Below are 57671 nucleotides of genomic sequence, written 5' to 3'. Positions count from 1 at the left end.
GGACTCGAACGATATCATCTGGCTCACCATCGGGTTGGTGGGGCAGTCGCTGTTCATGATGCGCTTCATCGTGCAGTGGATTCATAGCGAACGCCACCAAAAAAGCATTATTCCGGTCAGTTTTTGGTATTTCAGTCTGTCGGGCGGGGTGATCGTCTTGATGTACGGTATTCACCGGGTCGATCCGGTGATTATTCTGGGGCAATTGCCGGGCACTTTTGTTTATGCCAGGAATCTGATGTTGATCAGGCGCGAGCTCCGAGACGCGCTGGCCGAATTGACCGATGACGAGATAGGTAGCTAGTGCCGGCTATTTACTCGGCGAGAGATTTTCGCCATGGTCCGGAAAAGACAGCCGCTTTGCCCTAAACTTAATCAATTCGTATAACGACATGTCGGTGAGGTTCCTGATGAGGTATTTTGTTCTGATCGCGATGATTATTGCCTGGCAGCAAGCGGATGCCGAGGTTTTCAAATGCGTCGGCAAGGATGGTAAGACCGTCTATCAATCGAAATCCTGCCAAACCGCGGCGAAAGTCGAGCAGTTGGATATTCAGGCCGATCCGGAGCTGGAGGCGGCAGCAAAAGCCAAGCGCGAAGCTTTGGAAAGCGAATATGACAGTAAGAAAGCCGCGAAACGAGAAGCGGAGCGGCGCGATGCCGTGTTGAGAAATCAAACCGAATCGACCAATGCATTGAAGCAAAGTGCTATCGCCCAGCAGCAACAAGTCGAGGCTGCGCAAAGACAGGCCGCAGCGCTGGAGCGGCAGGCCCAGCACAATGCCAATCCGGTCATGATCGTTGCGCCGCCGATGGTATTGCCGACACCGGCGGTGCCTGTGTCTCCAGGCTCGACGGTCACCAAAGACCAAACGCTGCGCTAACCGGCGGGTGCACCGATGTTGTGGTTAAAAGCCTTACACCTGATATTCATGGTTACCTGGTTTGCCGGGCTGTTTTATTTGCCGCGCCTATTCGTCTACCATGCGATGAGCGAGGACAGTATCAGCAACGAGCGCTTTAAAGTCATGGAACGCAAGTTGTACTACGGCATCATGACTCCGGGAATGGTGTGTACCCTTGCGTTCGGCATCTGGATGTTGGCCGACTATGCCTGGATGTTGTATTCGGCTAGCGGCTGGTTGCACTTGAAATTGGCACTGTTGGGCTTGTTGGTGGTGTACCACGGCGTTTGCGGCAAATGGCTGCTGGATTTCAAGCACGACCGTAATCGCCATTCCCACGTTTATTTTCGGTGGGTCAACGAGATACCGGTTCTGTTCCTGTTTGCGATCGTCATCTTGGCAGTGGTTAAGCCTTTTTGACGGCCTGCCGATCGATTGTCCGGGAGCCGCTGGGCGGTCTAAGCCTTTATCGGGCCGCGTTCGCTGCCGACCATGTTACTGAAATGTTCCAGTCTGTCTGGGGTGCCGATATCGAGCCAGATACCGGAATGTTTTTGTCCGCTTATCCGTTGCTGTTGTATTGCCCGATTGAGCACCGGGCGCAATTTTAGCGGTGCTGCCGGAACGCCCTCGAATAATTCGGGGCGATAGAGGCCAATTCCGCTGAAAGTCAGTTTGGTTTCCCCTTGCTCTGCCAGCAAGCCGGAGTCAGTCAGGGCGAAGTCGCCTTCGGGGTGGTGCGGCGGATTGTCGATCATGACCAGATGTGCCAAGTCTAACTTGACGTCGCGCAACGGCCGCAATGAACAATCGCAGACAATGTCGGCGTTGATAGCCAGAAACGGAGTATCACCAAGTAGCGGCAAGGCTTTGGCGATGCCGCCGGCCGTTTCCAGTGCCGTTTCGCCTTCGTCGGAGTAAGCGATCGATAGGCCCCAGCGTTCGCCGTTGCCGCAATGGTTTTTAATGAGCGCGCCGAGGTGGGCGATATTGATCACGATATCGGTGAAACCGGCGGCGGCCAGATTTTCCAGGGTGTACTCGATTAGCGGTTTGCCGGCGGCTCGCAGTAGCGGTTTCGGGGTGTGATCGGTCAGCGGACGCATTCGTTCGCCGCGTCCGGCGGCGAGGATCATGGCTTTCATTGGATGGGCGGGTAAGCGGGTTTAAGCTGCTGCTGTAAAAATTGGTGAAACTGGTCCAGCTCCGGATAGCGAGTACAAACGTGTTCCACGTAGGCAAACGTGCGCGGAATATCCGCCAGATAACTGGATTTGGCGTCGCGCAGGTGGAGCCTGGCAAAAATACCGATTGCTTTCAGGTGACGTTGCATGCCCATCAGATCGAACCAGCGTTGAAATTGCCGGTAGTCCACCGCGATCAAGTCTGCGGCTTCCAGACGGGTATGGTAGGCTCGAGTCCATGCGTCGACTTGCCGGTCCGGCCAAGCGATGTAGCAGTCACGCAACAGCGATACCAGGTCGTAGCTGATCGGGCCAACCACGGCGTCTTGAAAGTCGATTACACCTAGAGTACCACTGCGCGGCAACATCAGATTACGGGAATGGTAGTCGCGGTGGACGCAGACCCGCGGCTGCGCCAATGCCGATTCGATTAGCATTCGATTCAGTCGCTCTGCCAATGATTGCGGCAATTCCAGTCCGACCAATTTTTGCAGGAACCACTCGTAGAAGATGCCGAGTTCGCGTTCGATGAATCCCGCGTCGTATTCGGGCAATCCGCAGCTGGCGGGGTCGACGTTGCGTTGCAATGCGAACAGGCTATCCAAGGCCTTGGCATAGAGGCTCTCCGCAGTTTCCGGGTTTAGCCGGTCCAACAGGTTTTCGCAGCCTAAATCTTCCAACAGCAAAAATCCCAGCTCAGTGTTGCTGCTATGAATCTCAGGGACGTGAATGCCGGCCTCTCGCATTAAACCCGCGACCCGGATAAAGGCGGCGCAGTTCTCTTTCTCGGGCGGGGCGTCCATCGCGATGTGCACGCCTGAGGCGTGTTCGATCCGAAAGTACCGCCGGAAACTGGCGTCACTGGAAGCGGGGGAGAAACGATGGATGTCCAGCGAAAGATCGCGCTGCAACCAATCGACGAGTGCCGCCAGGCGACGGTCTTCCAAGCGGGAGTCGTACATTTTTGATATTTGCCGAGCAACCTAAGGTAAAATGATTCGATGCATTTTATTCGATTTCCATCCTGCTAAGCCAATTTAGCCGCATTCGCCAAAACATGAATTATCGGTTCTATACAATTTCTTCTGCTTTGATGTTCGTAACCGGGCTTGCGTCCGCCGCCAACAACTCGGCATGGAATTGTGAACAAACCAAAAATGGCGAATGGACCTGTCTTAACCAAGGCCCAAGTAACACGCCTGAGCCCCAGCAACAACCGCAAACCGTAAAATCTGTTCCGGCCGAGCCGGTGGCGCCGGTCAAAGCGGAAACGGTGGCCCAACCGCCCGCCGCCGTAGCGCCTGTGCCGACGCAGCAGGCGCAACAACCGGCGGTGTCTCCGAAGGATGCGCCGAAAGAAACGGTTAAAGTCGTGGAAAAATCGGTCGCCGAGCCGCAGAAGTTGCGGGTGAAAGTTGGCGAGAACCAGAAACCGGAAGTCGAAAAAGCAGAAGCCAAAACTCAGGTTGCGGCGGGTGGCAGCCGAACCCAAGGCTGGACCTGTAAGGCTGGGGATGCCAAAAACGGTTGGAACTGCAATCTGGTCGGTGCCGATCCCAAAGGCGAGGCCCATATAGTCGACGATAACGGCGTCGCCGATGCGGCCGGTTCGCTCTGGTTTGCCCCGGCGTTCAGTCATCAGCAGGAACGCGACTTTCAGACTTTGCGGGCCGAATTCGATCGCGATCCGTGGCAAAGCTGCGAGGTGTGGGGAAAGAGGAGGCCTAAAATTAAGGCGACTTCCAAAGAAGCCAGGGATGCGGCAACCACCGAAATCAATGCCGATTTTTCCGAAGTCTTCGACGGCGAAGTGTTGAATTTTGCCGGCAATGTCGATATGAATCGTGCCGATCAGCATTTGGTGGCCGATAAAGCCAGTTACGACACAGTGGCCGAAACCTTGGACGCGCAAGGCGGCGTGTTATACAGCGAAGATCAACTCGCGATGTCCAGCGACACGTTGTCGCTGAATCTGGGTAAAGACGAAGCCCGTCTGCGCAATGCTCAATTCATCGTGCCGCAGGCGCCTTTCCGCGGTAGCGCCGACGTGGTTTACCGGGACAGTAAAAGTTTGTCGCGCTACAACGATGCAGCCTTTACCAGTTGCGCCCCCGGTAACCAGGATTGGGTCGTGCATGCTTCGCGTTTGAAGATTAACCGGGACAGCGGGCAAGGCTCGGCGAAGAACGCCTGGCTGGAGTTCAAAGGCGTTCCGGTGTTGTATACGCCGTACATCTCGTTTCCTACCGACAACCGGCGCTTATCCGGTTTCCTGGCGCCGACCTGGGGTAGTACCCAGCGTAACGGTTTCGACGCTACTTTACCGTTTTACTGGAATATCGCGCCTAACTTCGACGACATCGTCACTCCCCGGTACATGAGCCGACGCGGCGAACAATTACGCAATAAATTCCGCTATTTGACGGAGATGTCCCGCGGTACGTTTGCCGCAGAATACATGCCGCACGACCAGTTGGCGGATAAAGCCCGCTACTCGGCGAGTTTGAAAGACCAGACCTTATGGCTTCCGGGCCTAAGTTCCTTGCTGGATTTGAACTACGTCTCCGACAAGACTTATTTCAACGACTTGAACAACGCTCTGGGATTTCAAAATACCAGTTACCTGCCCAGCACCGGCATGCTGACCTACGCTCGCGCCGGCGTGTATCTGTCGGCCGCCGGCTACCACTACCAGTCGGTGGACAAGACCATCACCGACGATTTGTTGCCTTACGACGTACTGCCGCGCATAGGCATGAATTTTTCCCACGCCTTCGACGATTTTCCGCTGACTTTGGCGTTGGACAACCAATACAGCTATTTCACCCACAAGACCCTGGTCAACGGCCAGCGCTTTAATGTGGCGCCGTCGGTCAGCTTCCCGTTGGAAAGCAGTGAGGGCTTCTTCATCCCGAAGATTTCGGCATTGTATTCCCAATACCAGCTCAGCAACCAGACCGTCGCCGGGCTGCCGAGCAGCATTTCCCGGACCTTGCCGGTGTTTTCGGTGGACAGCGGTATTGTGTTCGAAAAGGATATGCAGATTTCGGGGACTCCGTATGTCAATACTTTGGAGCCGCGCCTGTTTTATCTGTACATCCCGCGCAAAGACCAGAGCAATATTCCGATCTTCGATACCGCGCTGTTCGATACCAATTTCTACAGTTTATTCCGGGAAAACCGTTTCTCCGGTTACGACCGGATTCAAGATGCTAACCAAATCACGCTGGCGGCCTCCTCGCGCTTTATTGATTCAACTACCGGGCTTGAACCGCTCAAACTGACGCTCGGCCAGATTTTGTATTTCGAGGATCGCACGGTCGATCTGTTCGATCGAAATAATCCGACCTTGCGGCCGTTCGCCCAACCTCAAACCAGTAGCACTTCCAACTTCATCGGCGAGTTGAGCGGCCAGTTGAGTCGGAATCTGCGCTACATCACCGGCGCCCAATGGGATCCGGAGTTGAACAGCTTGTCTCGCGGCCAGTTTGCGTTGAAATACCGGATGCAGCCAAACCAAATCTTGAATATCGGTTACCGTTACCGTCGCGCCAATCCGCAGGACGTGGTGCAGACCGTAAACCAAAACAACACGACTCAAGTGTTCTCGCAAACCATCTCGCAAACCGACGTCTCGTTCCGCTGGCCGTTGTTCGGCGAGTGGTTCGGCTTAGGCCGTTGGCAATATTCGTTGAATTTCGACAAAACCACCGAGAGCTTCATCGGGATCGAGAAGGAAAACTGCTGCTGGCGGTTCCGCGTCCTCGGCCGGCGTTTCATCAACGGTGCCAACACCATCGCCTTCATCGATCCGAGCACCAAGCCGGAAACCGCTTTCTTCGTACAGTTGGAACTCAAAGGCCTGAGTAGTTTCGGCGACCATGTCGATACCTTCCTGCAAACCAACCTGGACGGTTACCGCAAGGATAATTTCTTTGAATAAGCAATACATGTTGAAACAATCGCTAGCCACTTTGCTGTTTTCGCTTAGTTTTTACGTCGGCTTGGCCCAGGCCCAGCTATTGGATCGGATCGTCGCGGTGGTCGAAGAAGACGTTATCCTGGAACGGGAGCTGAACACCGAAGTTGCGGCGATCAGCAATAAGCTGAGTAGTAGCAACGTGATGGTGCCGCCGGAATTCGTGCTACGCAAACAGGTGCTGGAACGGATGGTGGTCGATAAATTACAGCGGCAAATGGCGGCAAAGTCCGGGATTCAGGTCAGCGACGAAATGCTGAACGCCTCGGTGGCGGACATCGCCGCCCGCAACGGCATGTCCGTCGATGCTTTCCGCAGCGAATTGGCCCGGCAAGGGATGGATTACAAGGGTTTCGAAGACAACTTGCGCAACGAAATCATCATCAACCAGTTGCGTGGCCGCGAAATCGGGGCGCGGGTTAAAGTGACCGATGCCGAAGTCCAGCACTACATGGAAACCCAGAGTAAGGCGGGGCAGAGTGGCGGGCAATATCATCTGGGCCATATTCTGATCGCGGTCCCGGAAGGCGCCTCAGCTTCGGCGATTCAAAAAGCCAAAGACAAAGCCGACCAAGTCATTGCCGATTTGCGCGGCGGCAAAGATTTCAAACAAGTCGCGGTTGGCGTTTCCGACGACGACAACGCGTTGAAGGGCGGCGATCTGGGCTGGCGCAGCATAGGCCAGATTCCTTCCCTGTTTACCGATATTGTCGGTACGATGAACCAGGGCGACGTATCCGAGGCCATTCGGAGCCCCAGTGGCTTTCATATCATCAAGATGCTGGAAACCGAAGGCGGTAGCCAACATATCGTTACCAAGACCAAGGTCAGACATATCCTGATCAAAACCAATGAACTGGTCGACGATGCCGAGGCACAGAAACGCTTATTGGCGCTGCGCGACAGGATCAACGATGGCGACGATTTTGCCGCCTTGGCTCGGGCCCATTCCGATGACAAAGGTTCGGCCATCAATGGCGGTTCGCTGGATTGGGTTGGGCCGGGTGCCTTGGTGCCGCCTTTCGAGGAAGCGATGAACAAATTGGGTATCAACGAAATTAGTGCCCCGGTACAGACTCAGTTCGGCTGGCACATGATTCAGGTGTTAGGTCGGGAAAGCCAGGATAATAGCGAGCAGTTTAGAAAAGATAAAATCCGCGACGAGATTCGGAAGCGCAAAATCGAGGAAGAAACCGAGTTATGGTTGCGGCGCTTACGCGACGAAGCTTACGTGGAAATCGATTTGGACCGACTGTAATAAGTTATGAGCGCGATTCCGGTTGAGCCGAGAAAAGAAGATAAATTCAAACGCCGCCTGCAACGGGTTGCCAGAGAAGAGGATTTGACTCGGCAGCGCGACTTGGTACAACGGATAGCGGCCGATTTGAATATCGACCTGCTGACTTGCGCGGCGGCGTTGGTATTCATGAACCAGCCGAATCTGTATCCGCCCCTGAAACGCCAGCCGGCGGAACCGAGCCGCTCGATTCAGCCCAACTATAAAATGGTTCGTTACCGCCTCGCGGTCGGCAATCAACACCAAGTCAGTCGCGACCAGATTCAGGCGGTATTGGTATCGGAGTCCGGCGTCGACAGAAAACGCATCGGCCGGATTGACATTCGAGACACCTATACGCTGGTGGAGTTGCCCGACGGCATGCCGGCAGATGTCTTTCAGTTATTGGCAGAAACCGAAATCGGCTCGCAAAAGCTGAACATCAAACGCATCAAGCCCAATAAATTCAGACAACAGCGCAATGTTGGCGGAGACGAAAACGGCGGTTGAACCGCCGTTTTCATTGGTGAAGATTACATCGTCAGGCGAATGCCGATCCAGGCCGCTCGGGGCGCGCCGACGCCGACGAAGCGGCTTTGTTGATCGCCCGGCAAACCCAGGCCGTCCAATACATCCCCGGTATTACCCCAGGTGCCGAAGTTGGCGTATTCGCGGTCGAACAAGTTGGTCACTCTACCGAACAAGGTGACGTTTGGATTAAAGCGGTACTCGCTACGCAGGTTGAACACGACGAAAGCCGGCAGTTTGGCCGTCAGATTGGCCTCGTCGCCACGTAGGTATTGCGAGCTGTTGTAGTTCATGTCCATGCCCAAGGTCCAGGCCGAGACGATGTCGAAGTCGGTACTGAATTTGAATTGGTGGGCCGGGATGCCGGGTAATTTATCGCCGGGTCGCACGACGATGTCGCCGTTACCGTCCGCCATCGGGTTGTTGGGGCTGCTGGACAGAAAGCCGGTTTCGAAGCTGGCGTCGATATAGGTGTAATGGGTCGACCAGCGCCAACGTTCGTAAAAGTTTCCGTTCAGGCCGAGTTCGACGCCTTGGCGCAGGGTAGAGCCGACATTGTCGAAGTAACCCAGGTTGCTGCCGACGCCGCCGGTACTTTTGAAGATGATGTCGTCGTTGTTGATGGTGCGGAACAGAGCCAGATTCCAGTCCAGATAGCCTGGCAACAGGTTTTTCAAGCGGCCGCGCAGACCGGTTTCGAAGGTGTTTGCGACCACTTGCTTCAACGGCGGATCGGAGACGAATGCGTTCGGCAGTCGGCACGGATCGTCGGGATTGGCACAGCTCAACTCCATCGGTGTCGGCACTCGCGACGATTCGCTGTAGTTGCCGAAGAAGGTCAATTCCGGCATCACGGTGTAGGTAAAGCCGGCGGCCGGATTGAAGCGGTCGAAAGAATGCGAGCCATTCAAATCTTCGCCGACGTGATCGCGCAGTTTGATGTGGGATTGGTTGTAGCGTCCGGAAACCGTGACGTCCAATTGGTCGGTCACAGAAAAAGTATCGGTCAGGAAAACGCCGTAGTTGTCGGTCTCGGTGGTCAAACGGACGTGAGCGTCTTGAATCAATACGCCGCCGCCGGCCACACCGCGGTCGGCGGTCAATGAACCCAGTTGGGTGTCGGCGTGGTAACGCGCGTTACCGTAGTCAAAGCTGGCGCCGCCGACCAGACGGTTGTTGCGACCGAAAATCTTGTGGTCGAAGGCATCCTGCAGTGCAAAACCGAAGGATTGTTGCAGCGTGCTGGAGGTATTGATCGTGCCGCCTTCCAGTGTGTCGCTGGCAGGGATCGGATTTTCGTTCAGATCTTCCAATTGTGTAACGCCGTCTTCTTCGCACATAAAGCCGCCGCAGTCGCCAAATTCGCTACCGTCGCCGTTATAAGTGCCGATTTTATTGCGTCGGTAGTACATGGTGCCGGATAACTGGTTATGGTCGTTCAACCAAGTGTCGCCGTCCAGTGAGACCAGCATCATTCGGTTGCGGGTAATGTCGGGGTGGGTGAACACTTGATCGCGACCGAAAGCCAGCATTTGTTGCGGTAGCGCCCCGTTGCCGCGCAAGGTGTTCTCGGTCCCGGCAATGCTTAGGTCCAGACTGGATTTGACGCCGCGCCAGCTTAACGTGCCGAAACCTTGTTTGGCCTCGCTGGGCGAATGGGCGCGCCAACCTTTCTCGTTGAAGTATTTGAAATCCAGGAAATAACCCCAGGTGCCGTTGTTCCAGCCGCTGCTGACTTCTTCGGAATGACGATCCCAAGAGCCGCCTTGGGCCTCGAAGCTGTGGCCGGGCGCGGAAAAGCCGGTCTTGGTATTGACGCTGATCGAACCGCCCAATGCATTCAGACCAAAGGCCGGATTCGACGCCGGCTGCAGCGCCATGCTTTCGATCGCGCCGTTCGGTATCAAATCCCAGTTCACCATGTCGCCGAACGGTTCATTGAAGCGGATGCCGTTGACGTAAACCGCCAAGCCCTGGGGCAATCCCATCAACGGCGACGCGCTGAACCCGCGGTATTGCAAGTCCGGCTGTAGCGGGTTGTTTTGGGCGTCGTTAATGTTGACGCTGCCCAAATAACGGTTCATGTACTCGGCCAGCGAAAGCGCCTGTGCCTCCTGCAACTGGTCGGCGGAAACGGTTTGTACGTTGGCCGGGATTTTCCTGATGTCAATGCCGCTGAACTGTAATGGCGTTACCGCAACCACCTCCACCGCATCCAGTTTATCGGAGGTTTCGGCCGAGATGGCTTCGGCCAATGGCAGCAGGCTAAACCAGGGCAACATACCCACGGCAAATTTATTCATGACTTTTACCTAAACTGACTAACCAAAAAAGTGCCGCATGGTAACTCGCGCGTTGCAAAGTGCTATGGTTCTGGCCAAAAAAAGGAAATTTTCCCGGTCGCCGTCATTGGCGAATTATTCAGCCGGGCCGCGGCCGGCGGAGTAAAATAGCCAGCCGAGCCCTTTATCGGCCCCCTTGTCAAACAGAATGAGATCATGTCCATCCAATACATCGATAAACCCGACCAAATTGCAGACCTTTGCCGGCAAATAGCCAACGAACCTTGGATTGCACTGGATACCGAGTTTCTCCGCGAAAAAACCTATTACCCCAAGTTCTGTCTGTTGCAAATCGCGGCGCCGGGCTGGGTTGCCTGTGTCGATCCGCTGGCCGTCGGCGATTTGAGCGAGTTGTTCGACGCCATCTACGCGCCGAATATCGTCAAGGTGCTGCATTCGTGCCGCCAGGATCTGGAAATTTTTTATCAGATCACCGGCAAAATCCCTGGGCCGATCTTCGATACCCAGATTGCCGCGCCTTTGTTGGGTTTTCAGGAAAATCCGGGCTATGCGATGCTGGTATCCAGTTTTTTGAACGTCAATTTGAGCAAGGCACATACCCGCACCGATTGGTCGGAGCGGCCGTTGAGCGCCGATCAGATTCAATACGCTGCCGACGACGTGATTTATCTGTGCAAGATTTACACGATGATGTGCGAACAATTGGCCAAATTGGGACGATTGAATTGGCTGGAGAGCGATTTTGCCTTGTTGAACAATCCCGAGCTCTACCAACTGTCGCCGGAGAACGCCTGGCTCAAAATCCGCGGTAAGAACAAATTGACCGGCAAGCAGTTGTCGATCATGCAAAGCCTGAGCGAATGGCGCGAACGCAGCGCGCAACAGGAAAACAAACCGCGCAACTGGTTGATGCAGGACGATTTGCTGCTGGAGCTGGCCAAATTGCAGCCGGTAACGCTCGCCGAGCTCGGGAAGATCCGCAACATCAACGAACGCACGGTAAACCGTTACGGCAAGACCCTGTGCAGCCTGATCGAGGAGGCCAGGCAACGGCCGCCGAAGCCGATTGCCGATAAAGACCACGCCTTTAAAAAGAATCAGCAACACGAGGCGATTCTGGATGTGTTGAGCGCGGTGGTCAGGATTCGGGCCGAGGAAAATTCGCTGAATCCGGTGATACTGGCAAGCCGCAAGGATTTGGAGCAATTGCTGTTCGGCGATGAGGATTGCCTGCTGCTGCAAGGCTGGCGCTACAACATGGCCGGCCGCGAATTGCAGGGCCTGCTGAATGGCGATTATTCGTTGAGCTTAAAACCCGAAGGCGTGGTAATCAGCGCTGCGTAATACCAAAGCCGTTGAGGCGGACATACTCGACAAACCGTTTCAGAGGGTTGGAATCAGTCCGGCTGCAGCCAGGCTAAGATAGGTTTTGTAGCCGGCGGCGGCGGCCAAGCCCAGAAAAAGCAGGCCGCTGACTTTATGCAACAGGCTAAGCGGGATACGTTGCAGCACGGTACGGCCGGCCAAAACGCCGAGCGCGGATGTAAAACCCAGCGCGAGGGTGGAGCCTAACCAAACAGCAGCGGGTTGTGCGGTACTGCTGAAGGCGACCACGGCCAATTGCGTCTTGTCGCCGAATTCGGCGACCGTGATCAGCAAGAAGGTGGTGAAGAAAATGCCGTGACCGCTTTTTTCGGCAACATCCTGTCCGTCTGCGTCATCGTCGCTATTGAACAGGGCGTGAATGCCGAACACCGCGAATAACAATGCGACACTGGCCGCGACGGCATAGTCCGGCAGCCAGTTCGCGATCGCTGTGCCGAATACCACGGCCAACGTATTCAACAGCATGAATGCCGCGATCGCGCCCCACAGTACCGGTGCCGGCCGGTGGCGCGACGCCAGCGTCATGCAAACCAGTTGGCTTTTATCGCCGATTTCGGCGGCGGCGATCAGTGCAAAGCTGGTGCCGCCGGTGGTCAGAAGTTCGGCTGGGCTGATGGCTTGAAGTTGACCAAGTAGCTGGGAGATATAGTCCATGGATCCGGTGTTTTCGAGAAAGATAAAAGTAGGCCCGCCGGTTTTGATCTGTAAGGCGGGCGATTGGGTCGAAAGTGTCGGCTAGACCAGCAGCCTGTCCAATACCATCATTACGATGAAACCGAACATCAGCGAGAAGGTGGCGATGCGCGAGCGGCCTTTGGCGTGGGTTTCCGGGATGATTTCTTCGCTGATCACGAACAGCATGGCGCCGGCAGCGAAACCCATGGCGATCGGCAGGATCGACGAAAACAGTGTGACCATCGTGATTCCCAGCAAACCGCCGACCGGCTCGACCAGGCCGGTCAAGGTGGCAATTCCGACCGCTTTCCATTTATCGTAGCCCAGGCCCACCAGCGGCAGAGCCACCGCCAAACCTTCCGGCAGGTTTTGCAAGGCGATCGCGATGGACAGCACCAAGCCGTTGTTCAAATCGCCGGAACCAAAGCTGACCCCGACCGACATGCCTTCCGGGAAGTTATGGATGGTGATGGCGATGATGAATAGCGAGATTTTTTGAAGCGAATCCAAGGAATGGTCGCTGACCGAATCGAAATGCAGATGCGGCAGGCGGCTGTCGGCGAAATGCAAGAACAGGGCGCCAATCAGCATACCGGCCGAGACGACCCACAAACCTTTGCCGGGCCAGACTTGTTCGCCGTATTCCATGCCGGGCACCAGCAGCGAAAATGCGGTCGCGGCCAACATGACGCCGGCGGCGGCACCGAGCAGACCATTGAATAAGCGGTCGGAAATGTCTTTAAAAAACAGGGCCGGCAGGGCGCCGACGCCGGTGGCGCAGCCGGCCAGTACGCTGGCGAGAAAGCCGATCACGACGATTTTGCCGAAAATGAGGTAGAGGCTGCCGAATACCAGAATTTGCGATGCCAGGAACAGGCCGACCAATACCCCCCAACGTTGCAAGGTCGGCAAAGTCATGACCTGCAGGTATTTGGGGTGGGCTTGCAAGCGGAGGTAGTAGTCTTCCAGTGTTTTTTGAATATTCTGCATATCGTTACCCGATCGATGGTTAGGCTAAGCCGGCGATTATACTTATTAAGTGTAAGCTTAAGTACCGGTTGCCGGGAATCCGTTCGGAGGCCATCGCGCATGCGGTTTGGACAGGTACTGCCTGGCCGATACGGTGGCGCCTATCGCCGGACAAGTTTAGTACCCCAGAACGCTGTCTGTTGCCAGGGGCTAAGGTTTCGATTTAAAGTTCCAACCGGCACGTTGGGTAGCGGCTGAGTACGCCGGATCGGGACGTCTATTCGCAAACTGAGGCAAAACAGGGTATCTCTACTATGAAAAACTTACACGGGTATGTCACGACGATCGCGCTGTGCTGCTTAAGCGCGAGTGTGCCGGCACAGGAGGCCGGTCAGATTTTCGGCTTGGATGGGGCGCAAAATGCGGTTGCGCAACAAGCGCCGGCTGCGGTCGGCGCACTGGGCTCTGCCGTTACCGGTACAGGCAACGAAGCGAGTTTGATCAATTTGCTGGTCGGAAAATTGGGCATCAGTCCGCAGCAGGCTTTGGGTGGTGTCGGCTCGATCTTTTCGGTAGCGCAACAACGCATGAATCCCGGTGATTTTTCTCAGTTGAGCGGTAGCGTTCCCGGCATGGACGGCTACCTGTCGTCGGCGCCGCAACTGCCGCCAGCCGGCAGCAATAGCAGTTTATTGGGTGCTGCCGGTAGTCTGTTGGGTGGTCAAAACAATGCCTTGGGCAGTTTGGCGGCTTTGGCCGGCTCGTTTCAGTCCTTGGGCATGAACCCTTCCATGGTCAGCCAGTTTTTGCCCGTCGTATTACAGTATGTGCAAAACCAGGGCGGAGCCGGCGCCATGAACCTGTTGCAACAGGCTTTGCATTGAGACCCCGCTGGGCGGCCTTTGATTCAGACAAAAAATAACAATATGGAAATATTACTGGTCGGTGCGGTACTAATGATTGCCGCAATTTTAATGTCGGCTTGGCTGATGACTTTTGCCAAATGGTTCCCGGTTCCCGGCATCGACGGCGTGTTCCTGAAGGATTACAAAACCATGATTCGCGCTCACGTCGATTTTGCGTTGATGGCGCTGTTCTGTCTCGGTTTTTACGCAACCAAAGTGCAGTTACCGGTGGCGGCATGTTGGCTGGTCGTGATCGGCGGCATGACAAATCCCGGCGTATTTGTGGTTGCGGCCTTCGATCCCGATTTCTGGGCAAAGCCGGTGTGGCGGATTTATTCGCTGCTTAGTTTTATCGCAACGACCCTGGGATTCGGCTGGATCGCCTGGACTTTATTGCGCTTCGCTTTGCAGACCGGCTAAGCGGTATCGAAAACAGCGGCTTGGCGCTACAATGGCGCGTCTTTCATTGCCAGGTAACGATTACATGACAGCCGCTGCTTTACCCATCCACGATTATGCCTTACTGGACGACGCCGAGTGTGATGCGCGGATAGCCGCCGCCAAAGCCAAGCTCGGCAAACGCTGCATTATTCTGGGCCACCATTACCAGCGCGACGAGGTGTTCAAGCACGCCGATATTTACGGCGATTCTTTGAAACTGTCGCGCGAAGCCGCCCAATCCGAGGCCGAATACATCGTATTTTGCGGCGTGCATTTCATGGCCGAGGTCGCCGACATTCTGTCGCGGCCGGAACAAATCGCAATTCTGCCGGACATGGCTGCCGGTTGCTCGATGGCCGATATGGCCAACAAAGTCAAAGTCCAGCAATGCTGGGACGAATTGGCCAACATCATCGACGTCGAAAACACGGTCACGCCGGTGACCTATATTAACTCCGCCGCCGATTTGAAAGCGTTTTGCGGCCAACACGGCGGTATCGTCTGTACCTCGTCCAACGCTCAGAAAATCCTGAACTGGAGTTTTGCCCGCCGCGAGAAAGTGTTGTTCTTCCCGGACCAGCATTTGGGCCGCAATACCGGTTTTCGGATGGGTATCCCGTTGGCACAGATGGTGACCTGGGATTTCAACAAAGCGCAAGGCGGTTTGACCGAGCAGCAAATCCGCGACGCCAAGATTATCCTCTGGAAAGGCCATTGCTCGGTGCATCAGGCATTTCAGCCGGAACAGATCGACAATTTCAAGGCTAAACATCCGGAAACCATCGTCATTTCCCATCCGGAGGCTTGTTTCGAAGTCTGCGAAAAATCGGATCACATTGGTTCCACCGAGATGATCCTGAAGATTGTCCGCGAAGCCGAAGCGAATACCCGCTGGCTGGTGGCCACCGAGCTGAATCTGGTCAACCGTCTGGCCCAGGAGTGCAAGGCCCAAGGCAAAAGCGTGCATTTCATGGCGCCGACCTTGAGCATGTGCTCGACCATGTTCCGCACCGATCCGCAGCATTTATGCTGGGTCTTGGAAAATCTGGCCGCCGGCCATGTCGTCAACCAAGTCGCGGTAGCTGCCGAGCAGGCCGCACTGGCCAAGCAGGCACTGGACAATATGCTGGCGGCTTCCTGATCCCGCGCTTTTAAGCTCCCGGCCGGCGGCAATCCGCCGGTCGGCTACTCTCGTTTTCATCATGACATCCTTGCAAAACTCCTTGGCCTGCCCGGCAATGCTGATCGCTGCGCCGGCTTCGGGCCAAGGCAAAACCACCATCGCCGCCGCACTGGCTTACCATTTCCGCAGCCAGGGTCTGCGGGTGCGGGTGTGCAAAACCGGCCCCGATTTCATCGATCCGCAGATATTGGCGTTCGCCTCCGGTCATCCGGTTTACCAACTGGATTTGTGGATGATGGGCGAGAGCCATTGCCGCGAGTTGCTCTACCGTGCCGCCGGGGCAGCCGATTTGATCTTGATCGAGGGCGTGATGGGCTTGTTCGATGGCGACAGCAGCAGCGCCGATTTGGCCCAGGCGCTGAGCGTGCCGGTGGCGGCGGTGATCGACGCGCAAGGCATGGCGCAAACCTTCGCCGCGGTCGCCCATGGGTTGGCCAGCTACCGGCCGGAATTGCCGTTTGCCGGCGTCATCGCCAACAAAGTCGGCAGTGCCGGCCATGCCAAGCTGTTGCAGGAAGCCTTGCCTCCGGACATGCCGATGCTGGCCGCGGTCGCCCGCGACGATGCCATCGGACTGCCTTCGCGCCATCTGGGCTTGCTGCAAGCCGACGAAATCGGCGATCTTTCCGCCCGCTTGGCGCGAGCCGCCGAATTGCTGAACGGCTTCGGTCCGTGCCGGTTGCCGCAACCGGTAAGATTCGAGCCGGTCCGCTGCGAGCCGCTGCCGCAACTGCTGGCCGGGTTGCGGATTGGCGTGGCGCGGGATGCGGCGTTTTCGTTTATTTATCAAGCCAATCTGGATTGTCTGTTGGCGATGGGCGCCGAGTTGGCGTTCTTCTCGCCGTTGGCCGACTCGGCGCTGCCGGAGGTCGATAGTCTGTATTTGCCGGGCGGCTATCCGGAGCTGCACTTGTCGGCGCTGGCCGGGAATCTGCCGATGAAGCAGGCTTTGCGCGAGCACCATGGTCTGGGCAAACCGATTTACGCCGAATGCGGCGGCTTTCTGTATTTGCTGGAAAGTCTGGCCGACAAGCAAGGCCAAGCCGCCGAGATGGCCGGTTTGTTGCCCGGCCGGGCGACGATGCAGAGTCGGCTGGCAAACCTGGGCATGCACAGTCTGACCTTGGCGGAAGGCGAGATCCGTGGTCACAGTTTTCATTTTTCGACCCTGGAAACCGAACTGCAGCCGCTGCAGATTTCGCAGCCGCTACGCAGTTTCGGCCATGGCGAAGGGTTTTTTCGCGACGGTGCTTTGCAGGCGTCTTATCTGCACCTGTATTTCCCGTTCAACCCGCGCGCGGCGGCCGGTTTTTTCCGGCAATCCGGCCGATAAAAACTGTTTCACGGCCGGCCTCTATGGGATAATGCCGCGTTTTCACCGGGCAGACAACAGTAGGTAGGATATGGACGAAAACAAGAAAAAGGCTCTCGGCGCCGCGTTGATGCAAATCGAAAAACAATTCGGCAAGGGCTCGGTCATGCGCATGGGCGACGTCGCCGCGACCCGCGACATCGAAGTGGTGTCCACCGGCTCCTTGTCCGTCGACATCGCGCTGGGTTGCGGCGGTTTGCCGCGCGGCCGAATCATCGAGATATACGGTCCCGAATCGTCCGGTAAAACCACGTTGACGCTGCAAACCATCGCCCAGATGCAGAAATTGGGCGGCACCGCGGCCTTCGTTGACGCCGAGCACGCGCTGGACCCGGTGTATGCGCAAAAGATCGGCGTCAATATCGACGACCTGCTGGTGTCGCAACCGGATACCGGCGAACAGGCCCTGGAAATCACTGACATGCTGGTCCGTTCCGGCGCGGTCGACATTGTCGTCATCGACTCGGTGGCGGCGCTGACACCGAAAGCCGAAATCGAAGGCGACATGGGCGACTCGCACATGGGCTTGCAGGCGCGCTTGATGTCGCAAGCCTTGCGTAAATTGACCGCCAACATCAAACGCTCCAACACGCTGGTGATTTTCATCAACCAGTTGCGGATGAAAATCGGCGTGATGTTCGGCAATCCGGAAACCACCACCGGCGGTAACGCGTTGAAATTCTATGCCTCGGTCAGGATGGACATTCGCCGCATCGGCGCGATCAAGAAAGGCGACGAGGTGATCGGCAACGAAACCCGGGTCAAGATCGTCAAGAACAAAGTCGCACCGCCGTTCAAGCAGGCCGACTTCGAAATTCTGTACGGCGAGGGCGTGTCATTCCTCGGCGAATTGGTCGACTTGGGCGTCGAATTCGGTTTCGTGCAAAAGTCAGGTTCCTGGTACAGCTACAACAACGACAAAATCGGCCAAGGCAAGGATAACGCCAAGCAGTATTTGCGCGAGCACCCGGAAATCGCCGCTGAGCTGGAAAAAGCCATTCGCGAGAAAGCCTTTGCCAGCAGAGTGACGACCGCTCCGGCTCATGAAGACGAAGACCCCGAGTTCAACGACGGCGAATGAGCGTGGCCGGCAAATCGAAGAGATTTGTCTGAGATTGTTGGCGCGGCGCGAACACAGCCGCCGCGAGTTGCTGGATAAGTTGGCCTTGCGCGGCTTCGAGCGCGACGAAGTTAATCCGGTTATCGATGCGCTGACCGAGCAGAATTGGCAAAACGACGACCGCTACGCCGAATGTTACGTCCGCGACCGCATCGGCAAAGGCTACGGCCCGGTCCGCATCGCCTACGAATTGCAGCAGCGCGGCATCAGCGGCGTCGATTTGGACGCGCAAGCCGAAGAGCAGGGCGGCTGGCTGAATTTGGCCCTAGACGTCTATGCGGGTAAATACGGCGACGAAAAGGCCTTGCCGCCAAACGAATGGGCCAAGCGCAACCGGTTTTTGCAGCAGCGCGGCTTTAGCGGCGAGACGATCAAGCAGGTGTTTGCCGCATTAAAAATCAAGTTATCTCGGTCGGGCTGATCCTTTCGGTTCAGCGCTGTATCCGGTTTGGTGGCTCTGGCGTGGCCAAGGCCGAGTTTGTTATGGATTAGAAAACAACTGAAGTAAACCCATGAAACATATGACCAGCGCCGAAATTCGCGCCGCCTTTTTGGAGTTTTTCCGCCAGCGCGGCCACGCCGTGCGTCCGTCCAGCAGTTTGGTACCGGGCAACGATCCGACCTTGTTGTTCACCAATGCCGGCATGGTGCAGTTCAAGGACGTATTTTTGGGCCGGGAGAAAGTCGATTTTAACCGCGCCGCGACCAGCCAGCGTTGCGTGCGGGCCGGCGGCAAGCATAACGATTTGGAGAACGTCGGTTACACTGCCCGCCACCATACCTTCTTCGAGATGCTGGGCAACTTCAGCTTCGGCGATTATTTCAAGCGCGACGCGATCAATTTCGCCTGGGACTTTCTGACCAAAGAAATGGGCATTCCGCCGTCCAAACTCTGGGTGACGGTGTTCGACGAGGATTCGGAAGCCGAGGCGATCTGGCTGGAAGAGGTCAAAATCGATCCGACCCGCTTCTCGCGCATCGGCGCCAAGGACAATTTCTGGTCGATGGGCGATGTCGGTCCGTGCGGCCCTTGCACCGAGATTTTCTACGACCACGGTGAGCATGTGGCCGGTGGCCCGCCGGGCAGTCCTGACGACGATGGCGATCGTTATATCGAGATCTGGAACTTGGTGTTCATGCAATACGAGCGCGACAAGGACGGCAACCTGACGCCGCTACCTGCGCCGTCGGTCGATACCGGTATGGGTCTGGAGCGAATCGCCGCCGTCATGCAGGGCGTGCACAGCAACTACGAGATCGACATTTTTCAAAACCTGGTCAAGACCGCCGCCGCACTGGCCGGCACCAGCGATTTGAGCAACAGCTCTTTGCGCGTCATTGCCGACCACATTCGCTCCTGCGCATTCCTGGTCGCCGACGGCGTGCTGCCGTCCAACGAAGGCCGCGGCTATGTGTTGCGCCGCATTGTGCGTCGAGCGATTCGTCACGGCTACCGCCTGGGCATTCAAGACACCTTTTTCTACAAATTGGTTGCGCCGCTGGCTGCCGAAATGGGTGAAGCCTACCCCGAATTGGTCAAGGCACAGGAACAAGTCGAACGGGTGCTGAAAAAAGAAGAAGAGCGCTTCGCCGAAACCTTGGGCCAGGGCATGAAAATTCTGGAAAACTGCGTTGCCAAACTGGATGGCCACGTCATCCCCGGCGACGTGGTGTTTCTGTTGTACGACACCTACGGTTTCCCGGTCGATTTGACCGCCGATTTCGCACGCGAACACAACCTCAGCGTCGATCACGCCGGTTTCGAAGTCGAAATGAGCGCCCAACGCGACCGCGCCAGAGCCGGCGGCCAGTTCGCGGCCGATTACGATCAGGACATTCGCCACGACAGCGTCACCGAATTCACCGGTTACTCGCACCTGCACGGCTCGGTGCAAGTAATCGGCCTGTTCAAAAAAGGCCAACCGGTCGAGAGCTTGGAAGCCGGCGACGAAGGCGTGGTGATTCTGGACCAAACCCCGTTCTATGCCGAATCCGGCGGTCAGGTTGGCGACAGCGGCTTGATCGAATGCACCGGTGGCACGTTCGAAGTCACCGACACCCAAAAGCAGGGCGGTCAGTTGTTTTTGCACAAGGGCAAAGTCGTCAAAGGCGTGATTGCCGAAGGCATGGCTTGCGAAGTCAGCGTCAATGCCGAGGTCCGTAAAGCCACCGAGCGCAACCACTCGGCGACCCACTTGTTGCACGCTGCATTGCGCAACGTGTTGGGCGAGCACGTGCAGCAAAAAGGTTCGCAGGTCAACAATGAGCGTTTACGTTTCGACTTCTCGCATTTCGAGCCGATGACCGCCGAGCAAATTGCTGCGGTCGAGCGTCTGGTCAACGAACAAATTCGCGCGAATAACGCGGTCTGCGCCCAAATCATGGCCAAGGATGACGCGGTCAAAGCCGGTGCGATGGCCTTATTCGGCGAAAAATACGGCGACGAAGTGCGGGTTCTGACGATGGGCGATTTTTCCACCGAGCTGTGCGGCGGCACCCACGTGCAGCGCACCGGCGATATCGGCTTGCTGAAAATCGTCACTGAAACCGGCGTCGCCGCTGGTGTGCGCCGCGTCGAAGCGGTTACCGGCGAGGGTGCGTTGGAATGGATTGCCCAGCGCGAACAGGCCTTGTTGAGTATCGCCGGCTTGTTGAAAGCCGCGCCGGACAAAACCGCCGACAAGGTACAGCAATTGCTGGAGAAAACCCGCCATCTGGAAAAGGAACTGGAAAAACTCAAGGGCAAACTGGCCAGCTCGGCCGGCGATGAGATGACCAGCCAGGCGGTCGAGGTCAACGGCGTAAAAGTATTGGCCGTCCAGCTCGACGACGTCGATCCCAAAGCCTTGCGCGACTTGGCCGACCAACTCAAAAACAAGCTCGGTAGCGCCGCGCTGGTGTTGGCGACGGTCAGCGGCGACAAGGTCAGCCTGATCGCCAGCGTCTCGAAAGACGCGATGGACAAGGTCAAGGCTGGCGATTTGGTCAATTTCGTCGCGACTCAGGTCGGCGGCAAAGGCGGCGGCCGGCCGGATATGGCGCAAGCGGGCGGTAACGATCCGGCGGCTTTGGCGGCGGCTTTGGCGGCGGTGCCGGAGTGGGTTAAAGCCAAGCTGGGTTAATCGCGACGGCGGGCCAGAGCGTCCGCCACCAATTTCAGTGTAAGAAAGCCAATAAGGTCAATAAAGAATGGCATTGTACGTTTATAAATTCGGCGGCACTTCGGTCGGCTCGGTGGAGCGGATCAAGGCGGTGGCCGAAAAAGTGAAAATAGCCCACGACAAGGGCGATCAAATCGTGGTCGTCGTCTCGGCGATGAGCGGCGAAACCAACCGCTTGGTGGCATTGGCCAAACAAATGCAGCAGCAACCGACCGACCGCGAGTTGGACGTGCTGCTGTCGACCGGCGAACAGGTGACCATCGCGCTGCTGTCGATGGCGTTGCACCACATCGGCGTGGAAGCCAAGTCCTATACCGGTCCGCAGGTGCGGATTCTGACCGATAGCGCCTTTACCAAAGCCCGCATCCGCGAAATCGACGAAGCCAACATCCGCGCCGACCTGGAGGCTGGTCGAGTCGTGGTTGTGGCCGGTTTTCAGGGGGTCGACGAGCACGGCAACATCACCACTTTAGGTCGCGGCGGTTCGGATACCACCGGCGTGGCGCTGGCGGCGGCGCTTAAAGCCGACGAATGCCATATCTACACCGATGTCGATGGCGTCTACACCACCGATCCGCGCGTAGTACCCAAAGCGCGGCGCTTGGAGCAGATTACCTTCGAGGAAATGCTGGAAATGGCCAGCTTGGGTTCGAAAGTCCTGCAGATCCGCTCGGTCGAGTTCGCCGGCAAATACAACGTCAAATTGCGCGTGTTATCTTCGTTTATGGAAGGTAACGGCACCCTAATTACCTACGAGGAATCAGAAATGGAAAAAGCGTTAATTTCGGGCATCGCGTTCAATCGGGACGAGGCCAAACTGACCTTGACCGGTGTGCCTGATTTGCCGGGGGTGGCGTCGAAGATTTTGGGGCCGATCGCTGCCGAAAACATCGAAGTGGACATGATCGTGCAGAACATTTCCGCTCATGGCACCACTGATTTCACCTTCACCGTGAATCGTAATGACTTTGCCCGTGCCAAGAATGTGTTGGAAGGTTTAAAAGCTGACTTGGGCGGCAGTACGACGGTGATTGGCGACAATACCATCGTCAAGGTGTCTATCGTCGGCGTCGGCATGCGCTCGCACGCCGGTATTGCCAGCTCGATGTTCAGGGTGTTGGCCGACGAAGGCATCAATATTCAAATGATTTCGACATCCGAAATTAAAATTTCGGTAGTGGTCGATGAAAAATACCTGGAGTTGGCTGTTCGCGCATTGCATACCGCATTCGGTCTGGATCAACAGTAGTCTGTTAGGCAAGGCGGGCCGTTGCGGATGGCATAAGAGAAGGCTGGGTGGGAGTTCAATAGTTAAAAAACTGTGTTATAAAACGCATTAGAAATAAGGCATATGCCTTGTTTTTGCCGATAAATCGCGCTTCAAGCGGATTTTTTCCGGCATTATCAATGAGTTATATTTGTGGCATTTTTTGTGCTGTTTATCGGCGTTGCATTAATTTTTTCTGCGCGAGGTAAACAGATGGCTCAAGAATTGGTAGTTGTGAATCAAGAAGTGGTTGCTCAGCAACTGAATACCGCCGGATTGGTTTTGGGTGCCGGTTTGGCGGTGGCTTCGATGATTTTAGTGCCGGCTTTGGCGATGCGGCTTGGCTTGAGTGCGAGCCTGACCGGAGCCCTGAGAATTGCGTTGATGAAGGCTTCCAGCCAAGCGGCACGGGGTCGCCGATAGTGGTTCCTGCGCCCCTGCCTTAAACCGGCGGGTCAGCGCCTCAAACTTCAAAATTTTCCTTTCGGGAACCTATGTCCAAGTTGCCGTCACTCGCATCACGCCGTTGGTTTTCGTCAAGCCGGTTGTCAGGTTCAGGTATAATTCCACTACGGAATGGCGGTATTTGCCGAACAAAAACGGGTTTGTGTCATGGCGGATGAAATCAAAAAAGATTGCGACCTTTGCGGATTGCCGGTTGAAGTGACGGGTTTTGAACTTAAAACCGTCGACGGAGACAAAAGATTTTGTTGCGAAGGGTGTAAAGGTATTTACCAAATGTTGCATGAAGCGCAAGTATTAGCGGATCAAGACGACGCCCGTCAGCCCAATTCATAAACAGCATAGAGGACACTATGGCGCACAAGCACGAACCCAAATCCGATGCAAACGGTCAATCGATGACTAAGCAGGTGGTGGCGGGTACTTTGGCGACCGCAACGGTTAATACTGGAGGAAAATTAATGAGTAAACTAGCGAAACATCCACTGCTGGTGTTTGGTGCCGGGATGGTAGCCGGTTATTTTGTCTACAAATACCGGAAAGATATCATTGCCAGTGCCAGCAAGACCCTGGAGGCAGGCAAAGACTTCGTGCTGCACCAAAAGGAAAACCTGGAAGATATCGTTGCCGAGGCCAAAGAAAGCGAATGAGCAGGCTTGGTTTACACCTCCAACCCGAACTTTGCTGAGTTGACAACGGGCGGTTTCGGCAATCCCGAACCGCCCGTTTTAGTGTGTATTACGACCCATGGCAATCCAGAAACAATTTCTATTGCGTTACCGCGGAGACGGCCACGTCAGGTTTCAACTGCCGGTATCGGCCTGCCAAGCCGAGGCCGCCAGACAGCTTACGCTAAAACTCTCGGAAACTGGCGGCGTCCGTTCGGTGCGCCTCTATCGAAACCAGCGCAAATTGTCGATCCGTTATAACGAGTCGGTTTGCGGCTTCAATCAATTGGCAGTTTGCCTATATCGTGTCGTGGCCGAGTTGGAACAACAGGGGCTGTTCGAGACGCCTTTAGCCGACAAGGCTAAAAAATCGATGCTCGATATCAGTCAGCGCTTCAAGCAAACCCGGGTCGGCGGTTGGTTTCGCGAAAAATATCAGGCCGGCCGGGAAACGTTGCAGGCGGCGAAGATCGTCGGCAAACTGGGTGTCAAAGGCCCGAAAGCGCTGATCAAGGATCCGGAAAAAGCCACGATCGATTTTTTAAATGACGTGTTGGTGCTCTACTTGATCAAGACCCATTGGACGCGGATTACCCAAGAATGGCTGGTGCGGCCGTTTGTACACCGTTACGAATGGATGGCCTTGTTCTATATGTTTTTCTTACTGGTCCGCTCCCGCAGGCCTAAATAGCGTTCAGCCCGGAGTCGCCGCTTGGCCGGCGGCGCACCGGTTCGCCTTTCCAGTACAGGATTATCCCGCCCATGGAAACCGAGATCCCAATCCCCAAAAACTTCGAGTTGCGCCACCAATTGCGCAACCGGGTACGCATCGTTTCGCGTGTGTTGGCCGACGACCCGGAACGCGGATATATCCTGGAAATTTTGCTGAAAAAGCGCCCGGAAATTAAACGGGTGCGCTCGGTGTTTGCGATCGGTTCGGTCGTGATCGAATTCGATTCCAGCCGGCTGCCGAAGAAGAATCTGTTGATTATGCTGGACGCCGTGTTGGGTAACATCGCCCAGAAGCAGACCGATATCAAACAGGATAAACGGAAAATCATCGACGGGCCGTTGCACGATATCGATTTGGCGGTGCAGGGCATGAGTTGCGCATCCTGCGCGCTGTTGATCGAAATGGTGCTTAACCGCGACGAGCGGGTGAAGAAAGCCGGTGTCAATTTCGCTACCGAAACCGTAAACGTGCAGGGCTGTTTGAGTTCGGCTGATGTGGTGGAAATCGTCGAACGGTTGGGCTATAGCGCAATGCCGGTCGATACGCTGTCGCAACGAAAGAAACTGATCGAAAAGGAGTTGCAACGAATTGACGTGGCCCGGCGCCGATTCGTAACCGCAGGGCTGTTGAGCATACCAGTAGTGGTCTCGGCGATGGCGATGGGTAGTCGCAGCTGGCTGCACTGGTTGCAATTTGCATTAACCACCCAAGTGGTGTTCGGCTCCGGCCGCCAGTTTTTCAGCAAGGCTTATCGCTTGGCCAAACAACGGGCGGCTAACATGGACAGCCTGATCGCATTGGGCGTCGGTTCGGCTTACGGTTACAGCGTGCCGGCCTTGTTCCGCGGCCGCGGCCACATCTATTTCGAAGCCGCCGCGGCGATTGTCACCTTCGTCTTGCTCGGCCGTTACCTGGAAGAGCGCGCCCGCGGCAAGGCCGGCGAAGCGATTCGCAAATTAGTCGATTTACAACCGCAAACCGCCACCTTGCTGCTGGAGGGCGGTAACGAGCGCCGCATCGATATAGACGATATCCGGATCGGCGATTTGCTGTTGGTGCGGCCCGGCGAGAAGATTCCGACCGACGGCTTGGTCGTCTACGGCATTTCCACCGTCGACGAAGCCATGATTACCGGCGAAAGCATGCCGGTGGTGAAGAATCCGGGCCACGCCGTGATCGGCGGTTGCGTCAACGGCAATGGCGTGTTGCATGTCAAAGCGACTGCGATTGGCATGGACACCGTGCTGGCCGGCATCGTGCACATGGTCGATCAGGCGCAGGCGACCAAATTGCCGATCCAGAAACAGGTCGACAAAATTTCGGCGGTATTCGTGCCGGTGGTCATGGGGCTTTCTGCGGCGACTCTGGCCGGTTGGCTGCTGGCCGGAGCGCCGTTCGGCTTCGCCTTCGGCAATGCGATTACGGTGCTGCTGATTGCCTGTCCGTGTGCGCTGGGATTGGCGACGCCGGCGGCGATCATGGTCGGCGCCGGCCAGGCTGCCAAGCAGGGCGTCTACATCCGCAACGGCGAAAGTCTGGAAATCGCCAGCAAACTTAACGCGATCGTGTTCGACAAAACCGGTACCATTACCGAGGGCCGGCCCAGGGTTAGCAAGCTGGTCAAAATCTCGCGGATGGCTGAGGCCAAACTGCTGTTGTTGGCGGCATCGGCTGAGAACAACTCGGAGCACTACCTGGGCAAAGCCGTGGTTGCCCACGCCCGCGAGCAGGGCGTCGAGCCGGGAGAGTGCGGCTATTTTTACAGCGAAACCGGCCGCGGCATCCGGGCCGAAGTGGCCGGACACAAAATTCTGCTGGGCAACCAGGCTTGGCTGGAAAGCCAGCAAGTGGCGGTCGAACGTCTGACTGAACACGCCGATTTGTTCGCCCGGCAGGGCCAGACTCCGGTGTACATGGCGGTGGACGGCAAAGAGGTTGCGGTATTTGCCGTGTCCGACAATCCGCGCGACGAGGCTGCAGAAGCCATCGCCCGCCTGCATCGTCTCGGTATCAAAACCATGATGGTGACCGGCGACACCGAAAAAACCGCGCATTTCATCGCCGATAAAGTTGGCATAGCCGACGTCGTCGCCAACGCCAGGCCGGAGCAAAAATTGCAAATCATCCGCCAATTGCAACAGGACGGCCGCAACGTCGGCATGATCGGCGACGGCATCAACGATGCGCCGGCACTGGCGGCGGCCAACGTCGGCTTCGCGGTCGGCGGCGGCGCCGACATTGCCATCGAATCGGCCGATTTGACTCTGGTGCAAGGCGATATCGGCAAGGTGACCGATACCATCGAGCTCAGCGCTTTTACCATCCGCGTCATCAAACAAAACCTGTTCTGGGCCTTCGGTTACAACACTGTAGCGATTCCGGTCGCGGCGCTCGGCAAACTGAATCCGATGATCGCCTCGGCCGCAATGGCATTATCCTCCGTGTCCGTCATCGTCAATTCTCTGAGATTGAACAAGTAAATGAACCACCACAATATGGAAGGGATGGATCATGCCATGCACGGCATGACCGAAATGGCTGCGGCCAGCGGATTCGATTACACCTTGGCGTTTGCCGCCGGGTTTTTGGGCAGCGGCCATTGCCTTGGTATGTGCGGGGCATTGGTATCCGGCTATTTCATGAAAGCCGGAAAAAGCAAAAGCTACCTGCCTTATCTGGCCTACCAACTGACGCGGATTTCGGTTTACGCGACGATCGGCATGCTGGCTGCGGCATTGGGCGTGGTGTTGGTATCGAGCGGCTTGTTCGGCAAGATCCAAAGTATTTTGCAGATCGCGATGGGTTTGGTGGTTATCGCGCTGGCGATGGGGGTGCTGGGCTGGATTCCCTGGCAGGGTTCTTTGCGTCTGATTCCATTGACGGTTCTGCGTAAGGGGTATGCTTCCGCCAATCAAAAAGGGCCGTTGATCGGGTCGGTGATCGCCGGCTTTCTGAATGGCCTGATGCCTTGCATGTTGACGTTTGCGATGGCGGTGAAGGCGACGACGGCAACCAGCGTGCTGGAAGGCGGCGCGTTGATGCTGGCTTTCGGTGCCGGAACGCTGCCGATGATGCTGTTCATCAGTGTCGCCTTCGGCAAAATGAGCGCCAAGCTGCGCGGCTACATGTTCAAAGCGGCAGCCCTGATCATGCTGGCCATGGGGTTAAATACCATTAACAACGGCTTGAGTTTTTATCTGGACCAGGATTTCGACCACAGCCATTTCCTGTTCTTCTTGCAGGCTGAACTCGACCGGTTGATTCTGTTCCTGGCGCAAATCATGGATTACTTGTCCGGCATGATAGACAGCATTCGCAACAAGTAAGCCGCAGCGGTAAAAAGAAATGGATTAATCCGATTTTTTTTGTATAATGGCCAGCCAATTTGCTGGCGTAGCTCAGTTGGTAGAGCAGCTGATTTGTAATCAGCCGGTCGCGGGTTCGAGTCCCATCGCCAGCTCCATATATATTAAAGGCTTATGTCGAAAGACCTAGGCCTTTTTTATTGCCTTGTTCATAAAGTGTCCATTTTATAATGGCACTTTAAATCACTGTCGACTTGGTTGCTTACCCATCAGGTAGCGCGCGTCCAGGCTTTTGCTGGGCGTTTGATCCTGTTGCCGATAAACGCTATAAAATTCGATGCTGAAAACAAGCGACATCCTCAGCGTTAAATGTAACGAAAAAGGAGGCTCTAAAATGATCCAGTTACCACAACCTACTGAAACGCTGTTAATCAACGCCGCAACTGTTGCTGGTCAATCGCCGTTAACGTTTCTCGATAACCTATTACGAGAATACCTCGATGATCAAGCCGACATCCAGGCCGCCGCCCAGTCATTGACCGAACCCGGCGAAATCAGCCTGGACGAGATGCGTTTGAAATATGACCTATAGCGTTGTATTCAAACCAAGCGCCGAAAAAGCCTTTTCAAAACTTCCAAACGAGATTCAAAAGCGCCTCTATGCGGCGGCTTGCGATTTAGCCGAAAATCCACGGCCGCCAGGCTTCAAGAAACTGCACGGCGTTGATGATCTTTACCGCATCCGCGTAGGAGATTACCGGATGGTCTATACCATCGAAGATTGTCAATTAAAAATCCTTGTGGTTGCCATCGGCCACCGTCGAGAAATCTATCGTTAGCCAGAGCGCTAGCTGATTGTTTCGTTTAAGGAGCTGTGATTATGAAATGTCCATCCTGTGCGGTTGGCGAGCTGGTACACGATACCCGTGACGTGCCTTACACCTATAAAGGCGGAACTACCGTAATTCCGTTGGTGACTGGCGATTTTTGCCCGGCCTGCGATGAAGTGATTACCGATGCGGAAGAATCCAAACGCACCATGGCTTTGATGCTGGAATTCAACAAGCAGGTCAATGCCTCGATTGTAGACCCCGGCTTTATCGCCAGCGTTCGCAAGAAACTGGCACTCGACCAGCGAGAAGCGTCGGAGATTTTCGGCGGCGGTATCAATGCCTTTTCCCGCTACGAGAACGGCAAGACCAAGCCACCGCTGGCCCTGGTGAAATTGCTAAAAGTCCTAGACCGCCATCCGGAGTTGTTGGACGAGATACGGGCAGCATAAGCCCATTGTTGGACGTTGTCCCATGGGACGCTGGCGGGACACTTACGGATAATTCCTGAACCGGATATGAATTATTGCATTTGTTGTGCATTACTTCACCTGTTAGAGTTGCGATCCTTTTAACTTACATGGTCAGTTGGTGATGAAGACTAAATTCGTTTTGTCGATCTTAGTAGCGTTTGGTTGGATGGGTGTGGCTCCAGTATCCCAAGCGGAGCTCGTTTATAAATTCTCAGGGCATATAACGCTGATCGAGTCCGATAGTGCGGGATTAATTGCCGCAGCTGGATTAAGCGTTGGCAGCGACATTCACTACGCTTTTTCAGTCGACTTTAACCGTCAGGCCGTGATTACGCACTATGACGGAAGCATTGAAGAACTAGAAGATCTTCCTCGTCCGGGAGAGCAAGGTAACATCTACGCGGATTTGTTTTATGCAAATTTCTTAGAAGGTGTTTTCATAAAGGACCCGGTTGCTTCAACCATGCAATGGCCAAACGGCGCCTCAAAGAACGATGGCGGTATTTACTCAACAAATCCATTATTTTCATCCGGCTCTTTCTTTCACGATGGCGGTTACTACACTATGTCAGTGTTTGGAGAAAACCATCCTCAATTTTGGAAGGTTGGCGATCAAGTAAACGTTTTCAGTGGTGCAAATGTTCTTGACGGCCGCTTTTCGGGTTTTCGCGGCGTAGTGACCCTGGACCAAATCTCTCAAGTTCCTTTACCTTCCCTCGCCTGGATGTTTGGGGCGATTGTTATGGTTATGTTTAAAAGAGAGAGGTACTCTTTCAGAATACGAGCCGGGGTATAACCAGACCAAGACAAAGGCCCAGCCATTGATTGGGCCTTTTTTTGTTGGTTTTATCGGCCCATTTTGCTAAGCGGATTCAACTTGAGTGAGCCGTTGCCTAGGATTTTTTGCAAGGTCAGGATATTGCCGCCTTTCATCATAAAATGACTGGCGAAAGTGTGTCGCAAGACGTGGGTTAGCTGGCCCTTGCCGTTTGGCGGATAATGGCGATCAAGCGTAGAGCCGGAACGGTGCGGCCGAAGCGGAAGCTCAGCGGCCGGGGCAAAGCAAAGCGGCTGCCCGGCTGGCAGCGGCGTTGCGCCGGCATCGAATCGACCGCAATTCTCAATCCGCTTGCCCGACTGGGTATCGAGACCATGGCAAATCCAATCGAATTGACCACTCCTTCCGCATCGATGGCGGCCAAGCTTCGGCGGTGGCGGTTTCCGTTGTTGTTTGCCGGCATCTACGGTTTGATGCATCGGGCTTATTTCCAAATTCCGGACGAGGTCTTGCGGGACACGCTTTACCATTGGGGCCTGGTGCGGCCCGATGCGGCCTTGATCGATCTATTGGCGCCGGGCGAACGGGTGGCGGCCGTCGGTAACCATTTGGTTTCGGCGCGGGCAAACTTGGAGGTCGTGCGTGGATGCGACGGTTCCGGTGCACTGTTTCTGGTGGTGTCGGCCATGCTGGCGTATCCGGCTGAGCTTGGTCGCAAACTGGCCGGCGTATTGGCTGCGGCGGTTTTCATGTATCTGCTCAACCTGCTGCGCATCGCCGCGATTTATGTTGTCGTTGCCTATTATCCGGCTTGGTTTCTGCCGGCCCATACCTATTTTGCGCCGACCTTGATCGTCGTGTTGGGCTGCTTGTTTTTTGCCTGGTGGGCGGCGTGGGGAGGTGCGGATGCCGATGGAAACCGCAGCGTTAGTTAAATTCAGCACCAGGCTGCTGCTGGTCTGGTTGGCGCTGTCGGTATCGGCTTTCATATTTCGCCAGCCCTTGGGCGAGTTTTTACTGCCATTCGTCGACTTCGGCATGCGCGAGTGGAGCCGGGATTTTGCGCCGGGGTTGGCTTTGGCCGCCAACGACGGCGACTATTTGATTTCGGTATCGGCTTGGGTGTTGCGGCCGATTCCGGTAGTAGCCGGCTATACCGTCAATCCCGGCGCCCAGATGACGGCCGGCACCCATCTGACCCATACCCTGGTACCGCCGGTGATCACCTTGTCCCTGGTACTGGCTTGGCCGGGAACGACCTGGGCGCAACGCGGCATCGCCGCCATCGGCGGTATTGTGCAGTCGTTACTGCTGGTAACCGTTACGGTGCCGTTACTGTTGCTGGGCAACCTGGAGATGATGTTTCAAAACATGGCCGAACAGGCCGGCCGCGTCAGACCTGTGCCGTTCAGCTTGGATGTCATGCTTTTTCTGGAGGGCGGCGGGCGTTGGCTGTTGGCCGTGCTGGCCGGGCTGCTGAGCGTCCGTGCCGGTCAACTTCTGGCCGGCCGGTGGCAAGCAACCGGCTGAACGGCCCGGCTGGAAGCGGGCTTGTACTCAACCCGGCAGAGGGGCGGCGTCGCGGCCGAGCAAGCGCTGGCCGATGGCGGCCAGCCCCACGGCGAATAACCAATAAGCCGGCTCGGGTAACGGTACTTGGCGGGCGGGTGTGGTGGCCGCCACTTCCCAACCGATGTCGGAGAGCGCCGCCAGATCCAGGTCGGTAAAATTCTTGCGGGTGCCGGCGGCGATATTCGGCGTCATTGCCGCTTGGTAGCTGCCCAGGCCGTTGATGGTACTGGTTTGCCCGGATTGCCAATGCGCGGCGTCGGCCGACAGCAGCACGTCCTGACCGCCGTTGACCAATTTCGATTCCAGGCCGGTGAATTTGCCGCCTTGCAGCCAGCGGCTCCAGGAATTGGCGGCGCCGATGCCGAGCACGTGCCCCAATTCGTGCAAGGCCACCGAGTAAAAATCGAAGCCGCTAAACGACTCGGTGCTGGCGGGATCGCTATCGAAATACCAGGCCGAATCGGCGTCGAAACTGATAGACCCGCCCCAGGTGGCAAAATCCGTTGGCGGATTGGTTTGGGCGCCGCTCTCGCCGCGATAGGCGGCCTGATTCAAGAAGCTCTGGGTGCCGGAGATGCTGTAGCCGCCCGGTCCGCCCAAGCCCAGCGAGTTGCCGCCCAAGTCGCGGCCGCCGACGAATACGGTCAGCGTGTCGGCGGCAACGTCGAACGATGCCAAATTTGCGGTCGCGCCGCTGTCCGGCCGGCTGAAGACCGCAGTGAACTGGTTGCTGCCGTTGGAATCGATAGCCGCCAGAGTGTCTTGCAGCATTGCCGAGAAATATTGGCCCGCCGCATCCAGCGTGGTGCGTCTGGACAGATTGCTGCCGGAAAAGAAGCCGCCGTCGTAGCTGTAGTCGAAATGGATGGTGACAGCCGCCGCCGGGCCGGCCAGTAAACCGGCCAGCATTGCCGGCAACAAAATCGAATTCCTGTTTTTCAAAACAATCTCCTCGCATAGTGCATTAAGGTCAGGCGGCGCCGGCTGGAAAAACGTCGGCCGCCACGCTGCAGCGTGCCCATTCGATCGGCACTGCGACTTCCGCGGAACAGCAAAGGCGGGATACGCCGCAGCCGCCTTGGCCAAGCCCGAGCCGTTGGCCAAAGCTTGACGCGTCGATTTTACCGGGCGATGAAAATCCGTTTGCCGCTCGGCATTGCAGCATGACTTTGTGATGCGGTTCAAATAAAATGGGCGAGAATACTCCGGTATTTTTTAGGGTATTGTTAGCCAAATTCGAGGGGGAATCGATATGAAACTTCAAATTATTGCTGCGCTGTTATTGACGGCGGACATGGCGGCTGCCAACGCTTCCTACACCACGCTGACCTTGCCCAGCCTCAACGCGGATATCAGAACCTGGACCGACGGGAGCAGTTACAACGGCCTGTTCCCCGGTACGCAGACCTTCAACGGCGTGCCGTTTCAACTGGCGGTCGATGGCGACGGCAACACCGCCTTCCATAACAGCCAGATCGATATTCCGGTCAATATCTTCGGCGTCACCCAGGCGTTTACCTTGATCAATACCGCATTCGGCGCCGATGGCGCCAACGTCGGCTACGTCAGCTTCAGCGGTAGTTTGGGTGACGTCTACACCGTGGACCTGATCGAAGGCCAAAACGTCCGCGACCATTACGACGGCGCATTCACTAACGCCATCAACGGCGTCGACGCAATCCCGGCATTTTCCGCCGGCAGCGGTCGGGCCCGGTTGGACCAGCAGATTTTCAATTTACCGGCGGCGTTCGCCAACCAAACTTTGCTCAGTATCCGCTTCCATTCCAACCAACAAGGCTTGGCCGGCGAGCCGTTCATCGCTGCGGCTACCGTGGCGGCGGTGCCGCTGCCGTCGGCGGTTTGGTTGTTCGGTACGGTTTTGGCCGGCGGCATCGGTTGGGCTAAACGCCGCGGCTAAGACAAGCCGCCGGCAAATGTCAGCGCGCCGAGCCGCCCGGCTTGGCGCTCTGCTTTGTCCGCTCGCCGCGCCTACCAAATATTCCCGGCGCCTGGGGTATAAGTCGCTGCCACGACATTATTCGCAATCAGCGTTTCGCATTGGATGATGTTGGCGGCCTTCACGTTGTTGGCATTGATAGTTACCAGACTCGCGTTGACTTCGACGTTCGCGGCAGCGCTGATCCGAAGCGATCCGTCGGGCGCGATTTGAATGACTTGCTCCAGCGCCGCCAAGCGTTGTTCCAGCTCGGCGATCCGCTCCAACGCTTGCCGCAAGCGGCGCGCGTCTGCGCTAAAGCCGGTTTTGGGTTTCAGGCGCGTGCCGGCTTTGCTTGCTGCGGGTTTGGGTCCGATCTTCATGCTTGTTCCTTTCGTTTTAGTGTTGTCGTTGCCGGCTGCAGCCAGCCAATCAGCCGCAACCAGTCCCCATTTTTCCGCAAAGTACTGCCGGCATCGGTCGCCGGTCAATGAATTTTGTTTCGGCAACGGGCCGAAGGCGACGTTCGATCGCTTTGCCGACGCCGGGGTTACAATCGGCATTACATGTTTGCATCAGGAGAACGCGGTGAAAATCGGATTGAACGGCCAAATTTTTCTCGGGGCGGCGCTGGGTATCGCGCTGGGCATCGGTTTCGCCGGATTGGGGCCGGAGGCGCCGCTTAGCCGGCAGGGGCTTTATCTGCTGGGTTTGGTCGGCACTTTGTTTGTCGATCTGTTGAAAATGGTGCTGGTGCCGCTGGTGTTTACCTCGATCGCAGTCGGCGTTGCCAATTTGCGCTTGCACAGTCAGCTACACCGGGTGTGGATCGCAACGCTGGGCTTTTTCGTGTTGTCGATGGCGTTGGCGATCCTGCTCGGGCTGGGAGCGGCGATTTGGTTCGAACCCGGCAAAGGTCTGAATTTGGAGCTGTTCCAGCACGCCAGCCAAGGTTTTAGCGCCAAACAGATGAGTTTCCCCGAATTTATCGCCAGTTTCCTGCACGGCCTGTTCCTCAACCCGTTTGCCGCGTTGGCGCAGGCCAACGTGCTGGCGATAGTGGTGTTTGCGCTGCTGTTGGGAATTGCGCTGGTGGTCGGCGGCGACCGTTACCGCAACATCCTGTTATTGCTGCAGGAAGGGCTGGAATTGATGTTGCGCCTGGTCGGCTGGATCATGCGGCTGGCGCCGTTCGGGATTTGCGCCTTGCTGGCGCAGTTGCTGGCGACACAGAACATGGCTTTGTTGAGCAGTTTGGCCCAATTCGTCGCGGTCGTGATCGGTACCACCTTGCTGCATGGTTTCGTGGTGTTGCCGGGCTTGTTATTCCTGGCGACCGGCGTCTCGCCGCTGAAGTTTTTCCGCGGCGCACGTGCCGCGCTGCTCACCGCCTTTGCCACCAGTTCCAGCTCGGCGACGCTGCCGGTAACCTTGCGTTGCGCCGAGCAGCATCTACACGTCAAGCCTAGTATTGCCGGTTTTGTAATCCCGCTTGGTGCCACCGTCAATATGGACGGCACTGCACTGTACGAGGCGGCCGCGGCGTTGTTTGTCGCCAATCTGGCCGGGATCGAGTTGGATTTGGCGCAGCAACTGATCGTCTGTTTTACGACGATGGTGGCTGCCATCGGCGCGCCGGGCATACCCAGCGCCGGGATGGTGACCATGGTGATGGTCTTGCAAGCCGTCGGTTTGCCGGCCGAAGCGGTCGCGATTTTATTGCCGGTGGACCGGGTGCTGGATACGGTCCGCACTATGGTCAATGTCGAGGGCGATATGGTGGGGTGCTTGATCGTCCAGCGCTTTGCCGAGGCCTGAACCCCAAGCGGCATCCGGGCTCACGACGGCACCACCTTATTGCGGCCGCTTTGTTTGGCTTGATAGAGCGCTTTATCGGCCCTGACCAGAAAACTTTCTGAATCGTCGCCCTGCTGCAAACGGGCGACGCCGATCGACAGTGTGATTTTGCCCAGCGGCTGGTTGTCGTTCTTGCGCTGCAGCTTGCTGGCTTCCATGGCGCTACGGATGTTCTCCGAGATTTGTATCGCCCGATCCGGGCTGGTATTCGGCATGATGATGGCAAGCTCTTCGCCGCCGTAGCGGGCGACGTGGTGATGGTCTTCGGCGTGTTTTTTCATCAGCGTGGCGACGTATTTGATTACGTTATCGCCGATGGTATGGCCGTAGGTATCGTTGATGCGTTTGAAATGGTCGATATCCAGCATCGACAGGCAGGCGGTTTCCGGCGCCGAGCGTTCGACGATCTCCGCCAGGGTCATATCGAAAGCGCGCCGGTTCAATAAACCGGTCAAGCCGTCGGTGGTGGCGATCTGTTTCACCTGGGCCAGCTCTTCCCGCAGTTGTTCCATTTCCCGGTTGGCTTCGGTTAACTTGGTCTGCATGGCCTGGCTGGTCAGTGCCAGCGATTTGGTTTCCTGGATGATTTCCTGCAGTACCGTTTTCAAGCCGTCGGATGCGGAAAAGTTTTCCAGAATCACCGACTTTTTCTGGAAGCTGTCGTTGGTTTCCTCGGCCTTGTTGTAAGTGTCGTTGATCGCGCTGGTGGCTTGTTCGATGACCTTGTGCAACTGGCGGTTGATCTGCTCGAACGATTCCAGCGAGGCGTTGCAAATATGGGTTTTATACAGCTCGACGCTGGTTTCGTAGTCGAACTTTTTCTGCTCGGAAATCAACGCATTGACCGCCCGGCTCAGGCTGGCATTGTTTTCGGCGACATAGTCGTACCAGATCGCGTAATTGATCGGATTGGCCGCGATATTGTGCCGAACCAGCAGCGGCAGAATCTGTTTCAGATAGTTGGCGTTTACGTTGGGAGAAAAATCGTAAATAGGCAGGAAAGGGGAGCTTTTACTCATGCGATTTTGTCGGTAAACGTAGGGTCGGGGTGAAGCTTATCAGACCGCAGGTTTTGTAGTCCATTGCTTACATCAGCCTAGGCTAAAATACGGATTTATCAAGCTCTGCGACGCGGCCGCGGCCGGTCTGCTCCGGGAGGCTTTGGAAACCGGCGCCGATCGGGACGGCGCACTGCCGGCATCGGCAGAATTTGGCGGCAAATCAGCCGGGTCGAGCGGACCCAACGACAAAAACAGTTTGCGCGCCGCGGCGATTTCGATAAAATGCGCGGCCTCGAGTCGGGTGCTTAGCTCAGCTGGGAGAGCATCGCCCTTACAAGGCGAGGGTCGGGGGTTCGAACCCCTCAGCACCCACCAGACTCGAAGTTTCAATATCGTTGCAGCCGGTTCCGGCCTGCACCTGATTCTACTCTCGATCATTCGACTCGCAGAGTCAGCTCTCGATTTGGGTTGCCTGCCTCGGCATTTAATCACGACTCAACCTTGTCTTGTTCCTATTCAAGCTTCTGATAACGCCAGCCGCTCGGCCAGCATAGCCATTTGCTCGTCCGCCAGCTCGATGTCGAAATGGCCGCCCAGCAAATCGCCCAAATGCGCCCGACTGTTAACCGGCGTGCTGATCTGTTCTCCGGCATGGAATCGGGAAAAGTTGGTATTGAACAACTGTACCCAGCCCGAGGCGGTATTGCGGCAAATCAACAGATTTTGCGACAGCAGCGACTGATCCCAGGTCGTGCAGACCAGATTGGCCGCTTCCAGGTCGCAGCGCTGCACTCTGGAGCGGTCGAAACTGTACAGCGCAAACCATTCGCCGTCTTGCTGCCGTTCCAGCACGGTTTCCCCCGATGCCGCCTCCAAACGCAAGCGAAACCGGTTATGGTCCAGCGTTTGTTCCTGCTCGGTGCCCAGCCGCAACGGCCGGTAGTGGCTGGGGCCGCCGAAACCGACATCGACCAGCCAGGATTCGCCGTCGGCCTCGACGATAAAGGCCAAATGCAGCCTCGGCCCGCCTTCGCTGCGGCCCATCCGCACCCGCGCCATGATCGGCTGGTAGCTAAATCCCAGTTCGATTAGCGCCTGCTCGAATAAGCCGTTCAGCTCGAAGCAATACCCGCCGCGCCGGCTGGCGACGATCTTGGTCATCAACGCCGCCGGTGCCAAATCGGGCAGCAAGCCCAACAGCGGGTTGATGTTCTCGAACGGAATCGCGCCGAGTTGCGCCTGTTGCAAAGCGCTCAGGCCGGCCAGGGTGGGTTCGGGGCGGGCTATGCCGATGCGGTTAAGGTAAGCGTTGAAGTCGAAACTCATGGTCGTTGGTTTTGTCGCGGTTAAGCGGGTTGATTAGGCGCAGTTTGCGCTTACGTATTTAAGTTGCGGCCGCGGCGATCTTATCCGCCGGTCGTTAAAACAAAGTCTCTCAAACCTGTAGCGGGATTATTCTAGCCTGCACTCGGTCGGATATGATCAGTTCGGCGACGGTGATCGGCAATTTAAAGCGGCGCGGACCGGCGCTGCCGGGGTTTACATACAACACGCCGTCCCGTTCCGTAATCGCCGGCCGGTGGGAATGGCCGGAAATCACAACCCGAATCCCGGCTGCCGCCGGATCAAGGGCGAGTTCGGCCAGATCGTGGATCAGGTAAATGCCGGTTTGCGCCAGCGTCAAACGGGCGGATTCAGGTAATTCCTCGGCCCATGCGCCTTTATCGTTATTGCCGCGCACCGCCGTCACCGGCGCCAACTCCCTTAGCCCTTGCAACACCTCCGGCTTGCCGACGTCGCCGGCATGCAAAATCCGCTCGCAGCCGCCAAGCGCCGCCAGCGCTTCGGGGCGCAGCAGGCCGTGGGTGTCCGAGATGATGCCGAGGCGGTGGTTCACAGTGGGAACAGATAATCCGTTTTTTGGAGTTTTATGCAATGGAAGGGCAATCGAATCGGCATGCAAAGTCTATCGGCTGAAATATATGTTCAATGTTTTTTCGACAGTTTTCGGCCGATTGCGGGCGGCCCTTTAAATTTTTGATCGTCCGGTTAAGTGTATTTAGCAGAACTAGCCTTATGCCGGTAGTCATCGGGTTGCTGCAAAAGTTTGGATTACAGGGCGTGTTGCTGCCATTTTTAAGACTATCCGGAAGCCAATACCCAAAGCGGTAGACTCGGGTGTGCTACCAGTGCTTCCAAGGACACCTGACGGCAGATTTAGGTAGGCGGTGGCCTCTTAAGCCCCCCAGCGGCTTTGCGGACAAACTTTCCAGGTCGCCTGCCCGGTCATTCATTCGACTAATGATCGGTGACATAAAAGTTTCGACTGGCCCAGTTCATGCATGCATAAATAGCTATGGCGTTTTGCCTTTACTACATCCCCTTGGAGGACACATGCTACGCTCCCTAACCGCAGTTCTATTTATGATACTCCTGCCTCTGCACAGTAGCAGCGCTGCTTCGCTCGTCACCGATGCTAACGGTATCTTGACTGGCGCACGCGGCATATTAGTCGGGGTAAACAAATACGATGTATTCTTCGGTGACGGCTCGTGCGTGGGATTGTTTAGCGGCTGTGATGAGCAGAGTGATTTCCCGTTTATAGCTACTGACGCTTATCTTGCGGTTGACGCATTGTTAGCGCTTTTAATATCCGATGCTCGTTTCGTCCAAGACCCGTCGAGGATTTCCGGTTGTGTGGCGTCTACATTCGGCAACTGTATATTACTAACCCCATACACCCCATCCATTTTCCAACGAAACGTCGTCGACATATATGGACTAGTACTCCCAACTGATAGACAACCTTTCATTGGGTATACAGAAAACATAAGCAATAGTGACACATCCCGTGCGTCCGGCCGCACGTATGCGATCTGGACAAAAAGCCAACCGGCGACCGTCCCCGAACCTAGCACCCTGATGCTGCTCGGGATCGGTCTGTTAAGTCAACGATGGTTGCGTACACGGGGCAAAAGGGTTCCTGTTTAACAATATCGCCCAATCCGGCAGCTCGCGTAGCTCCGAATAGCGCAGCGTATTCGGAGGAATGAAGGCCTCAAATTCGTCCGATTACGTTTCACTAATCGGACCTACTGCCCTGTCAGGGCAAGCGGTTGCAGGTTTGGTTTAAGGCTATTCCCCTCACCCCAGCCCTCTCCCGCGAGGAGAGGGGGCTTTCACGACCGTCACTAGGTCTGAAGGATGTGCTGAACAAGCTCGCGTAGCTCCGAATAGCGCAGCGTATTCGGAGGAATGAAGGCCTCAAATTCGTCCGATTACGTTTCACTAATCGGACCTACGGCCCTGCAAAACTAAGGATTAAGCGGCGTTTCGCTGCCCTTTTTACGACCATCCGGAAGCCAATACCCAAAGCGGTAGACTCGGGTGTGCCACCAGTGCTTCCAAGGGCACCTGACGGCAGATTTAGGTAGGCGATGGCCTCATTAAGCCCCCATCGGCTTTGCGTACAAATTTTCCACGTCGCCTGCTCGGTCATTCATTCGACTAATAATCGGTGACATAAAAGTTTCGACTGGCCCAGTTCATGCTTGCAAAGATAGCCAGGCGATTTGCCTTTACTACATCCCCCTTGGAGGACACATGCTACGCACCCTAACCGCGGTTTTATTTCTGTTGATGCTGCCCCTGCACAGTAGCAGCGCTGCTTCGCTCGTCACCGACGCTAACGGTATATTGACTGGCGCACGCGGCATATTAGTCGGGGTAAACAAATACGATGTACTCATCGGAGACGGCTCGTGCGTGGGATTGTTTAGCGGCTGTGATGAGCAGAGTGATTTTCCATTTATGCCTACTGAATCCATACAGGCTCGCACGGCGTTGCTTGACTTAATAATCACGGACGGGCGCTTTTTAAATAGCCCTTCGTTGATTAACGGTTGCTCAAGCGCTACATGCGCTATTCTAACCCCACAAATGGTAATCATAAGCACGACACAGTTGGCTACGTCAGTTGTGCAACTAGACGATCGTATACGGCCCGCGACATTGAATAGATTTATCGATAGGTCAAGCGACAGCAAGCTATCCGATATTGAGACATGGGCGATATGGGTACAACGTCCAACCAACAACGTCCCCGAGCCTAGCACCCTGATGCTGCTCGGGATCGGTCTTTTAAGTCAACGATGGTTGCGTACTCGGGGCAAAAGGGTTCCTGTTTAACAATGTCGCTCAATTCGGCAGCTCGCGTAGCTCCGAATAGCGCAGCGTATTCGGAGGAATGAAGGCCTCAAATTCGTCCGATTACGTTTCACTAATCGGACCTACTGCCCTGTCAGGGCAAGCGGTTGCAGGTTTGGTTTAAGGCTATTCCCCTCACCCCAGCCCTCTCCCGCGAGGAGAGGGGGGGGCACGACAGTCTGTTTAGGTCTGTAGGATGTGCTGAACACCGTGAAGCGCATCGTTCGCGGACGGTGCGGTTCGTAAACTCACCACACCCTACATCGGCTTTAGGGTCGCGTAGCAGTTTTGATTGAGCTGCGTGTATGGGCTGATGGCTGGGTAGTAGCCCTTGACATCGGTTTTGCAGACAAAGCGGTAGTCGCCCAGCTTGGCCTGGATCTGGGTCACGGCGCGCTTGGGGCCGCCATGGCCTTTGACATGCACGCAGGTCGGCGACACGGTCAGCCTGTCCTGCAGCAAAGCGCTCAACAGCTTGATGACCACCGCGTCTTCAGCCGACCATAGATGCACGACCTGACCATCGGTTTTGCACAGCCGATGCTGCGGGGAAAATCGATAGTCACCGCTCTGAATCTTCGCCAATAGCCCGCTTTTGCGCGCCGGCCAATGCCGTCGCCAGTGCCGGATATCGGCATCCGCAGGAAACTGCCGGCGTTGCCGGCAGACCGCCTGCTGTAAGTGCGCAGGCGTGAGGGGTAAAGCTCTGGCGTTAGCGGGTTTTTGCGGTGTCGACATCGTCGAATCCGTGGGTGTCAGCTTTTTATGCACATCAATCGACGGCAGTGGCCGATTTTAAATAGTGGAGTGTCAAGTTAAAAATCATAGTTTTGTTTGATTTCAATCAATTAAAACCGATTTTCACATCCATCAGGGTGACTGTGCCTCTGTCGGTTTTTTTTACAAAATGGCCGTTTTGGTATGAGGCATTTCACATTTTTTGGCAATCTGCCCGATAGAACAGTGGCTTTTGCTGCGGCTTTTGTGATTGCTTTCGGCGATGAAATCAACCGCCAAGGCATTGGGGCTTCGAAGCTGAGGCATTGACGGGCGTTTGGCGCACCACGATTTCGTCGCCGAGGCGCAAAATTGCCACGCGGTCGGCATCAGCACGAACGTCCTCGGCTAAACGGCAGGTTTGGCTGTGCAGGCCTAGATGACGCCGCTGTATCCTTCAATAATCCTTGGGCAAGCGCGCGACCAACTCGTCCCAACGGATCACGATCTCCGGCAGAATGCCGACCTGAGTTTCGCCTTCCAGCGGGTACAGCTCGGGTTTGCCGTATTCGCCGTTTTGCAGCTTGTAGACGAACAGCAGGCGGTCGATGGGATGCACCAGCCAGTATTCGCGCACACCATGGCGTTGGTAGAGATCGCGTTTTTTGATCTGGTCGTGACTGGCAGTGGACGGCGACAACACTTCCACGACCCAGTCCGGCGCACCGCGCACGCCGCGTCTGTCCAGTTTGTTGGCGTCGCAGACGACTAACACATCGGGTTGTACGACGCTGGTTATCAGTTCGTCTGCTTCGTCGTGGCTCGGTAGGCGTACGTCCAGCGGCGCGATGAAGGCGCCGCTGGAACTGCCTTGCAATGCGTTGGCGGTTTGACAATAAATTTCCCCGGCAACGTCTTGATGGGCCAAATCGGGTGTCGGCGACATCAGATAGGCGGCGCCGTCGATCAGTTCGTAGCGCACGTCGTCCAGCCATTGTCGATATTCGCCGTAGGTGTGTTGTTGCCGGTCTTTTAGCGCTAGAGCCATGGCTCGTCTCCTTCGTCTACCCTTTATGGGACTGATCCCAATCAGCAGTCCATCGTGCGGCGGCAAGTCGCATCAACTGAAAAACCGCTTTAAATAAGCCCCAGTATGCGAAGTCTTATGCTTGGCAATCTGCTTGGGCGTGCCTTCCGCGACTAGCGTGCCGCCGCCGCTGCCGCCTTCCGGGCCCATGTCGACGATCCAGTCGGCGGTCTTGATCACGTCCAGATTGTGTTCGATCACGATCAGGGTGTTGCCGTGGTCGCGCAACGTGTGCAGCACGCTCAGCAATTGCTTGATGTCATGAAAGTGCAGGCCGGTGGTCGGTTCGTCGAGGATGTACAGCGTGGTGCCGGTGTCGCGTTTCGATAGTTCTTTCGCCAGTTTGACCCGCTGCGCTTCGCCGCCGGACAGGGTCACTGCGTTCTGGCCGAGGGTGATGTAGCTTAGGCCCACGTCGATCAAGGTTTGCAGCTTGCGCGCCAGGCTGGGGATGGCCGAGAAAAACGCCGCGGCGTCTTCGACCGTCATTTCCAGCACTTCGTGGATGGTCTTGCCTTTGTAGCGGATTTCCAGGGTTTCCCGGTTGTAGCGCTTGCCGTGGCAGATGTCGCAAGGTACGAAGATGTCGGGCAAAAAGTGCATTTCCACTTTGATCACACCGTCGCCGGCGCAGGCTTCGCAGCGGCCGCCCTTGACGTTGAAGCTGAAGCGGCCGGGGTTGTAGCCGCGCGAGCGGGCTTCCGGCACCGCGGCAAACAATTCGCGGATCGGCGTGAAAATGCCGGTGTAGGTGGCCGGATTCGATCTTGGCGTGCGGCCGATCGGGCTTTGGTCGATGTCGACTACCTTGTCGAACTGCTCCAGGCCTGCGATGGCCTCGCATGGCGCCGGGATGCAACTGGCGCCGTTGATGACGCGGGCGGCATGGCTGTATAGCGTATCGTTGATCAAGGTCGACTTGCCAGAGCCGGACACGCCGGTGACGCAGGTCAACAGCCCCACCGGAAAACTGGCCGTGACGTTTTTCAGGTTGTTGCCGCTGGCGCCTTTGATCGTTAATTGCCGGGCCGGATCGTTGGGCGTGGTTTTGTTCGGTACCGCAATGGTTTCCGCGCCGGACAGGTATTGGCCGGTCAGCGAGTTGGCGTCGGCCAGAATTTGCGCCGGCGTGCCTTGCGCAACGATCTGCCCGCCGTGTACGCCGGCGCCGGGGCCGATGTCGACGATGTGGTCGGCGGCGCGGATCGCATCTTCGTCGTGTTCGACCACGATCACGGTATTGCCGAGGTCGCGCAGTCTGAACAGCGTATTCAACAGGCGTTCGTTGTCGCGTTGATGTAAACCGATCGACGGTTCGTCGAGCACATACATCACGCCGACCAGGCCGGCGCCGATCTGCGAGGCGAGGCGGATGCGCTGGGCTTCGCCGCCGGACAGCGTATCGGCGCTGCGGTCCAGGGTCAGGTAATCCAGACCGACGTTGACCAGAAATTCCAGTCGCTCCTGAATCTCTTTGTTAATTTTGGCGGCAATCTCGCCGCGGTGGCCGGCGATGGTCAAGGCCTGGAAAAAATGCAAGGCGTCGCGGATCGGCAGCCGGGTCAAATGGTGCAAGGGCTGGTCCTCGACGAACACATTGCGGGCGCCGATGTTCAGCCGGGCGCCGTCGCAGACCGAGCAGGTCTGTTGCGCCAGATATTTCGCCAGTTCGTCGCGGACCATTTGCGAGTCGCTCTCCCGGTAGCGGCGCTCCATGTTGGGAATGATGCCTTCGAACGGATGGCGCGACACTTTGGGTTTGGCGTTACCCATCTGGAACTGAAACTCGATGTTTTCGTTGCCGCTGCCGTAAAGTATGATGGCTTGCACGTCGCGCGGAATCTTGGCGAATGGCGCTTCCGGATCGAAGTTGTAATGGGCGGCCAGCGCGCAAATGATCTGGTAGTAATAGGCGTTACGCCGGTCCCAGCCGCGCACAGCGCCGCCGGCCAGACTGATGTCCGGGTTGTGTACCACCAATTGCGGATCGAAATGCTGGCGTACGCCGAGGCCGTCGCAACTCGGGCAGGCGCCTTTCGGGTTGTTGAACGAGAAGATGCGCGGCTCCAGCTCGCTGAGGCTGTAGCCGCAGTGCGGGCAGGCGTAACGCTCGGAAAACAGCAATTGCTGATCGGTTTCCATCGACGCGGCAATCGCCAGGCCTTCCGACAGCCTTAGCGCGGTCTCGAACGATTCGGCCAAACGCAACTGAATGTCGTCCCTGATTTTAAAGCGGTCGACGATGACTTCGATGGTGTGCTTTTTCTTTAAATCCAGGGCTGGCGGTTCGTCCAGTTCGTAGACTTCGCCGTCGATGCGGGCGCGCAAAAAGCCTTGCGCCTTCAAGTCTTCCAGCAATAAGACGTGCTCGCCCTTGCGATCGTTAATCACCGGCGCCAGCAGCATCCAGCGCTCGCCTTCCGGCTGCGCCAGCACCTGATCGACCATCTGGCTGACGGTCTGCGCCTGCAGCGACACGCCATGCTCCGGGCAGCGTGGAATGCCGACCCGGGCATACAGCAGCCGCAGATAATCGTAAATCTCGGTGATGGTGCCGACTGTCGAACGCGGATTGTGCGAGGTGGATTTTTGCTCGATCGAAATCGCCGGTGACAGGCCTTCGATATGGTCGACGTCCGGCTTTTCCATCATCGACAAAAATTGGCGGGCATAGGCCGACAACGACTCGACGTAGCGGCGCTGGCCCTCGGCATAAATGGTATCGAAGGCCAGCGACGACTTGCCGGAACCGGACAGGCCGGTGATGACGATCAATTTGTCGCGCGGCAGGTCGAGGTCGATGTTTTTCAGATTATGGGTGCGGGCGCCGCGTATGCTGATGGTGTCCACTGCGGTAAAGTCCTGGGATTTTTAACAGCCGGATACTATACGGGGAATGCCGGGGCTTGGGCAAAGGGGGATTGATGACGAGGTAAAGATTTTCGTCACCCCCAAAGGCGAACCGGAACCCGGTATCGATGATGCGACAAGTACCGTTTTAACCAGCAGATACCAACTTAATGTTCTTGGGCGTTTTCGAATAACATAAGCCAAAACAGATGGATTTAGCGGAGGTGATTGTGCAAGGGGATTGGGTTCGAAAGCCAGACAGCGATGCTGCAGTGGTGTTTGTGCACGGCATATTATCCAGCGGCGAAACCTGTTGGAAACATCAAAACGGCAGTTATTGGCCCGAATTGCTGAAGCAGACCGATGCCGCCAACGGCTGGGGCATTTACGTTTACAGCTACCAAACCGGGTTTTTCAGCGGAACCTATAGTCTGAACGACGTGGTTGATGACCTGAAAGAACGCTTCTTAAATCTTGACCATTTAGCCAAACATCGGCGGATCGTGTTCGTTTGCCACAGCATGGGCGGTATCGTGGCTCGCAAATTTCTGGTTGAGCGCGTCAACGACCTTCTCGATCGGAATATCGAAGTTGGATTCTTTCTGGTCGCCTCACCTTCAATGGGCTCAGATTACGCCAATTGGCTGGCGCCATTAGCTAAGTTGCTCGGGCATACCCAAGCCGACGCCTTGCGCTTTACCCAGCAAAACAGTTGGCTCAACGGTCTTGATAAGGAGTTCCGCAATCTCAAGGAATCCGGTCGGCTGCAGCTAGTCGGTAAGGAACTGATCGAAGACAAATTTGTATTACTTCCAGGCTTGTTGCGCAAACAAGTGGTTGAGCCGTTTGCCGGTGCCCGTAATTTCGGTGAGCCTTACAAAGTACCCGGCTCCGATCATTTTTCCATCGCCAAACCTGCCGACGCGCAAGCCGTTCAGCATCGCTTACTATTGGCTTTTCTGGAAAAATTCGCGCCACGACCTTTGTCATCAACCGACACTCAGGATCAACCAACTGATGCATCAAACACTAGCAAACAGATATTTATCAGCTACAGGCATACCAAGCCCGATGAAGATTTGGCGCTTGAGTTGGAAAAGGCCTTAGTAGCGGACGGGCAACAGGTTTTTGTTGATCGCCGGATGTTGCTCGGTACGGACTGGGCGACAGAAATCGACCGGCGCCTGCGTGCCGCAGACATCTTCATCGTCCTGTTGTCGGCGGATTCGATTCGTAGCGACATGGTGAGGCAGGAAATCATGCTGGCTCATCAACTCCGACAGTTGGGTAAACTACGCATATTGCCGGTGCGTATTCGCTTTACCGGCGCGTTGCCTTACGATCTGGGCGGTTATTTAAATCCTTTGCAATATGCAGTCTGGACCGGCGAACACGCGACTTCAGATGTTGTAGCATCGATTAAACAAGCTATTCGCCAAAACACAAATCTACCCCAAGCTGGACACATTGCCGACGAGCCGGATGGTGCTGATCAAATAAGAAAATTACATGCCATTACAGAGGAATGCGGCGCCCCCTTACCCCAGGTTGATCCGAGACTACTTGAATTGGCATTGGAAAAAGGTGCCATGCGGCTTGATTCCCAGTTTTACTTACGACGTCAAGCAGATCAGAACATAGAACGTTTTCTCAGCCGAACCGGCACTACCGTTATTGTTAAAGGTGCCAGGCAGATGGGCAAAAGCTCCTTATTGGTCAGAGCCGCGGTTCAAGCCAAAAATCAGGGAAAACGGGTGTGCTCCATCGACTTTCAAGCCATCGACGAAGCACGTTTGGCTACATTGGATAACTTGTTGCTTTATCTGACCATCCGAATGGCGCGTGATTTAAAAACACCTCGCAAACCATCGGATTATTGGGACGATAATCTGGGTTCAAAGGACTGCGCGACCGATTTTATCGAAGACGCCGTGCTCGCCGATCAGGACTCCGAGGTGATTCTGTTTCTGGACGAAGCGGACCGAGTCTTTCAATATGGCTACCGCAACGATTTTTTTGGGTTGTTGCGTTCCTGGACCACACGGCGGGCTTATAAACCGGACTGGGAACGTTTCAGCTTGGTCATTGCCCATTCCACCGATCCGGTGCTGTGGATCGACGATATCACGCAATCCCCCTTCAACGTTGGCGATGCCGTAAATTTGGAGGATTTTAGTCGCGCGCAACTCCTCGAACTCAGCCAGCGTTACGGCCTAAATCTAGCCGGGAATGAAATAAATGAATTGCATGCGCTGATAGGCGGCCAACCCTACCTGAGCAGGCAGGCGCTTTACGAAATCGTCACCAAGGGGTGGGATTCGTTTAGAGAAAATGCTCCCCGTTCCAATGGTCCGTTTGGCGACCATCTGCGCCGCTTGGTCAGTGTGATTAGTCAACGGGAGGCATTGCGCACGGCGGTATTGCAAATTCTACAAGACAAACCCTGTGATGACGAAGCTGCATTCCAACGCCTGGTTGCTGCCGGTGTGGTGAAAGGTGAAACCCGTCATGACGCACGTTTGCGTTGCCATCTTTACGAAGCGTATTTCCGCCAACACTTATGAGCGAAAACGATACATTAACCAAAAACGGTTTCTACCAAGCTGGGGGGACCTTAAAAGCCGATGTTCCCAGCTACATCGAACGTCGCGCGGATCAGGAACTCTACGACAGTCTTTTAGCCAGTGAATTCTGTTACGTATTGACTCCACGGCAAATGGGCAAATCCAGCCTGATGACCCATACTGCCGCCCGCTTGCGCAAAGAGGGCCATCACGTGGCGGTGGTTGATCTCAGCGGCGTTGGCGGTGATGCCAATTCGATTACCGCTGATCAGTGGTACTACAGCCTTTGCCATCGCTTGAATAAAGAACTTAAACTGAATTTCAGTTTGTCCGATTGGTGGCAACAGCAAACCTTATTGTCACCGTTGCAACGGCTGATGAATTTCTTCGAGGAAGGCATTTTGTCGAGTCTGGCAGGCCGAGTATTTTTATTCTTCGATGAAATCGATACCACCATCAACCTATTGTTCAGCGATGATTTCTTTGCCGCGATTCGCGCCTGTTTTAACGCCAGAGCCAACGACGGCCGCTTCAATAATTTGACGTTTGTGTTGTTGGGGGTCGCCAGCCCGGCCGATTTGATTCGCGACCAAAGCCGTACGCCATTCAATATCGGTAAACGTATTGATTTGACGGATTTTCGCGACGACGAAGCCAGCCTATTCCTGGAAGGATTGCCTGGGGAGGCGAGTCAGAAGCAGGCAACCTTGCAAAGGATTCTGTGTTGGACCGGAGGCCATCCTTTTCTGACTCAGCATTTATGCTTATTGGCCGGAAAAACAACCAGCCCGCATATGTCTGTAAACGACTTCATTGACCAACTGGTCGCGGCGGAATTTTTTGGTATTGCCCGCCGCACCAAGCAAGAACACCTTAAGGTCATTAACGAACGCATCGCCCAGGCCTCGCGACGCGCCGCCATCCTCAAGGTCTATGCCAAGGTACTCAAAGGCAAGCCAATTCAAGACCAGCCACAGTCGCCCATTCATGCCGCGCTGAAACTATCCGGCCTGGTTAAAACCGATGACAGTGGTAGGCTGGCGATTCGAAACCGGATTTATCAAAAAGTCTTTGATGCCCGTTGGATTAAAAGCTTGCAACCGCCGCGCTGGATACAGCGCGGTACTCTTGCCTCTGCCCTGATTGCGGCCATTGTGTTCGGATGGTGGATAGGTTCGCAGCAACTGTCTGCCCGGGTGGGCACTGCAATTGTGCTGGCATTTTTGGGTATTGCCTATCCAGAACCCGAGATGCGGGAAATTCCGGCGGGGCACTTTCTGATCGGTTCGCCGGAAGACGAGCCAGATCGTTCATCGAACGAAGGGCCGCGGCATGAAGTCAATATCCGTCGTTTTGCGTTGGGTAAATTTGAAGTGACTTTCGATGAGTACGATGTATTTGCCTTTCTGATCGACTTTGACGGCGGTTGCCGCGATGGCCACCAAGTCGAACGGGCAAAAGATGAAGGCTGGGGGCGCGGCAAACGGCCGGTGATCAACGTCAGTTGGCGGAATGCGCAATGCTTCGCCGAATGGCTGTCAAAAAACACCGGCAAACACTACCGCTTGCCGTCGGAAGCTGAGTGGGAATATGCGGCCCGCGCGGGTAGCCAAACGGCCCGGCCATGGCCGGGCCGTGACGATGCCTCATGTCTCAACGCTAATGTCTTTGATCGCCGCCATGAACGGGAAATAAAGGATTTTTTACTGGCCCAACTCAAATCGCCTGGCATGGATGAAAAGCAGCTTGCCAGTGTCAGAGAGTTAATTGAGAGTTGGAAACCCTTTACTTGTGATGATGACTTTCCTTTTACAGCGCCGGTGGGTAGTTTTCTTGCGAACGCGTTTGCTCTAAACGACATGCTCGGCAATGTGTTGGAATGGACCCAGGACTGCTGGCATGGCGACTATGAAGACGCACCGGTTGATGGTTCGGTTTGGTCTGAAGCCAATAGCGACGATTGTAGTCAGCGCGTGATCCGCGGCGGTTCCTGGTTCGACGGACCGGCGTACCTCCGCGCGGCCTTCCGCGGCGGTTTCTACCCGGGCGGCCGGGACGACATCCTTGGCTTTCGTCTCGCCCAGGACCCTTAGCCCTTTGAGCTTTGTACTTTTTCCCTTGGTTGCGGGCCGATAGGCCCGCAACAAAATTTTCCTGGGGGTAGGCCCATGAAAGACAATACGCCGCAGGCGGTGCAGGCCGCCCATGATTTACTGGGTTGGCTGATTCCGCAGATCGACAAATTTCCGCGGGTGCGCCGCTTTACCCTGGGCGAGCGTCTGGAGTTGGTATTGCTGGAAGTGTTGGAATTGACCGTGGAAGCCGCCTTCACCCACAACAAACGCGCCGCCTTGCACAAAGCCAATCTGCGCCTGGAAGTGGTCAAGCATTTATGGCGGCTGGCCTTCGAATTGCGTACGGTGGCCTTGCGCCAGTACGAGCATGGCGCCCGCTTGTTGGATGATTTGGGTCGACAATTGGGCGGTTGGTTGCGATCTGTAGAGCAGCGCCTGACATGAAACGCCTGGGCGGACTATGGCAGCGCGTTGTCAGCTTCGATAATTTGTTGCTGGCGTTTCGTAAGGCACGGCGCGGTAAACGACAACGCCCGCCGGTGGCGGCGTTTGAATTACGCCTGGAATCCGAGTTGCTAGGCTTGCAGCGGGAAATGCTCAGTGGCGAGTACCAGCCTGGGCCGGCCCTTCGACAGGTTCAGGGCGAACGTTATTTAAGGGCCGGGTTAATAAAATCAGGCGCTTAATCGAGGATCGCGCCTTACTGGATTTGCTGGACAAAAATCATCGACCATAGTCCGCCATCAGGCTGCGATGACTATCCAGCGAATCCATTCACTTTTAGTCCACCCGGTTTGGCGTCTTGTCTCAATTCTGCCGACACTAACATCAATCAACGCAGGCCGATGGCTTCGTTCGTCTGTTCAGTTGTTGGGTGCGGTTACGTCCGGCAACAAATGCGGAAACGAGCCCTTGCGAATGTTAAAAAACACCAACTCAGGCAGACTCACAGCCCAGCCTTTCATGCCTTTTGCCAGGTGTTGCCCGGCGTCCCACGGCCAGCTCAGCAGGCCGAATCCGGTTTCCAGCGCCGCTGCCGCCAGATTGATGCCGCCTTGCAACGGCCGCGGCCAGACCGCGTCCTGGGTGAAAAACACGAAGGCGGCGTCGCTGCCTTGCCAGCGGTACAGCGTCGAGGTCAAGCTGTTCGATTCCTGTAGATCCACCCACCAATCCGGCGCGGTCCGGTAACGCTCCCGAATCTGCCGGTCGCGGTAGGCGGGCAGTTGGTAACTGGCAACGGTGCGGTAGCGTTCGCCGACCCGGTCGAAGGCCACGAACGGAATCGGATGCGGAAATTCGCCGTCCAGATAAGCGCCCAGCGCCTGCTCGGATAGCGTCGCCAGGTCGGATGCATCGACTGTGGCCGACGCTTGCGCGGCGGCGGTCGCATTCAGCAACTGAAAGATTTCGGTCACGCAATTGCGCTGCACTAGATGATAAGCGTAGCGCTCGAACAATTGCCGGCGGTAATCTGCCAAGCGGGCGCCGGCTCCGGCGCGGTAAGCCTCGGCTGTCGCTGCCGGCAGCGGTGGCCGGGGCCAGTCCGCCGGCGCGGATTTGTCGGGCGTATTGCTGAAGCGGGGTAGGGCGACGGCTTGTTGTTCCCGTTCGGCGCGTTCCAAGGCGAATACCGCATTCGCGCCGTGTTCGATCGTGGCATAGCTACGTTCGTCGAGCGCTTGCGCCGCAGCCAATGGGGCGTTGGCGGCGCTCAATAATTGCCGGGAATACTGCAGCGCGGTCGGCAGGTCCACGGCCGGTGCATACGGGTCGGCGTCGGCGGCGCGCCGATCCAGCACCGTCAGATAGCCGCCGGCCAAGGATTGCTGCAGGGCGTGCAGCCGGGCCATGCCCACCAACAACGGATAACCCCAGTCCGGCCGTTCGCTGTGCAGCAGCCGGAGCAGATCGGTGCGGGTTTGGTCCCGATATTGGATGAGTGCGTTTTGCTGCGCTTGGCTCAGCCGGTAATGCGCGCCACTCAGGGTCAATAACGCATCGGCCCGCGGCGACTTGCCGGCCAGCAGCAGGTCGAGCGCGGTCAGGTTCAGCAAGCGGTTTTTGTATTGCTGGGCGAAAGTCAAACGATCGGCCGGCGGGACCGAAGCGCTCGCTTGCGCCAAATCGTCCGGTGCCAGCGTCGACAACTCCTGCCATAGGTCCCGGCGTTTTTGCGCTAGAAAATCCGGGCCGTAGCTTTGCAGCGCCATCGAGCGCAATGCCGCCAGCTCGGGACTTTCGCCGCCTGCGGCCGCAGCCGGAATCGGTGCAGCCCGATACTCTTCCAGAAAATAGCCCAGCGCCCGCAGACGCAGTTGCGGAACCTGCTCCGAATCGTACAAATCGCGGCTCAGATCGGCGTCTTCCTGTAACGCGCGCAACAGGCTGAGTTCGCGATTTTGTTGCGCCAGCCGGCGATCGAAAGTCTCCTGCAAGGCTTGGTAGTAGGCGTCGGCGACTTCGATGCGGTGGCCGTGCAGGGTGCGGTTCTGCTGGTCGGCATAAGCGAAGCGGAACGCGGCGAAGTCGTCGCGGTACAGCCGTAACAAGCCCGGTTCGACGTGCTGGAAATGGTAGACCCGGTCGCCGAAGCGGAGTGCGGCGTGGCCGCCGCTGGCGTTGCCCTCGTTGGCTTCGATGTACAAAAAGTCGAAACTGGCGCCGGCGACCGATCCGGCCGCGACCGCCAGTAGCGCGCTAACCAGCCAGCGGCCGAAAAGCAAGCGCGCACGCTGCCGCATGGCGGGGTCCGGTTATTTTTTCAGGCCGTCTTCGATGGCTTGTTTTTTCATCGGATCGTTACGGCTCAGGCTTTCCGTGAACGCCGAGATTTGCGGCTTGCCGAGCTTGGCTTTGCGCAGGCCGCGGCCGATGCCGAGGTAGGTGTAGCGGTCGTTCTCCCAATCGGTGATGCCGTGGTTTTCCGCGAGTTCGCTCAAGCGGGTGCGAAAGCTGTCCAGCGTGCCGCTGGAGCTGACCACGAAATCGGCCGTGTAATCGGCGACGTCTGCCTCGTATTTTTCCTTGGCGTCGCCCGAGGAATCGGAACTGGACTTGAACGGGCTGGAAGCACTGTTGAACAAGGCTTTCGAGCTGTCGAACGCGCTTTCCGAACTGGTCGAAAACGAGCAGGCGCCGAGCAGGCTGCCGCCGATCAGCAAGGCGGTCAAATGCAGCAGGGTGAAACGGTTCATGGCGTCCCTCCGGGAGGCGAGTTTGAAATTCGGGGTTAACGGACCCGGCCGGGTCCGAAGCAAAGTCAGAGTATATCCCGAGCCAGCGTCGCCGGTAAGCCGGTCGTGGCTTGGGGTGACGCGCAACCGGCGCAGGCCGGCAATCCGCGCCCGGCGTCCGGCCGATTTCGCCGGTTCGCGCTGGAGGAAGCCGGCGAGAAACTGGTACTATAAGCGGCTTAAATCGTACCGAGGCAAAGAGGAGTTACAGGTTTGACACAGGTTCAGGATATTACCAGTCCGATGACGGCCATGGAGAAGCGGGCGACCGTGTCGCTGGCCAGTATCTATGCGCTCAGAATGCTGGGTTTGTTCATGCTGCTGCCGGTGTTGTCGCTGTTTACCGAGCAAATGCCCGGTTCCACGCCGAAACTGGTCGGTTTGACCATGGGTATATACGGCTTGACCCAAGCCATTTTGCAAATTCCGTTCGGCCTGCTGTCCGACCGCTTCAGCCGCAAGACTGTGATCGTGATCGGCTTAGTCTTGTTCGTGGCCGGCAGCATTTGGGCGGCACTGGCCACCGATATTTACGGCGTCCTGATCGGCCGGGCCTTGCAGGGTTGCGGGGCGATTTCGGCGGCGGTCATGGCGCTGCTGGCCGATTTGACTCAGGAAGTACACCGCACCAAAGCCATGGCGACGATAGGCGCCAGCATCGGCGTGTCGTTCGGGGTTGCCATCACGCTGGGGCCGATCATCGCCCACCAGTTCGGCATTGCCGGTATTTTCTGGATGATTGCCGTGCTGGCCGCGCTGGCGATTCTGGTGATTCTGTTCGTCGTACCCAATCCGGAAAAAATCAGCACTCACCGCGACGCCGAATACATCCCGTCGGAATTGAGCAGCGTGATTACCAACCCCGACCTGCTGCGCCTGAATTACGGCATTTTTGCCTTGCATTTGATCCTGATGGCCAGCTTCGTCGTGGTGCCCTTGCTGATGCGCGATGCCGGTCTGGACGGTGGCAGCCACTGGATGGTGTACTTGCCGGTGTTGGTGACCTCGATGGCCGGCATCATTCCGTTCGTCATCATTGCCGAGAAGAAACGCAAGATGAAGCCGGTGTTTCTTGGCGCAATCGCGACCCTGGTCGTCGCCAATCTCGGCTTCGTGGTATTGCACGGCCAGCTGATCGGCCTGATCGCCTGTCTGTGGATTTTCTTCTGCGGTTTTAATTTGTTGGAAGCGACCTTGCCGTCGTTGATCTCGAAGACCGCGCCGGGCGATTTAAAAGGCACTGCGATGGGGATTTACTCCAGCGGCCAGTTCCTCGGCGCGTTTCTGGGCGGGGCGGCCGGCGGTTGGCTGTACGGCGAATTCGGCGCCGTCGCCGTGTTCCTGTTTTCGGCCGGGGTGGCCGCCAGCTGGGTGGTGATCGCGCTGTTCATGTCGCCGCCGCGCTATTGGGCCAATCTGCTGCTGCCGTTACAAGGCGTTGCCGCCGAACGGGGTAGCGACTTTTCCAAACAATTGCTGGCGATTGCCGGCGTCGAGGAAGTCCGGCTGCATTTCGAAGAACGCGCTGCTTATCTGAAGGTCGACAGCCAGCGCCTGGACAAAGACCAACTCAACCAATTTTTACAGCAATGGCGTTAGGCTGCTGCTGAACAACACACGGAGACAACCATGCTGAACAAAGTCATGCTGATCGGCCGCCTCGGCGCCGATCCGGAAGTACGTTACATGCCGAGCGGCGACGCCATCACCACGATCCGCCTGGCGACCAGCCGGCGTTGGAAAGACCGCAATACCAACGAGCGCAAGGAAGAAACCGAATGGCACCGGGTGGTGTTTTTCAGCGGCTTGGCCAAAATCGCCGGCGAGTACCTTAAGAAGGGCAGCCAGGTCTATGTCGATGGCCGCATCCGCACTCAGAAATGGCAGGGCCAGGACGGCCAGGACCGCTACACCACCGAAATCGTCGCCGAAAATATGCATATGTTGGACAGCCGCAGCGGCGGTACCGCCAGCTACGCCGACAGCAATACGCCGCCGCCGAGTGCCTACGACAACCGCCCGGCAGGCGCTGGCGGCAGCCCGGCGCCCTCCGGCCCGGCCGCGTACGACGATTTCGACGACGACATTCCGTTCTAAAGTAGGCCGCGACCGTATCTATAAAAAGCCCCTGCTCAGGGGCTTTTTTGGTGTACCCGTCGGTTAAAGCGCAGCGGTCGGTCTGGTGCCGCCGCCGATTGGCTCAAAGGCCGTTACCGATCAATATGAAGGGAGCCCAGTAGTAGGGGTGGCTAAAAGAAACGCCGCCGTCGCCGTCGCTGGCCTGCACGCCGCGGCCGTCGTCGGAACCGGGGCCGGAAGCGCCGGTTATCATGGATAGCTGGGCTTGGCGGAGGGCATCTCCCTTGGTGGTGCCGGATTGTTGCAGGGCGCGATAAAAAGCGTTCATCAAGGCCTGGGTGCCGCCGTCGTCCACCGACCATAGCGATGCCAGCGTAGCGCGGGCTCCCGCGTTTTCCATCAGAAAGCCCAGCCCCAAAATCTCCTCACCCTTGCCCAGCGACGCCCCCAAAGCGGTTTCGCAGGCGCTGAGCGCAATCAAGTCGACGTTTTCCAGCGACCACTCGTACTTGACCTGATCGACCGTAACCCGTTCGCCGTTGCCGAACAGGATGAACGATTCGTCCGGCTTGCCTGACACCAGCGCCGCATGGGTGGCGAAGTGAATGATATTGAACCGGTTCAGTTCCGGAAGTACCGCAGCGGGAGTGAAGTTGCGGTCGACCAGCTTTAGCGCCCCCGGATACAAAGCGGCCAGATCATTCACTTCCAGGCCGGCAAACGGCAGTCCTTTGAAGTCGAAATGCCGGTCGCCCAAGGTGAAATCGTAATCGCCGCTGGCGAAGGCCGCCGCCAGCAATTTAGGCTCGCGCAGCGGCCGGGTCTCGAGTTCGGTCAGAGATAAAGCGGTTATGTTGACGGTGTTAAAGCGTTGCGCCAGCCATTGCCGGCCGTCGTGCAAGGCCGCCAGCGGGATGTAGCGCAGGACGCCGTCGGGGGCGTAGAGAATGGTTTTGGCACCGAGCTGGTGCAGATGGGGTTCTATCGGCTGTACCAGCCAGCGGTACAGTGTCTGCGCCCTTTGTTCGACGTCGTTTTGCCGCCGAGTGAGGGCGGTTCTCAGTTCCACAATCGCCTGATTCAATGTTGCGCGGTCCACCGGCACCGGAATATGTAATGGCGGACTCAGCGTCCCGACCAGGACGATCTCCAAGCGGTCGTCCAACACCAATGGATAGAGCAACACCGTCTGTGTTCCCAAGCGGGCCAGATTGTCCTTGAGCGAGCGCAGTTGTTCCAGAGCCGGCAATGCGGTTCGGGCTTCCCGGCTCAGATTGCCGATCAGAGCCTGAATCTCGCGGCTTTCGATGAAGGTTGCGAAGGCACGTTGCAGGCTGCGTTGCTGCCGGTCCAATTCCTGCCACTGTTTTTGCTGCTCCGGGCTCCGTTGGGAGCGGTCCAGTTTGTCCAAGGCCGCCAGTGCCTGGCCGGTGCTGATGGCTTGTCGCTCCAACGCGGCGTAGTTTTTTAAAATGTCTTGCTCTGCCGGCAATTCGGCCACACCCTGGCCGGTCGTTTCGTTGCCGCGCACCGGGCCGAGGAAGTCGGCGGCTTCCTGCACTTTTAACAGATCCAGCACTTGTTGGGCCTCGATCACCCGGTCCTGGCGCAGCAATAGATCGGCAAGACTGCGGTAAAAACCCTGCACTCTGGCCAGATAGGCTTTTTGATCCTGCTCCGGCAGGGATTTCAAGTCGTTGCGTATCCGTTCGCTGAGGTTGACGGACTGCTTGTAGAAGGCGATAGCCAAGGTCTGTTGACCTTGCCGCTCGAACAGGGCGCCGATGTTTCCCAGGGTGATTCTGGCATTGTCGCGGTCTCCAATGTCGCGCCAGATCGCCAGCGCTTGCAAATAGGCGGTAAATGCCGGTTCGAGTTGGCCGAGGCGGGCGTAAACGCTGCCGATGCTATCGTAAGTGGCCGCGGTCGGCTTACGGGTGCCGAGCTGTTGCAACACGTCGAGTGCGCTCGATAACACGGCGAGTGCTGGCGTGTGCTGCTGTTGCTCGCTTAGCGTCAGCCCGAGATTGTTTTGGGTTTCCGCGACGCCGAAACGGTCGTTGAGCTGCTCGCGAATCGCAATGGCGTTTTCGAAGGCTTTGGTTGCGGCCTGGTGATCTTTTTGTTCGGCGTAGATATAACCGAGATTGTGGTAAGCCGAAGCGATATCGGCCTGGACGTCGATATCCTCGGCAGCCTCGAAAATGGCCAACGCCTGGCGTTGCTGGGCCAGGGCCGTGTCGTATCGGCCCATTTCGGCATAAACCGCGCTGATATTGCTGAGGATGGTGCCTTTGTCGTGAACTGACGCCTCCGGCAATGCGGAGAACCGTTGTTGGGCTTGATGGTAGATCTCCAGTGCTTTGGCGTAGCGGCCCTGCGCCAGATAAGTCAATCCCAGATTGCCCAGCGTCCTCGCTTCGCCCAAGCCGTCGGCCAGTTTACGCCGCAAGCTTAGAGCCTGCTCCAAATGCGCCCCGGCTTTGTCGATCGCGCCCAATTTTCGATAGGTGGTGCCCAACATGTTGTGCAATATCGCCAGCTCATTCTCGTGCTCGGCGTCGAATTGCTGCAAGCCGTTTTCGAAG

The 57671-nt window shown here is 56.5% G+C and carries 50 protein-coding genes and 2 tRNA genes (2 of these 52 only partly in view); 36 read left to right on the top strand and 16 right to left on the bottom strand.

Annotated features, from left to right (window positions below):
* The 3 genes from PL263_RS08230 to hemJ all read left to right on the top strand — a co-directional run.
* Nucleotides 1–304: the 3' portion of a lipid-A-disaccharide synthase N-terminal domain-containing protein gene (locus PL263_RS08230; protein ID WP_278212549.1), read on the top strand. 68 nt of this gene lie to the left of the window's left edge; only the last 304 of its 372 coding nucleotides appear in the window; its start codon lies off the left edge, out of view; it ends in the stop codon at nucleotides 302–304.
* Nucleotides 305–410: 106 nt separating this feature from the next.
* Complete coding sequence (locus PL263_RS08225; protein ID WP_278212548.1) at nucleotides 411–884, top strand: DUF4124 domain-containing protein; 474 nt, start codon at nucleotides 411–413, stop codon at nucleotides 882–884.
* A 15-nt stretch (nucleotides 885–899) separates the two neighbouring features.
* Nucleotides 900–1325: a protoporphyrinogen oxidase HemJ gene (gene hemJ, locus PL263_RS08220; protein WP_278212547.1), complete on the top strand. Its 426-nt coding sequence runs from the start codon at nucleotides 900–902 to the stop codon at nucleotides 1323–1325.
* 38 nt (nucleotides 1326–1363) lie between these two features.
* Here the strand turns inward: hemJ and murU are convergent, their stop codons facing one another.
* Together murU and PL263_RS08210 are read right to left on the bottom strand one after the other, a co-directional pair.
* The gene (gene murU, locus PL263_RS08215; RefSeq protein ID WP_278212546.1) at nucleotides 1364–2050 is read right to left on the bottom strand and encodes an N-acetylmuramate alpha-1-phosphate uridylyltransferase MurU; all 687 of its coding nucleotides are present in this window, start codon (nucleotides 2048–2050) and stop codon (nucleotides 1364–1366) included.
* Nucleotides 2047–3051, bottom strand: a complete 1005-nt coding sequence (locus PL263_RS08210; protein WP_278212545.1) for a phosphotransferase — start codon at nucleotides 3049–3051, stop codon at nucleotides 2047–2049. Before PL263_RS08210 ends, murU begins: the two co-directional genes overlap by 4 nt.
* Nucleotides 3052–3338: 287 nt before the next feature.
* Between PL263_RS08210 and lptD the strand changes: the two genes are divergently transcribed.
* Genes lptD through PL263_RS08195 form a run of 3 tightly spaced genes read left to right on the top strand, consistent with a single transcriptional unit; the run spans nucleotide 3339 to nucleotide 7854 of the window.
* On the top strand, nucleotides 3339–6032 hold the full coding sequence (gene lptD / locus PL263_RS08205; RefSeq protein WP_278212543.1) for an LPS assembly protein LptD: 2694 nt from the start codon (nucleotides 3339–3341) through the stop codon (nucleotides 6030–6032).
* 7 nt (nucleotides 6033–6039) lie between these two features.
* A complete protein-coding gene (locus PL263_RS08200; RefSeq protein WP_278212861.1) occupies nucleotides 6040–7326 on the top strand; it encodes a peptidylprolyl isomerase in 1287 nt (428 codons plus the stop codon).
* A 6-nt stretch (nucleotides 7327–7332) separates the two neighbouring features.
* Nucleotides 7333–7854: a DbpA RNA binding domain-containing protein gene (locus tag PL263_RS08195; protein WP_140912362.1), complete on the top strand. Its 522-nt coding sequence runs from the start codon at nucleotides 7333–7335 to the stop codon at nucleotides 7852–7854.
* 23 nt (nucleotides 7855–7877) lie between these two features.
* Here the strand turns inward: PL263_RS08195 and PL263_RS08190 are convergent, their stop codons facing one another.
* On the bottom strand, nucleotides 7878–10175 hold the full coding sequence (locus PL263_RS08190; RefSeq protein ID WP_278212542.1) for a TonB-dependent receptor: 2298 nt from the start codon (nucleotides 10173–10175) through the stop codon (nucleotides 7878–7880).
* 195 nt (nucleotides 10176–10370) lie between these two features.
* On the opposite strand from PL263_RS08190, the gene rnd reads away from it, so the two are divergent.
* Nucleotides 10371–11519, top strand: coding sequence for a ribonuclease D (rnd, locus tag PL263_RS08185; protein ID WP_278212541.1), 1149 nt, complete (start codon nucleotides 10371–10373; stop codon nucleotides 11517–11519).
* Between the two features lie 39 nt (nucleotides 11520–11558).
* Here rnd and PL263_RS08180 read toward each other — a convergent pair whose 3' ends face one another.
* Together PL263_RS08180 and PL263_RS08175 are read right to left on the bottom strand one after the other, a co-directional pair.
* Nucleotides 11559–12215 (bottom strand): TMEM165/GDT1 family protein, encoded by a 657-nt coding sequence (locus PL263_RS08180; protein WP_278212540.1) that lies wholly within the window; start codon nucleotides 12213–12215, stop codon nucleotides 11559–11561.
* A gap of 81 nt (nucleotides 12216–12296) precedes the next feature.
* The gene (locus PL263_RS08175) at nucleotides 12297–13226 is read right to left on the bottom strand and encodes a ZIP family metal transporter (protein WP_278212539.1); all 930 of its coding nucleotides are present in this window, start codon (nucleotides 13224–13226) and stop codon (nucleotides 12297–12299) included.
* A 293-nt stretch (nucleotides 13227–13519) separates the two neighbouring features.
* On the opposite strand from PL263_RS08175, the gene PL263_RS08170 reads away from it, so the two are divergent.
* The 21 genes from PL263_RS08170 to PL263_RS08065 all read left to right on the top strand — a co-directional run bounded on the left by PL263_RS08170 (nucleotide 13520) and on the right by PL263_RS08065 (nucleotide 31433).
* Entirely contained in the window at nucleotides 13520–14089 is a 570-nt protein-coding gene (locus PL263_RS08170; RefSeq protein ID WP_278212538.1) for a DUF2780 domain-containing protein, read from the top strand.
* Between the two features lie 42 nt (nucleotides 14090–14131).
* A complete protein-coding gene (locus tag PL263_RS08165) occupies nucleotides 14132–14530 on the top strand; it encodes a hypothetical protein (protein ID WP_278212537.1) in 399 nt (132 codons plus the stop codon).
* Between the two features lie 64 nt (nucleotides 14531–14594).
* Nucleotides 14595–15692 (top strand): quinolinate synthase NadA, encoded by a 1098-nt coding sequence (gene nadA, locus PL263_RS08160; RefSeq protein ID WP_278212536.1) that lies wholly within the window; start codon nucleotides 14595–14597, stop codon nucleotides 15690–15692.
* A gap of 61 nt (nucleotides 15693–15753) precedes the next feature.
* A complete protein-coding gene (locus PL263_RS08155; RefSeq protein WP_278212535.1) occupies nucleotides 15754–17067 on the top strand; it encodes a cobyrinate a,c-diamide synthase in 1314 nt (437 codons plus the stop codon).
* Between the two features lie 70 nt (nucleotides 17068–17137).
* Nucleotides 17138–18187: a recombinase RecA gene (gene recA / locus PL263_RS08150; RefSeq protein ID WP_140912354.1), complete on the top strand. Its 1050-nt coding sequence runs from the start codon at nucleotides 17138–17140 to the stop codon at nucleotides 18185–18187.
* Nucleotides 18150–18647: a regulatory protein RecX gene (locus PL263_RS08145; protein WP_278212533.1), complete on the top strand. Its 498-nt coding sequence runs from the start codon at nucleotides 18150–18152 to the stop codon at nucleotides 18645–18647. Before recA ends, PL263_RS08145 begins: the two co-directional genes overlap by 38 nt.
* Nucleotides 18648–18738: 91 nt before the next feature.
* Nucleotides 18739–21348, top strand: coding sequence for an alanine--tRNA ligase (gene alaS, locus PL263_RS08140; protein WP_278212532.1), 2610 nt, complete (start codon nucleotides 18739–18741; stop codon nucleotides 21346–21348).
* Between the two features lie 67 nt (nucleotides 21349–21415).
* Entirely contained in the window at nucleotides 21416–22636 is a 1221-nt protein-coding gene (locus PL263_RS08135) for an aspartate kinase (protein WP_278212531.1), read from the top strand.
* A 171-nt stretch (nucleotides 22637–22807) separates the two neighbouring features.
* On the top strand, nucleotides 22808–23077 hold the full coding sequence (locus PL263_RS08130) for a hypothetical protein (protein WP_278212529.1): 270 nt from the start codon (nucleotides 22808–22810) through the stop codon (nucleotides 23075–23077).
* A 153-nt stretch (nucleotides 23078–23230) separates the two neighbouring features.
* Nucleotides 23231–23452, top strand: a complete 222-nt coding sequence (locus PL263_RS08125) for a heavy metal translocating P-type ATPase metal-binding domain-containing protein (RefSeq protein WP_260839292.1) — start codon at nucleotides 23231–23233, stop codon at nucleotides 23450–23452.
* Between the two features lie 17 nt (nucleotides 23453–23469).
* Nucleotides 23470–23766, top strand: coding sequence for a hypothetical protein (locus PL263_RS08120; protein ID WP_186289570.1), 297 nt, complete (start codon nucleotides 23470–23472; stop codon nucleotides 23764–23766).
* A 97-nt stretch (nucleotides 23767–23863) separates the two neighbouring features.
* Complete coding sequence (locus PL263_RS08115) at nucleotides 23864–24475, top strand: hypothetical protein (RefSeq protein WP_140912351.1); 612 nt, start codon at nucleotides 23864–23866, stop codon at nucleotides 24473–24475.
* Between the two features lie 71 nt (nucleotides 24476–24546).
* Nucleotides 24547–26997 (top strand): heavy metal translocating P-type ATPase, encoded by a 2451-nt coding sequence (locus tag PL263_RS08110; protein ID WP_278212526.1) that lies wholly within the window; start codon nucleotides 24547–24549, stop codon nucleotides 26995–26997.
* The gene (locus PL263_RS08105; RefSeq protein ID WP_278212525.1) at nucleotides 26998–27843 is read left to right on the top strand and encodes a sulfite exporter TauE/SafE family protein; all 846 of its coding nucleotides are present in this window, start codon (nucleotides 26998–27000) and stop codon (nucleotides 27841–27843) included. It begins immediately after the preceding gene.
* A gap of 61 nt (nucleotides 27844–27904) precedes the next feature.
* Nucleotides 27905–27980, top strand: a tRNA-Thr gene (locus PL263_RS08100).
* A gap of 236 nt (nucleotides 27981–28216) precedes the next feature.
* Entirely contained in the window at nucleotides 28217–28414 is a 198-nt protein-coding gene (locus PL263_RS08095; protein WP_140912349.1) for a hypothetical protein, read from the top strand.
* Nucleotides 28404–28661 (top strand): type II toxin-antitoxin system RelE/ParE family toxin, encoded by a 258-nt coding sequence (locus PL263_RS08090; protein WP_256611152.1) that lies wholly within the window; start codon nucleotides 28404–28406, stop codon nucleotides 28659–28661. Before PL263_RS08095 ends, PL263_RS08090 begins: the two co-directional genes overlap by 11 nt.
* Before the next feature lie 41 nt (nucleotides 28662–28702).
* Nucleotides 28703–29104, top strand: coding sequence for a type II toxin-antitoxin system MqsA family antitoxin (locus tag PL263_RS08085; RefSeq protein ID WP_278212524.1), 402 nt, complete (start codon nucleotides 28703–28705; stop codon nucleotides 29102–29104).
* Between the two features lie 142 nt (nucleotides 29105–29246).
* Entirely contained in the window at nucleotides 29247–29921 is a 675-nt protein-coding gene (locus tag PL263_RS08080; protein WP_278212523.1) for a hypothetical protein, read from the top strand.
* 356 nt (nucleotides 29922–30277) lie between these two features.
* A complete protein-coding gene (gene xrtM / locus PL263_RS08070; protein ID WP_278212522.1) occupies nucleotides 30278–30838 on the top strand; it encodes an exosortase family protein XrtM in 561 nt (186 codons plus the stop codon).
* Nucleotides 30810–31433 (top strand): hypothetical protein, encoded by a 624-nt coding sequence (locus PL263_RS08065; protein ID WP_278212521.1) that lies wholly within the window; start codon nucleotides 30810–30812, stop codon nucleotides 31431–31433. The genes xrtM and PL263_RS08065 overlap by 29 nt, the downstream gene beginning before the upstream one ends.
* 27 nt (nucleotides 31434–31460) lie before the next feature.
* Here PL263_RS08065 and PL263_RS08060 read toward each other — a convergent pair whose 3' ends face one another.
* Nucleotides 31461–32417, bottom strand: a complete 957-nt coding sequence (locus PL263_RS08060) for a matrixin family metalloprotease (RefSeq protein ID WP_278212520.1) — start codon at nucleotides 32415–32417, stop codon at nucleotides 31461–31463.
* Between the two features lie 310 nt (nucleotides 32418–32727).
* On the opposite strand from PL263_RS08060, the gene PL263_RS08055 reads away from it, so the two are divergent.
* A complete protein-coding gene (locus PL263_RS08055) occupies nucleotides 32728–33393 on the top strand; it encodes a hypothetical protein (RefSeq protein ID WP_278212519.1) in 666 nt (221 codons plus the stop codon).
* Between the two features lie 71 nt (nucleotides 33394–33464).
* On the opposite strand, the gene PL263_RS08050 is transcribed toward PL263_RS08055, so the two are convergent.
* On the bottom strand, nucleotides 33465–33794 hold the full coding sequence (locus tag PL263_RS08050; RefSeq protein WP_278212518.1) for a hypothetical protein: 330 nt from the start codon (nucleotides 33792–33794) through the stop codon (nucleotides 33465–33467).
* A gap of 205 nt (nucleotides 33795–33999) precedes the next feature.
* Between PL263_RS08050 and PL263_RS08045 the strand changes: the two genes are divergently transcribed.
* Entirely contained in the window at nucleotides 34000–35229 is a 1230-nt protein-coding gene (locus PL263_RS08045) for a dicarboxylate/amino acid:cation symporter (protein ID WP_278212516.1), read from the top strand.
* 20 nt (nucleotides 35230–35249) lie between these two features.
* On the opposite strand, the gene PL263_RS08040 is transcribed toward PL263_RS08045, so the two are convergent.
* A complete protein-coding gene (locus PL263_RS08040; RefSeq protein ID WP_278212515.1) occupies nucleotides 35250–36287 on the bottom strand; it encodes a GGDEF domain-containing protein in 1038 nt (345 codons plus the stop codon).
* A gap of 281 nt (nucleotides 36288–36568) precedes the next feature.
* Here PL263_RS08040 and PL263_RS08035 point away from each other — a divergent pair.
* Nucleotides 36569–36644: transfer RNA gene (locus tag PL263_RS08035), tRNA-Val, on the top strand.
* A 141-nt stretch (nucleotides 36645–36785) separates the two neighbouring features.
* Here the strand turns inward: PL263_RS08035 and PL263_RS08030 are convergent.
* The 5 genes from PL263_RS08030 to uvrA all read right to left on the bottom strand — a co-directional run bounded on the left by PL263_RS08030 (nucleotide 36786) and on the right by uvrA (nucleotide 45129).
* Nucleotides 36786–37595, bottom strand: a complete 810-nt coding sequence (locus PL263_RS08030; protein ID WP_278212514.1) for an arylamine N-acetyltransferase — start codon at nucleotides 37593–37595, stop codon at nucleotides 36786–36788.
* Between the two features lie 109 nt (nucleotides 37596–37704).
* Complete coding sequence (locus PL263_RS08025; protein ID WP_278212513.1) at nucleotides 37705–38166, bottom strand: metallophosphoesterase family protein; 462 nt, start codon at nucleotides 38164–38166, stop codon at nucleotides 37705–37707.
* Nucleotides 38167–40733: 2567 nt separating this feature from the next.
* Nucleotides 40734–41213: a hypothetical protein gene (locus tag PL263_RS08020; RefSeq protein ID WP_278212512.1), complete on the bottom strand. Its 480-nt coding sequence runs from the start codon at nucleotides 41211–41213 to the stop codon at nucleotides 40734–40736.
* Between the two features lie 436 nt (nucleotides 41214–41649).
* Complete coding sequence (locus PL263_RS08015) at nucleotides 41650–42240, bottom strand: Uma2 family endonuclease (protein ID WP_278212510.1); 591 nt, start codon at nucleotides 42238–42240, stop codon at nucleotides 41650–41652.
* Nucleotides 42241–42312: 72 nt separating this feature from the next.
* Nucleotides 42313–45129, bottom strand: a complete 2817-nt coding sequence (uvrA, locus tag PL263_RS08010; protein WP_278212508.1) for an excinuclease ABC subunit UvrA — start codon at nucleotides 45127–45129, stop codon at nucleotides 42313–42315.
* Between the two features lie 209 nt (nucleotides 45130–45338).
* On the opposite strand from uvrA, the gene PL263_RS08005 reads away from it, so the two are divergent.
* The 3 genes from PL263_RS08005 (at nucleotide 45339) to avd (ending at nucleotide 50212) form a co-directional block, all read left to right on the top strand.
* Complete coding sequence (locus PL263_RS08005) at nucleotides 45339–47693, top strand: alpha/beta fold hydrolase (RefSeq protein WP_278212507.1); 2355 nt, start codon at nucleotides 45339–45341, stop codon at nucleotides 47691–47693.
* The gene (locus tag PL263_RS08000) at nucleotides 47690–49786 is read left to right on the top strand and encodes an SUMF1/EgtB/PvdO family nonheme iron enzyme (RefSeq protein ID WP_278212506.1); all 2097 of its coding nucleotides are present in this window, start codon (nucleotides 47690–47692) and stop codon (nucleotides 49784–49786) included. The genes PL263_RS08005 and PL263_RS08000 overlap by 4 nt, the downstream gene beginning before the upstream one ends.
* 75 nt (nucleotides 49787–49861) lie before the next feature.
* The gene (gene avd, locus PL263_RS07995; protein WP_278212504.1) at nucleotides 49862–50212 is read left to right on the top strand and encodes a diversity-generating retroelement protein Avd; all 351 of its coding nucleotides are present in this window, start codon (nucleotides 49862–49864) and stop codon (nucleotides 50210–50212) included.
* 419 nt (nucleotides 50213–50631) lie between these two features.
* Here the strand turns inward: avd and PL263_RS07990 are convergent, their stop codons facing one another.
* On the bottom strand, nucleotides 50632–52512 hold the full coding sequence (locus PL263_RS07990; protein WP_278212502.1) for a hypothetical protein: 1881 nt from the start codon (nucleotides 52510–52512) through the stop codon (nucleotides 50632–50634).
* A 12-nt stretch (nucleotides 52513–52524) separates the two neighbouring features.
* Nucleotides 52525–52965, bottom strand: coding sequence for a putative lipoprotein (locus tag PL263_RS07985; protein ID WP_278212501.1), 441 nt, complete (start codon nucleotides 52963–52965; stop codon nucleotides 52525–52527).
* Between the two features lie 252 nt (nucleotides 52966–53217).
* On the opposite strand from PL263_RS07985, the gene PL263_RS07980 reads away from it, so the two are divergent.
* The gene (locus PL263_RS07980; RefSeq protein WP_278212499.1) at nucleotides 53218–54603 is read left to right on the top strand and encodes an MFS transporter; all 1386 of its coding nucleotides are present in this window, start codon (nucleotides 53218–53220) and stop codon (nucleotides 54601–54603) included.
* 30 nt (nucleotides 54604–54633) lie between these two features.
* Entirely contained in the window at nucleotides 54634–55101 is a 468-nt protein-coding gene (locus PL263_RS07975; protein WP_278212498.1) for a single-stranded DNA-binding protein, read from the top strand.
* Nucleotides 55102–55204: 103 nt separating this feature from the next.
* Here PL263_RS07975 and PL263_RS07970 read toward each other — a convergent pair whose 3' ends face one another.
* A protein-coding gene (locus PL263_RS07970) for a CHAT domain-containing protein (protein WP_278212497.1) crosses the window boundary here: on the bottom strand, nucleotides 55205–57671 show its 3' portion. It continues 341 nt past the right edge of the window; only the last 2467 of its 2808 coding nucleotides appear in the window; the start codon falls outside the window, past its right edge; the stop codon is at nucleotides 55205–55207.

This window comes from Methylomonas sp. EFPC3, from assembly GCF_029643245.1.
Taxonomy (GTDB): domain Bacteria; phylum Pseudomonadota; class Gammaproteobacteria; order Methylococcales; family Methylomonadaceae; genus Methylomonas; species Methylomonas koyamae_B.
Note: the sequence above shows the minus strand (reverse complement) of the source record. Positions and strands in the feature narration are given on the sequence as shown.

Bases quoted from the DNA above. Each gene is read 5' to 3' on its own strand.
- PL263_RS08225 (WP_278212548.1), top strand. From the start codon at position 411: ATGAGGTATTTTGTTCTGATCGCGATGATTATTGCCTGGCAGCAAGCG.
- hemJ (WP_278212547.1), top strand. From the start codon at position 900: ATGTTGTGGTTAAAAGCCTTACACCTGATATTCATGGTTACCTGGTTT.
- murU (WP_278212546.1), bottom strand. From the start codon at position 2,050: ATGAAAGCCATGATCCTCGCCGCCGGACGCGGCGAACGAATGCGTCCG.
- PL263_RS08210 (WP_278212545.1), bottom strand. From the start codon at position 3,051: ATGTACGACTCCCGCTTGGAAGACCGTCGCCTGGCGGCACTCGTCGAT.
- PL263_RS08200 (WP_278212861.1), top strand. From the start codon at position 6,040: ATGTTGAAACAATCGCTAGCCACTTTGCTGTTTTCGCTTAGTTTTTAC.
- PL263_RS08195 (WP_140912362.1), top strand. From the start codon at position 7,333: ATGAGCGCGATTCCGGTTGAGCCGAGAAAAGAAGATAAATTCAAACGC.
- PL263_RS08190 (WP_278212542.1), bottom strand. From the start codon at position 10,175: ATGAATAAATTTGCCGTGGGTATGTTGCCCTGGTTTAGCCTGCTGCCA.
- rnd (WP_278212541.1), top strand. From the start codon at position 10,371: ATGTCCATCCAATACATCGATAAACCCGACCAAATTGCAGACCTTTGC.
- PL263_RS08180 (WP_278212540.1), bottom strand. From the start codon at position 12,215: ATGGACTATATCTCCCAGCTACTTGGTCAACTTCAAGCCATCAGCCCA.
- PL263_RS08175 (WP_278212539.1), bottom strand. From the start codon at position 13,226: ATGCAGAATATTCAAAAAACACTGGAAGACTACTACCTCCGCTTGCAA.
- PL263_RS08170 (WP_278212538.1), top strand. From the start codon at position 13,520: ATGAAAAACTTACACGGGTATGTCACGACGATCGCGCTGTGCTGCTTA.
- PL263_RS08165 (WP_278212537.1), top strand. From the start codon at position 14,132: ATGGAAATATTACTGGTCGGTGCGGTACTAATGATTGCCGCAATTTTA.
- nadA (WP_278212536.1), top strand. From the start codon at position 14,595: ATGACAGCCGCTGCTTTACCCATCCACGATTATGCCTTACTGGACGAC.
- PL263_RS08155 (WP_278212535.1), top strand. From the start codon at position 15,754: ATGACATCCTTGCAAAACTCCTTGGCCTGCCCGGCAATGCTGATCGCT.
- recA (WP_140912354.1), top strand. From the start codon at position 17,138: ATGGACGAAAACAAGAAAAAGGCTCTCGGCGCCGCGTTGATGCAAATC.
- PL263_RS08145 (WP_278212533.1), top strand. From the start codon at position 18,150: ATGAAGACGAAGACCCCGAGTTCAACGACGGCGAATGAGCGTGGCCGG.
- alaS (WP_278212532.1), top strand. From the start codon at position 18,739: ATGAAACATATGACCAGCGCCGAAATTCGCGCCGCCTTTTTGGAGTTT.
- PL263_RS08135 (WP_278212531.1), top strand. From the start codon at position 21,416: ATGGCATTGTACGTTTATAAATTCGGCGGCACTTCGGTCGGCTCGGTG.
- PL263_RS08125 (WP_260839292.1), top strand. From the start codon at position 23,231: ATGGCGGTATTTGCCGAACAAAAACGGGTTTGTGTCATGGCGGATGAA.
- PL263_RS08120 (WP_186289570.1), top strand. From the start codon at position 23,470: ATGGCGCACAAGCACGAACCCAAATCCGATGCAAACGGTCAATCGATG.
- PL263_RS08115 (WP_140912351.1), top strand. From the start codon at position 23,864: ATGGCAATCCAGAAACAATTTCTATTGCGTTACCGCGGAGACGGCCAC.
- PL263_RS08110 (WP_278212526.1), top strand. From the start codon at position 24,547: ATGGAAACCGAGATCCCAATCCCCAAAAACTTCGAGTTGCGCCACCAA.
- PL263_RS08105 (WP_278212525.1), top strand. From the start codon at position 26,998: ATGAACCACCACAATATGGAAGGGATGGATCATGCCATGCACGGCATG.
- PL263_RS08095 (WP_140912349.1), top strand. From the start codon at position 28,217: ATGATCCAGTTACCACAACCTACTGAAACGCTGTTAATCAACGCCGCA.
- PL263_RS08090 (WP_256611152.1), top strand. From the start codon at position 28,404: ATGACCTATAGCGTTGTATTCAAACCAAGCGCCGAAAAAGCCTTTTCA.
- PL263_RS08085 (WP_278212524.1), top strand. From the start codon at position 28,703: ATGAAATGTCCATCCTGTGCGGTTGGCGAGCTGGTACACGATACCCGT.
- PL263_RS08080 (WP_278212523.1), top strand. From the start codon at position 29,247: ATGAAGACTAAATTCGTTTTGTCGATCTTAGTAGCGTTTGGTTGGATG.
- xrtM (WP_278212522.1), top strand. From the start codon at position 30,278: ATGGCAAATCCAATCGAATTGACCACTCCTTCCGCATCGATGGCGGCC.
- PL263_RS08065 (WP_278212521.1), top strand. From the start codon at position 30,810: ATGCCGATGGAAACCGCAGCGTTAGTTAAATTCAGCACCAGGCTGCTG.
- PL263_RS08055 (WP_278212519.1), top strand. From the start codon at position 32,728: ATGAAACTTCAAATTATTGCTGCGCTGTTATTGACGGCGGACATGGCG.
- PL263_RS08050 (WP_278212518.1), bottom strand. From the start codon at position 33,794: ATGAAGATCGGACCCAAACCCGCAGCAAGCAAAGCCGGCACGCGCCTG.
- PL263_RS08040 (WP_278212515.1), bottom strand. From the start codon at position 36,287: ATGAGTAAAAGCTCCCCTTTCCTGCCTATTTACGATTTTTCTCCCAAC.
- PL263_RS08030 (WP_278212514.1), bottom strand. From the start codon at position 37,595: ATGAGTTTCGACTTCAACGCTTACCTTAACCGCATCGGCATAGCCCGC.
- PL263_RS08020 (WP_278212512.1), bottom strand. From the start codon at position 41,213: ATGTCGACACCGCAAAAACCCGCTAACGCCAGAGCTTTACCCCTCACG.
- PL263_RS08015 (WP_278212510.1), bottom strand. From the start codon at position 42,240: ATGGCTCTAGCGCTAAAAGACCGGCAACAACACACCTACGGCGAATAT.
- PL263_RS08005 (WP_278212507.1), top strand. From the start codon at position 45,339: ATGGATTTAGCGGAGGTGATTGTGCAAGGGGATTGGGTTCGAAAGCCA.
- PL263_RS08000 (WP_278212506.1), top strand. From the start codon at position 47,690: ATGAGCGAAAACGATACATTAACCAAAAACGGTTTCTACCAAGCTGGG.
- avd (WP_278212504.1), top strand. From the start codon at position 49,862: ATGAAAGACAATACGCCGCAGGCGGTGCAGGCCGCCCATGATTTACTG.
- PL263_RS07990 (WP_278212502.1), bottom strand. From the start codon at position 52,512: ATGCGGCAGCGTGCGCGCTTGCTTTTCGGCCGCTGGCTGGTTAGCGCG.
- PL263_RS07985 (WP_278212501.1), bottom strand. From the start codon at position 52,965: ATGAACCGTTTCACCCTGCTGCATTTGACCGCCTTGCTGATCGGCGGC.
- PL263_RS07975 (WP_278212498.1), top strand. From the start codon at position 54,634: ATGCTGAACAAAGTCATGCTGATCGGCCGCCTCGGCGCCGATCCGGAA.